The following is a 43,177-nucleotide window of genomic DNA, read 5'->3' as shown; positions in this document are numbered from 1 at the left end:
CTCTAGCCGAATTAAATCAATAACAGGCTATGAGTTTTATACAAAAGCTTTTTGCAGTATTTTTAAAGTTTAAATGGTATAACTTGTTTGTTTCATTTTACTTTTACTAATTTTTGGGTATAAAAAAAACTCCTCACAATGCGAGAAGTTTTTCTGATTTTTGATACTATACTATATATACAACCATCTTGCTCCTCAAGAATTTGAACAGCACATACAACAGTTGATATTTTTACTATTTGTTTTCATAATTGTAGGGCAAATACAAGACCTTATTTTTTAAGTTAAAACATTAAATCTTATTTCCATAATCTTTAAAGGTATTAAACTATTTTCATTATTTATTATCTATAAATAAATTAGTTTACCGAAAAAATTACATCATTCTTCGGGGTTATCGCCTGTATAATAATTCTTTTGTTTCTCTAGCCCATAGTTTGGCTTTTCTATATCTAATTCAGAATCTTGAATTTCTTTATAAATTTCCTCGTAGTCTTTTGAATGTAAACTATTTGGTACTACATGGGTATCAAAATTTAGTTCTATTTTATAGTTTGGGAGAAAATTACCGTATACATAAATCTGATGTTGTACATATCCTGTATTTTTATTGGTATCATATTCAAAATGCAAATAGCCTGTAGATTGTGGCACTATGTTTTTTATATTGGAATCATCCGCTATAATACATCCGCATGAGGTTTGGATTTCTTTTATTTCTAACAAATTCTTTCCTATATTTTTGATTGGGTATATGATATGAAGTTTTTCTCCTTGTGCAACTGGAAAATAATGTCTTTTGGGGTCTTTTACTTCTATCGTTGTTATTTGTCCTTCTTTTTCACAACTAATAAAAAACAATAGAGATAAAAAAATCAATAGGCTTTCTTGAAATAAACACGTTTTTAAGAAATTAAAATAATTGTATTTCATCGCAAGCGGTTTTTTTATTTTTAGCATTCGTTATTACTTTTATCATTACTTCCTCTTTTTTATGAATGGCTATTTTTGTTTTAAAAACACCAATTCTTTTTTCGTTTTTAGATTCTGAATCGTCTGTTAATTCGGTATATAAGTTTCCATTTTTATAAATTTGAATTTTTGTTGGGAGGAATATTTTTAGACTTGGATTATTTAAAAAATTTATTTTTAAAGTGGCGTTAGAAACTTCTATACTTGGAAGTCTTACTACTAAATCTTCTTGACTTGTCAAGAACCATCCATGATGATAATCAGAGATGAAGCCAATTGCATTATCTGTTAGCATATTAATATTGGTATAATCTTCATCTAAGGTTGATAGTATTTCAAGTTTTTTACCTAACAATTTATTTAATGGTTGTTTGTTTTTTATAATTTTTTCTTCAAATTCTTTTAAAAAATCTTGAATAGCTCCGTCTTGTTCTTTAAAGTTTTTTAAGCCTTCATAGTTTGTGTATTTTTTCAAACGATTGTATGCTTGTATTACATCTGGTTTTATACTAATTGTATTCTCTTCTATTATGTAGTAACCGTTTTGTTCGTTTTCTAATAAAAGTTTTAGATAGGTAAAACTTAAAGCGGTTATTAATTCTTTTATTTTTGATTTTTCTTTGGGTTGACTAGAATCTATTGTTTGACTTAATTGATTGTAAAAATTAAAAAATTTTGACGCGTTTATGTTTTTACTTCCTTTTTCGTAAAGAGAGCAAGGGAGGTTTTCTTTTTCTGCTGCTTTTTCAAAATCTATATAATATTCTGATAATAACTGGTGATTTTGAGGAAATTCTTGTTTAAAGTATTTTTTTACTAAATCTTCTATTTTTAGATTATAATCCATGAGTAATGAAGAGATAACGAATGTTTTTAATCCTTGAAAACTGGTATAATCATAACCGCTTCCATTTATAAAAACACCTTTTATACCCATTTTTTTGAAATACTCTAGTTGTTTTTGTAATCTGTAAAAAAGTGGATATGGTGTTAGGTAATCATCAAAATTAGAAGCATAGTCCCATAAATAGACTTTATTTACTTTTTGTTTCCATTTTAATATTTTTTCTTCAAACGGGTTTACCTGCGGTTTGTTTTCAAAATATACATTTTTTGGAAAATTAATGGTACTGATCATTACTCCTGTGTTTTTGGGAAGTTCTTTTTCTGGAGGTGTTTCTGTTGTAAGATAAGCGGTGGTAAAAAAATTATACTGTGGAAATTCTTTTGCTAATTTTTCCATTAGATATACAACAGAAGGTGTTGCATTTGAAAGGGTATTCCCTAATCGTTTGCATCTGGGATCCAAACAAACTAGCTTGTTATCATTGGGAACCAGCATAACTGAATACCTTTTATTCGTATTAATACCCAAATTATCTATTATATAATTTTTAATATAATTGTAGGTTGCTTCTGAGGAAAAGCAGATTTGTGAGGCATTTCTTTTATTTTCTACTAAGGCAAATGTTTGAATGTTTCCTTCATTGGCTAGTAATTTCCCTAAATTATGCCCCCAAATTCCCCAATCATTTTCAATGTTATTAGAATTATAGAGTACATCTGCATTGGGTTGTAAAACAGGACTAAAATGAGGTTCTCTGTATTCAAAAGGAAAACTAACGGTACTTTCTTTTATGGTTATAATAGCGGGAAATAAGTCTTGCGTTTTGATTCTATCATCTTGGATACTTAGCTTTTTTAAAAACTGATTAAATAGCCATTTTAGATTTTTTTCTGAGTTTGCAATTAATTGAATTTCATTTTTATCTTCTATTTTTATCTGATAATCAAACATTTGTTGTGAAGACAGAACTACTCTTATTAATAATCCTTCTTTGTTTTTATCTTTAGATATTATTTCTGGGTTTGAAGATCTTTTCTTTAATTCATTGTAGAAATAATCTTTTTCTAGATTTTCTAATTTAGTTTTATAATCAAAGATTATTTTGTATTTATCAGAATATAATTTTGCATCTTCTAAATCCGTATAAGGTTTTAAAGAACAACTACATAATACAAAAAAGAAAATTATTGCTAAACAGATTTTAGATAGGGCAATATAAAAGGAAAATATTTCTCTCATCATATTAATAGAGGATTATATAAATAATGATTTAAAACGAAATTTGGGTTTGAAAGTATAAGTTATACATATTGGTATACTTATTTTCCGTTATTTTTATTGTATTCCAGCTTCCGAGAAACCCAACTGTAAAATTCGAATTTATCATATATTTTGGACCAGCTCCTACCATTGTATTAAAAGCATTCCAAGTATTGTATAAATTAAAATTCAGTGTTTGCAAGTCTGAAACTGTCCCTACGGCTCCTACTACTTGTATACAACTTCTTTTTTCGTTAAAGACATAAAACCTACTGTCTGTACTGACATTATAAAACAGTGTATTATCTATAGAAAAGATTCCTGCTTTTACATTCCACTGAATAGATTGCCCATTTTTTGACAAACCTAAAATTCCTTGAATCATATTGATCTGGCTTGGTAATTGTCTAAAACCTATGCCTAGTTCTGCCTCATAATCGTCACCAAAGGCTTTGTATAGTGATATTTGCGTTTGTATTTTAGAAAAATATTTCGTTCCGTATCCTGTATTTAATCTAACATAAAATTTATCACTAAAGGGATGGTACCACTCAACTATGGGTTGGATCCCTGTTCCTTCTTCTCGACCGGAATAATTTAATCGAAAAGTATAGGTGTTTTTATTTCCTTTATGAGCGTATTCTATTGTAGAAATAGATGAATATTCTTGGCTTCCTTGAATTCTGCTTCTCAAATGATATATTCCTATTTCATTTTTAAAGGTTTTATTTTCTAGTATTTCTAAATGTTTTTTGAAATCTGACAATTCCATAAGAGAAGGTTCGTATTGTTTTTGATAATAATAAGCTGAATCAAAAACTTTTTTTGTTTCTAGCAGTACCCCTTTATCAAATTTTAAATCTTTATTATTTTTATCAAAATACAGAGCGGAATTTATTAATTGTAACGCGTCATTGTGTTGTTTTTTCTTAACTAGTTCTTTGGTTTTAATGCGTGCATTTTCTGTATATACATTTACTAGTGATTTATTATGTGGAAATTTTTCTAAAAGAGGTAAAGTAAGGGCAATAGCTTTATCATATTCTTTTTGCGCTGTATAGGATTCTGCCAATTTTACTTTAAATGGTAAGTTATCTGGATATATTGTTGTAGCTTGTTTTGCGGCATCTAACATAGCTAAATAGTCTTCCATTTGATAAGCAAGACTGATTGCGTATTGTAATCCTAATTTACTAGTAGGTTTTACGAGCAGTATTTTTTTGAGTACTTCGTATGCTTCCTCTATATTTTGTTCCTCTATTGCTTTTTTTATGAATGCTAATGCTTCTTCTTCGAAACCATTTGCATATATTGTTTTTTTAGGTTCGGAAGATTTTTCTATTAGTTGTAAGTACATATCAAACGCATTCGTATAGTCTTCAGAGGCTACTAAGGCATTTATTTTTTTTAAATTTCTAGCATCATCATTGGGTTTTTCTTTTAAAAAATCATTGATAATAAGGAGGGCTTGGTCATACAAACCTGTTTTTAGGTAACATTGAAACAAACCTAATTTTGCGGGTTCGTAATAATCATTTTGTCTTCTTTGATTTGAAACTCTGTACAATAAGTCGATAGCCTCTAGATAATTTCCTTCTAGCATGAGTTGTTTGGCTGTTTTATACTGAAATGCTGTAAAATCATCTCTAATATCGGAGTCATTAGGGAATTTTGAATGCAATTTTTGTAGTAATTGATTTGATTTTGATTCGTTTCCTAGTTGTTTGTAAACAAAATATTCCTTTGATAAAATTTCTTTTGTATCTCCTTTTATTTTTTTAGCTTTTGATATAAAATCAAGTGCATCATTATAATATCCTTTACTTATTGCGTTATTTAGAAGATAGATTAGTGCTTCTTCGTCCTTTGGGTTTTTTTCTAAAATTTTACCATATAATGTGTACGGATCATTATTACTTTGGGTTCTTGCTGATTCTACTATTAATTCGTCATAACTTTTCTGAAGCTGAGAATCATTTTTTTTTGACATCTTTCTTTTTAAAAACTCTAATGCTTCTGCATTTCTATTCATTTCAGATAAAATGGCAACTTTTTTAGTGATATAGGTCTTATTTTCTGGGAATTTTTGAATTCCTTTTTCAGCATACAAAAGAGCTTTTTCTTTATCGCCAGCCGTTAGTAAGCTGTTTATTATATCTACGTAAATATCAACTTGTTGGTTATCTATTTTTACTAATTCTTCTGCTAAAGTAACGGCTTCATTAAACTTTCCTTCTTTTTTAAGACGTGTTATTTCTTGTTGTGTATTGTATATATAATCTTTTTGAACAGTGGCATCTTCTGGGTATATCTGATTTAATCTTTTTAGCATTCGGGTTGTTTCGGTAAGATTCCCTTGTAATCTGTATATTTCTATTTTTTTTATCCATAATTGTTTCCAATAGGGATTTACTTCTAATAATTCATTTATGTAACAAATGGCACTAGAATAGTGTTTAGAGTTCATTTCTACATTTACAAGCAGTTGTTTTGCATCGAAATTTGTTTTATCGTATTGCAAGGATTTAACCAAATGATATCTTGCGTTTTGAAAGTCTTTTTTTACATAGTAGTACCTACCTAGAAGCATTCTGAGATTAGAATCTGTTTCATCTTGCTTTAATCCTTCTTCAAGAATGTCTTTGGCTTTTTGCCATTCTTGCTTTTTAAAATATTTTTTAGCCATAATGGCATAATCTTCCATTGTATCTTGGGCATTTAAGGAGTATATTGATAGGAAAAGAACTAGTAATAAGTGGTAATTTTTTGAAATCATTTTTTATTAATACAATTATTCAACTTCTTGATTTTCTACAGTAGTAGGTGTGGTTTTATTTTGTGCAAAACCTTGACGGGTCATTTGTCCCCACTCGAATTTTTTACGTGATAAAAAATCTACGTACCCTTTTAAGCTATAAAAAACGATAAGTGGATGATATATAAAAGGTTCTACTAAAGTAAAAAAACATAGTTTTAAATATTCATTAAAGGTTCTGTATTGTTCTTGTACTAATTTATCTAGATAGATCGTTATTAATGAAAGACAAATTCCGAACAAGTAAACAAAAGTTAGCATTATGCTTGCAGTATAAAAATTTATTCCCCTAGTGATTAAGAGGTATGCCGTGTATAAATACCCTACTAGTTCTATAAGTGGTGCCGAAAATTCGAAGAACAAAGTATAAGGTAAGGTAATCATTCCTAATTGTTTGTATTTGGGATTGAAAAGGTATTTTCTGTGAACTGTAAAAATTTGCAGCAATCCACGAGCCCATCTTGTCCTTTGCCTATTTAATATTTTAATATTAGGAGGTCCTTCTGTCCAACAGCAGGTATCGGGTATCTGAACAATTTTATAATCTTTATTAAAATTACACATATATCCTATGATACGGGTAGTTAAGTCCATATCTTCTGCATGTGATGAAGGATCATATCCTCCAGCAGCAATAACTACAGATTTATCAAACATCCCTAATCCTCCTGATATATTACCTATGGCATTTATTCTTGACCATCCCATTTTCCCTATTAAATAGCTTCTTAAATATTCTACTTCTTGAAAAAGGGGAATAATTCTACTAGGAACTTTAACTTGTGTAACTACCCCATTTTGAATCACACAACTGTTAGCCATACGCAAAGTGGCACCTACTCCTATTACTTGTGTTTTATTAATTAAGATGGGTTTAATCATTTTGATAAGTGCATCACGAGATAAAATACAATCTACATCGGTACATAAGAAATAAGGATAACTAGAAGCATTTATACCCGCATTAGAGGCATCTGCCTTGGTACCTCCATTTACTTTATCTACAACCGTCAACTTAGAATAAGCTGGATTCGTAGATTTTAAAATTCTTTTTAGTGGTTTGGTTTTTATTTTTTCTACGTAGGCAAAGGGGGTTTCAACCAGCTGAAAATTTTCTATTAATAATTCTAATGTACTATCCTTACTCCCGTCATTAACGATAACTACTTCAAATTTTGGATAATTTAAAGTAAGCATGGAGTGTACGTTATCAATTATTGTCATTTCTTCGTTATATGCAGGAGCTACAATAGAAATACCTGGAGCGAAAGGAGTATTCAAGAAATCTTCATCCATTTCTTTGCTCTGATTTTCTTTGTATTTTTTTATTTCTTTATAACCATAAACAATGAGCATAAAATATATTATGGTAAGCATTGAGGCATAGAGAAAAATCAGATTTTGAAAGATATCAGCCATATTAATAGTTATAGTTTCCGTAGTTTTTTGACATACAGTTATTATTAAAAAATTAAACTTTTATTAGTGGGTTTTTAATGTGTTTGAAAATTAAATTTTCAAAACCATCATCAATTTTGGATTCCATTTCGTTAATCAAATTTACCCCTTCATTATCGTAATTATAAATAGCGCGTCCTATTCTAATCTTCAAACTAGTATCAAAGGTTTTATAAAAAGCAGATCTCAAAAACTCTAATCCATTATCTGGTTTTGTTTCTGTAACTGTTTTTATAATACTGTGTTGAACTGATATAGGTTCAAAGTCATAATTTGCAATTAAAGCATCTTCTATATTATTGTTTTGAAGAACTCCTATTGCTTCTATCAAGGCCTTCCGAACTTTAGAATTTGTAGTTTGTGTTAAAAGTGTTAATAGAAAAGGTAAATTTTCTTGTTGTTTATAAAAAGATGTTTCATATATAAAAAAACATTTTAAATCTATATTTTCTGTTCTGGTAATCCACTGAGCAAAATTGGGTATAAATTCCTTTGCTCTTTTTAAAAGGATTTCATGGATTTGAATTTTATCCCATTCCGTAAATTCACTATCAAAATCTTCATTAAAAAAACGAAAGGGATCATGTTTACTTAAATAAATATAGGCTTTCCTAGCTTTTTTACGCAAAGCCTCGTTTTTATCGTAAACTAAGGAAATAATAACAGATTCTGATATCGTTAATCTTAATTTTATAATTTGTGATAATCCTTCTAACTTGGTTTTAAGATTTCCTTTTAATAATCGTTCCTCCCAAAAGGACTTTAAATCAAAAAAATACAATATTTCATTAAAATTATGCAAATCATATACCTCATCTTCAGCTATCAATTCAATAATCGTTTCTGTAATTAATAATTTATGTGTTTTTTTAAAATCCTTTTTATTTTCAAAAACAAGCTTAATATCTTCTAGTGTATATTCTTTAGGAGAATATACTATTTCTTTTATTTTTTGTAAATAAATTAAATTAAGGGTCTTTTTTTGAATAGCTACTGATTTTTTCTCCCAATTCAAATAAATTAAATTAAGAAAAGTTATAATATACACACAAATAAAAACAAAGCTTAAAACCATTGCCAATTGTAACACAGGAGGCAATTCCGAAATTGAAAAATAAAAATCCTTTAAAACAAAAATAATTCTCTCCATTTGTTGCATATTCTATTTTATTTACCATGCAGTCTACATAAAAAAACAAACACCACAAAGTGTTATATTTAACTAGCAGCACAACGTTTTTTGAAGGATAATATTTTTTAGTAACTATTTTTTAACACTTTTTTAACATTAAGATATTGTTTTTTTTCTAAATTTAACAAGTATATCCTGAATAGGGTCTGTTCCAATTAAAATGCGTAATAATTCAAACTCTAAATTGTTTGTTAACAAATAGTTCCGTCCTTCTTTTGTTTTTAACAGATCGTAATGTGCTAAATACACATAAGCATTACCAACGTAAATTCTGTTCCTAAACTTGGCCCTTTGGCAAGTTCTAGACAATCATAATAATTCGTCAAATTTTCATTAAATACCACAGATACTAATCTTGGAATCCTATTTGAGGTGGCTATTTTTTTATAATTCTCATAGGCCTTCCCTTCTCTAACGCTTAAAACCTCCTTGATTTGGGGTTTATTAGAAAAAAAATCTATCAAGGGGGGGGGTACCGATAAAGATATTTTTTCTAGCCGTTCTTTGTAATTTAATATTTCTATTCCTAATCTTTCTATCTCTCCTGAAAAGGGCTTAATTACATATTTTTTTTATTTTCTGCAATAGTCTTAAATCTTTAGAAACAATTACTCCCATCAGCACATCTCCTTTCCCACAAGCAAATTTTGATAAACTTTCAACCGCTATATCGCAATGTTCTAAAACATTGAAATTAAATGGAGTAATAAGCGTAACATCCAACAATAACTTTATTTTGTATTTTTTACAAATAGAATAGAGTTTTTTTACATCTACGCAATCTAATTTTGGGTGAGAAACGACCTCAGTTGTTATTAAAGAAATCCTTTTGTGATTTTTTTTTAGCCAAATTTCTAATGCTTCTAAGTTATATACATCTACCTGCCAATAGGTATTGGGGCTTCTTTTTTGTACTATTTCCATGGTGTCTAAATAGAGCCATCCTAATTGCACAACCTTATTTTTTCCTTCTAAAATGCCTTTTTGAATAATGGTTTCACAAACTAAAAACACAGCATTAGCACCCGAATTTGTTAATACAATAGCATCATCATTTACATTATACGCTTGCCCTAAAATAGTATGAATATTTCTATTAGCTTCTAAAAATTTTGTTTTTTCTTCTTGGTAAATTTGACGGATCAATCCTAAATTTATCAAAACATTTTCAGCTTGTCGGAAACTTATAACAAATCCTGCATTTCGGATATAGTCATTAACTGGTTTCAATAAATGATGATCTGATTTTATTCGTATAAAAACACAATTTAATAGCTCTATAAAATCCAACTTTACATGAATTAATTCACAAAGAATATGATAGGCTTTTTGAGAAGAAATAGGTAAAATCAAATAATATTCCGTTACTTCATATTTTTTTCGAACATAATCTACCAATCGTTGTACCAATTTATTCCTAAAAAACCTTGGATAACCCGATTGCATTTTTTCTAGCATCTTCTTATCTCCTTCTTCATAGCTAATTATATCATGGATTGTAGGTAAACTAACAGAAACTGCGTGCGGGTTATTAAAAGGTATTGATTCTCCACAAGGAATAGATTTCAAATAATTATACATTTTTAATAAACTTTTAGAGAGGCACAGTCAATTGCTTCTTTTATATCTTGTACTAAATCTTCTGTATTTTCTAAACCAATAGAAAAGCGCACGGTAGCTTTAGTCAATCCTATTTTTTGTAAATCTTTTTCAGAATATGTTGCGTGGCTCATTTTAGCCGGAATTTCTATTTTTGAATCTGCGGTTCCAAATGAAACTTTTTCTCCAAATAGCTGTGTGTTTTTAATAACGGATTCAGCTATAAATTCATCTTCAAAATCAACCGTTAGCACAGCTGGTAGTATCTTCATTTGTCTTTTAACTAAATCATATTGTGGATGTGATTTCAGTCCTAGAAATTTAATTGATTTTACATCTGGAAACTTTAATAATTCTTGAGCTATTTGAAAAGCACTTTGCTCTTGCGCTTTCATTCTATAAGTTAGTGTAGGCAAGCCTAATGATACTAAAAAAACATCAAAAGGACTTTGCGCACGACCTTGTGCATTAGAATAATAATGATTTTTTTTTGTACCATGATTCCTCTCTTACAACGATAACACCAGCCACGCAGGCCCCATGTCCCGAAACACATTTCGTTGCTGAAAAAACTGAAAAATAAGCACCTAATTCTAATGGCTTTTGCGAAGCAAATGTTGCCATACTATTATCTACAGCAAAAATTGCATGATAGGCTTTAGCCAAAATAGCTATTGCTGTTATATCTATAATTTTCAAACTAGGATTAGTAGGTGATTCGCATAAAATTAGAGTTACTTTATTTTTAGCCAAAATATCTTCTACTTCCTCTGTATTGGTAAAATCAGCATAAGATACTTCAATATTATTTTTCTCTAACAAGATATTCAAAAGACGATAGGTTCCTCCATAACAGTCCCTTTCTACTAGTACTCTATCCCCTGATTGTAAAACAGTTTCAAATAATAGCGTAATAGCGGCAATACCTGTATTAGTACAAACAGCTCCGTATCCGTTTTCAACTTTTGCAAAAACCGTTTCCAAGGCATTGCGCGTAGGGTTATCCGTTCGTGAATAATCATACTAAAAATCTGTATTCTGCTGTCGTTTATAATCAAAGGTAGCTGTGTTATAAATAGGTAAATGGGTAGCACCATAAGCATCTTTGATACCACTGTGCTGAGTTAAATTAGCTAAAAGAGTTTCTATTTTCATATTCTATGTATTATACAATTGTGTTGTAAAATTTATTCAAAAAAAAACCTCTGCATTTGCAGAGGTGCTGTTGTAAACTTTTAAATTTTATACAATAGTAAACTCTGGAAAGACGAATTCCCATCATACTCATTATATATTTGTTAAAATCCTTTTTCATCTAACATAAAAAAACAGGACAAAACTAGATTATTATTCTTTAAAAATAAAATTAATAGTTTATTTTTCTAAATTTTATTTAAACAAAACTTATTTAGTTTAATTAATTCTAAAACAAACCGAATTCACCCATTAAAAAACTAAAAACACCTCATTTTTCAATACTTATGTTTATTCAAAAAAAAGTTAATAATCCTTCAGAATTCAATTTCCTTTTATACATTTGTACCAAGTTTACAAGAGGAAAAATTTGAACTGATTGCAACCTCATAAAAAAATGCTAAAGCAGTAACTACTACTCTTTAGGCAATCGCTACAAAATTTTCCTCACGAATTATTACAAAAAAAAACTAGTATATGGCCTATTTATTTACCTCAGAATCAGTGAGTGAAGGACACCCTGATAAGGTAGCTGATCAAATCAGTGACGCATTAATTGATAACTTTTTAGCATTTGACCCTGCGTCTAAAGTAGCTTGTGAAACCCTAGTAACTACTGGTCAAGTAATTTTAGCAGGAGAGGTAAAATCAAAAACCTATTTAGATGTTCAAAGCATCGCTCGTGAGGTAATTAAAAAAATTGGTTACACGAAAAGCGAATATATGTTTGAAGCGAATTCTTGCGGCGTGTTATCTGCTATTCACGAACAATCAGACGATATCAATCGTGGTGTGGATAGAATTACAGCTGAAGCGGATTTTGAAACCAAAGCAAACGCACAAGGAGCAGGCGACCAAGGAATCATGTTTGGTTATGCCACGAATGAAACGGAAGATTTCATGCCGTTAGCACTTGACTTATCTCATAAACTATTACAAGAATTAGCCGAATTACGTAGAGAAAACAACGAAATTACCTATTTACGTCCCGACGCTAAATCCCAAGTAACTTTAGAATACGACGACAATAACAAACCGGTTCGCATTGACGCTATTGTAATTTCTACACAACATGATGATTTTGCTGAAGAAGTGGAAATGTTAGCTAAAATCAAGAAAGATATTATTGAGATTTTAATTCCTAGAATTATTGCTAAATATCCGCAATATGCTCATTTATTCAATGATAAAATTGAGTATCATATCAATCCTACCGGAAAATTCGTAATTGGAGGCCCACATGGCGATACTGGCTTAACAGGCAGAAAAATCATTGTTGACACTTATGGAGGCAAAGGAGCTCATGGTGGTGGTGCTTTTTCTGGTAAAGACCCTTCAAAAGTAGACCGGTCAGCTGCTTATGCAACACGTCACATTGCTAAAAACTTAGTAGCAGCTGGTGTTGCTGATGAAGTTTTAGTACAAGTTTCTTACGCTATTGGTGTTGCAAAACCATGTAATGTATACATCAATACTTATGGAACTGCTAAAAACGGTTTAACTGATGTTCAGATTTCTGAAAAGGTTAATGAATTATTTGATTTAAGACCTTATGCAATTGAACAACGTTTAAAATTAAGAACTCCTATCTATAGTGAAACTGCTGCTTACGGACATATGGGACGTAAAAACGAAGTGGTTACTAAGAGCTTTGTTTCTCCTTCAGGAGAGAAAAAAGAAGTTGAAGTTGAATTATTCACTTGGGAAAAATTAGACTTCGTAGATAAAATAAAAACTGCTTTTAACTTATAATAACTAAATACAAACCTCAAACAGCCTTGTAAATTATAGTTACAAGGCTGTTTTATTTTCATACCTTTCTATTATGAAAAAAATGTTATGTATACTCGTATTATTATTGAATCTTTTCACGTTTAGTCAAGTACCTAAAATTAATGCTTCACTCATAAACGCTACACCAATTGAAGCAGATGAATACATCGGCGAAGACAACATAGGTTTTCTCTACTTTATCAAAAAAAATATCTTGTTCAAAATAAAAAACGGTGAAAAATATGAATATAAAAACATTCAATTAGGAGAGATCTCTAAGGTTGATTTACAAAACCCGTTACGAATCCTTGTTTTTTTCAGCAATTTCAATACCATCATAGCTTTAGACAATCAACTAAACGAGGTTCAAAAATTAAACTTTAACTCTATTAACAACTCAATTGCTTTAAGTGCTATTGGAATAGCTGGTTTAAACAATTATTGGATTTTTAATGAAACCAATCAGCAATTACTCCTTTACAACTACATTAAAAACACAACACAAGCTATTGGCGTAATTTTTGAAAAACCAATTAAAAATTATTCCTCTACTTACAACAATTTCTTTTGGATAGACACAGAAAACAATTTTTACCAATGTAGTATTTTTGGTAAAAAAACATGGATAACTAAACTTCCTGAATACGATCAAATATCAATAACTGACGAAAAAATCATTGTATATCAAAGAAATGAAAAACTTTTTCTTTTTGACATCAAAAAACAAAAAACGATTCCGATCGAAAATATTGAAAATTCATTCATAAGTTTTTACTATAAAAAGCAAAATTTAGCTATTTTTACAGCTCAAGGAATTACCAATCATAAAATTATTTTACCCTAATGCATATAGCAGTTGCTGGAAATATAGGAGCCGGAAAAACTACATTAACCAGACTTCTATCCAAACATTTTAAATGGGAACCCCATTTTGAAGATGTAGATGAAAACCCTTACTTAGACGACTTTTATCACTCTATGGACAGATGGAGTTTTAATCTTCAAATTTATTTTTTGAATAGCCGTTTTCGTCAGATTTTGAAAATTAGGGAAAGTGGTAAAAAAATCATTCAAGACAGAACTATTTATGAAGATGCTCATATCTTTGCTCCAAACTTACATGCTATGGGGCTAATGAGTAATCGCGATTTTGAAAATTACACCTCTTTGTTTGAATTAATGGAAAACTTAGTTGGACCGCCTGATTTATTAATTTATTTAAGAAGTTCTATACCTAATTTAGTTGGACAAATTCACAAACGTGGACGTGACTATGAAAACTCAATTTCTATCGATTATCTAAGCCGACTAAACGAACGTTATGAAGCATGGATTCAGACTTACAACAAGGGAAATTTATTAATAATTGACGTTGATAATATTAACTTTGTTGACAATCCTGAAGATTTAGGAATGATTATTAATAAAATTGACGCTGAAATTAATGGGTTGTTTTAATTCTAACCAAGTCCTTTACAGATAAGTCTAAATCAGAATAGAATTAAATAGTTTTATTCTGATTTACCCCCTCTATTTCAGCACGAACTCTGTTGTTGTCTTATTTTGCATTATTTCCCCTTAACTAAAAGTGGATTATTGTTTATTGAATAAGACCATCCATTAACTAAAACACAATAAAATCATCTTAAAAAATCTTCCTCTATCCACTACACTAATTCAAATAGATGATCTACCTAAAAAGCTTCTGTTTAAAAAAATATTTTTTTATACTTCAACCCAAATGATGTCTTAGCCTTTTTGATAAAAATAAAAGGGCAAAAAAGATAAAACTAATGATGTTTAGATTTTAACATATTTTTCAATAGAAAAGGAATACAAATGTTTTTCGTCTTTAGAATAAAAAATAGACTCTTTAAGTTCCCATTTATCTTGATCGATATCAGGAAAAAATGTATCTGCCTCAAAACAACCATGCACTCTTGTTAGTTCTATTTGATCTGCCAGATCAATAAACTGTCTATAAATTTCTCCTCCCCCTATTACATATACCTCTTGATCTACAGGACAGGCTTGTAATGCTTCTTCCAGATAATGAACAACAATACATTCTTCTGGAACAGCATATTCTTTTTTCCGAGTAATAATAATATGCGTTCTATTAGGTAGTGGTTTTGAAAAACTTTCAAACGTCTTACGTCCCATAATAATACAATGCCCACTTGTCAAGGTTTTAAAATGCTTAAAATCGTTTGGCAAATGCCAAAGCAGATTATTGTTTTTACCTAATTCATTATTTTGACCCGCAGCAGCAATTAATATTATTTTCTTAGGCATTTTTTTGAATTTCTTTTTGAAGTTGTTCTAATTTACGCTGTTGTTTAAAAACCAATCTTTCTATTTGTTCTCGTTCCCATTTCTTGTTCATAAAACGTTCCGTTATAAAAACGCGAATAAAATGTAAAACAAAGAAAAAAAACCAAATGGTTATAACCCAAAGTGACCAATTCGAGTCAGAAAAAGTGTTTAGCCCGTAATTAGTAAATATTAAAAACAAACTTGCTGTAAACCATATCACAAAATGAGCATATAAACGCTTTTTTTGCTTAATTCGTAGACGAGCATACTCATAAAGTTCCTGTTGATTAATATCCATTTAAATCTCTTTTTATACGGCTACTTCTCCTTTAATATGTGGATAAGGATCGTAATCTATTAATGTAAAATCTTGAAAATTAAAATCAAAAATATTTTTAATTTCTGGATTCAAGATCATTTTTGGTAACGGGCGTGGCTCTCTGGACAGCTGTAACTCTAACTGTTCTACATGATTATTGTAGATATGAGCATCTCCAAAGGTATGAATAAAATCGCCGACTTGTAAGTCACATACTTGTGCAATCATCATGGTTAACAAAGCATACGACGCAATATTAAAGGGCACTCCTAAAAAGACATCTGCACTACGCTGGTACAATTGACAAGATAATTTACCATCAGCTACATAAAACTGAAAAAAGGCGTGACAAGGAGGCAAAGCGGCTTTCTCATTAGCAACATTTTCAGCAAACGTTTTTTTATCATCGGGCAAAACCGAAGGATTCCAAGCTGAAACCAACATTCTTCTGCTATTTGGATTTTTCTTTAAAGTTTCTATTAACTCTGTTATTTGATCTATCTCTTCATTATTCCAATTGCGCCATTGACGACCATATACCGGTCCTAAATCTCCTTTTTGATCAGCCCATTCATCCCAAATACGCACCCCGTTTTCTTTTAAGTATTGAATATTGGTATCTCCCCTTAAAAACCAAAGGAGTTCATAAATTATAGATTTTAGATGTAGTTTTTTTGTTGTTACCATCGGAAATCCTTGGCTTAAATCAAAACGCATTTGATAACCAAAAACACTTTTGGTTCCAGTTCCTGTCCTATCTCCTTTTTGATTTCCACTATCTAAAACGTGTTTAACTAAATCTAGATATTGCTTCATTTTTAACTTATTTGAATAAATGAATACCCTGAAAAAATTATAATTCTCTTTTATTTATCTCATCACGAATTTTGGCTGCTTTTTCATAATCTTCATCTTGAACGGCTTCTTCCATGAGTTCGTTTAACTCAGCTAAACTTAATTTTGAATAAGCTGATGTTTTATCATCTTCTTGCAAAGCGCCAAAAGTTTCAGGCGTTGAAAGTATGTCTTCATCAGATATTCTATTTTCATCTGAAGAAGTACTTAAATAAATACCCGCCTTATCCAATATATTTTTATACGTAAAAATTGGAGCTTCAAAACGCAACGCTAGTGCTATTGCATCAGAAGTTCTAGCATCAATTATTTCCTCGATTTTATCGCGCTCACAAATCATACTTGAATAAAAAACGCCATCTACTAATTTATGTATAATTACCTGTTTAACAATTATATCAAATCGATCGGCAAAATTTTTAAACAAATCATGTGTGAGAGGTCTTGGAGGTCGTATTTCTTTTTCTAAAGCAATAGCAATTGACTGCGCTTCGAAAGCTCCAATAACAATAGGTAATTTTCGTTCTCCCTCTACTTCATTTAAAATCAAAGCATAAGCTCCATTTTGCGTTTGGCTGTATGAAATTCCTTTTATAGATAGTCTGACTAAACTCATTTTTTTGACTGTGAATATATCTTTGCAAAGTAACAAAAAACTTTGTACTGTTAATAAAAAAGAGCCATAATATGGCTCTTTTTAGGATTATTTTAAATAACTCAACTTATGAATTCTGAGCTTTAAATACCTTTAATTTCTCTATTAAAGCGGGAACCACTTGAAAAGCATCACCTACAATACCATAATCTGCAACTTTAAAGAAAGGGGCTTCTGGATCAGAATTAATTGCAACTTTTACTTTAGAAGAGTTAACACCTGCAATGTGCTGAATTGCACCAGAAATACCAACTGCAATATATAAGTTAGTAGCTACAGGCTTACCTGTTTGCCCAACGTGTTCACTATGAGGTCTCCATCCTAAATCAGAAACTGGTTTAGAACATGCTGTTGCTGCCCCTAACACAGAAGCTAATTCTTCAATCATTCCCCAGTTTTCTGGTCCTTTTAATCCACGACCTCCAGAAACTACTACATCCGCATCCGCAATAGTAACTTTTCCTGATCCTTTTTCTACTGACTGAGTTTTTACACCAAAATCTGCATCAGAAATAGCTGGAGCAAAATCTTCAGCTGTAGCTGAACCCATTGACTCTACTAACCCAAAGCTATTTTTTGCTATAGCTAACACTTTTACATCGGTATCAATTTGTGTTATATTGAAAGCTTTGTTTGAAAAAGCGTTTCTTTTTACCTGGAATGGAGTTGTACTTACAGGCAAAGCAACTACATTAGAAGCATAACCTGCATTTAAGTTTACTGCAACAAGAGGCGACAAGTATAAAGAATCTGTAGTAGAAGACAATACCACTACTTTAGAGTTTTCTTTTTCTGCCGCTTGTTTAATTACATCAGCATATACTTTAGCATTGAAATTGTTTAATTTATCACTAGAAACTGTTAACACTTTATCTACACCGTATTTTCCTAATTCTGAAACATCTCCAGCGTTAATAGTTAAAGCTGTTACTGTAGTTCCAGTAGATTCTGCTATTTTTTTTGCGTATGAAGCTAATTCAAATGCTACTTTTTTGAATTTTCCTTCCGCTGATTCTGCATATATTAAAATTGACATAATTTTTACTATTTTGTTTAAACGTTGAATTATATTTTTTAAATGATTCGTAATTTATCATTTAAAATTCAAAATTAGATAACTTTAGCTTCGTTGTGTAATAAGTTAATAAGCTCATCTAAATTATCTGGACTTATTAATTTAACTTCTTGTTTTGGAGCTGGTTTTTCAAATTTCACTGCTTTTGTTGCAACATCTACTCCTACTGGTTCTACTACATTAAGAGGTTTCGTTCTAGCAGTCATGATTCCGCGCATATTAGGGATACGTAAATCTTTTTCTTCCACTAATCCTTTCTGACCTCCCACGATAAGAGGTAATGATGTAGTTACCACTTCTTTCCCTCCATCAATTTCACGAGCAGCCGTTACCGTATTCCCTTCAACTTTTAAATCTATACATGAATTGACAAAATTGTATCCTAACAAACCAGCAGTCATACCAGGAACCATTCCTCCGTTGTAATCTAATGATTCTTTTCCTGCAATTATTAAGTCAAAACCGCCATTTTTAATTACTTCAGCTAATTCTTTTGCCACAAACAAGCCATCTGTTGGGTTTGAATTTACTCGAATTGCATCGTTTGCTCCAATAGCTAATGCTTTTCTTAACGTTGGTTCTGTATCAGCTCCACCCACATTTACTACAGTTACTGTAGCACCTTGCTGTTCTTGAAACATTACGGCTCTTGTTAATCCAAATTCATCATTCGGATTGATTACATATTGTACCCCATTCGTGTCAAATTCTGAATCACCATTGGTAAAATTAATTTTTGAAGTAGTATCAGGTACGTGACTGATGCAAACTAATATTTTCATTGCTAATCAAATTGGTTTAAAATTTATAGAATTACAAATATAACTAAAATATACATACAATTATTATGCGTGCATAATAATTTTTTATCATTTTTTAGTTAGTTTCTCTTTTAATTTCATTGATCCTGGTTTAAAATTTCATATTTTTGCGATTCATTTTGTAGAATCTAAGAAAATTTTATGAGAACGATACAGTTTAGAGAAGCCATTTGTGAAGCTATGAGTGAGGAAATGCGCCGCGATGAGTCGGTGTATTTAATGGGAGAAGAAGTGGCTGAATACAATGGAGCATATAAAGCTTCAAAAGGAATGTTAGACGAGTTTGGCCCTAGACGTGTTATAGACACTCCTATTGCTGAAATGGGATTTTCAGGCATAGCAGTAGGTAGTGCAATGAACGGTTGTCGCCCAATTGTAGAATATATGACATTTAACTTTTGTCTCGTTGGGGGTATTGATCAAGTTATTAACAATGCCGCAAAAATGAGACAAATGAGTGCAGGACAATTCCCAATGCCTATGGTTTTTAGAGGCCCCTCTGCTTCAGCGGGTCAGTTAGCAGCTACGCACTCGCAAGCTTTTGAAAATTGGTTTGCAAATTGCCCTGGATTAAAAGTTATTGTACCTTCTACTCCTTATGATGCTAAAGGTCTTTTAAAATCCGCTATACGCGACAATGATCCTGTTATTTTTATGGAATCAGAACAAATGTATGGTGATAAAGGAGAAGTACCTGAAGGAGAGTACACAATTCCTATTGGAGTAGCCGATATTAAACGCGAAGGAACAGATGTTACAATCGTATCATTTGGAAAAATAATCAAAGAAGCTTACACAGCTGCCGATGAACTAGCAAAAGAAGGAATTTCTGTTGAAATTATTGATTTACGCACAGTTCGCCCTATGGACTACGATACCATTTTAAACTCTATTAAAAAAACAAATAGATTAGTAGTTCTAGAAGAAGCTTGGCCTTTTGCATCAGTAGCTTCTGAAATTACCTATATAGTTCAAGAAAGAGCTTTTGACTATTTAGACGCGCCTATTCAAAGAATTACCACAGCTGACACACCGGCTCCTTACTCGCCAACTTTATTAAAAGAATGGTTACCAAACGCACAAGATGTGATTAAAGCAGTTAAGAAAGTATTGTATAAATAATTAACTATATATCTGTTATTTATATAAAGCTCCATCTTTTAGAAAATGATGGAGCTTTATTCTTAGGTATATACCAATTTTTAAGAATATGCAAAAAAAGATTAGTTTTTTTACAATATTGTTTTTTACATTATTTGTAAATGCACAAACAAAAGTTAGTGGAGTAATATATGATGACCAAAACCTCCCTTTGCCTTTTGCTAACATTTATTTCAAAGGCAATAAAACAGGAATTTCTTCTGACATAAATGGAGTCTTTAGCATTGAATCTGCAAATGACTACAAAACAATCATCATTAAATATGCTGGTTTTGAAGATAAAGAAGTTGAACTAAACACATCCATCATAAACAATTTAAAAGTGGTTATGTCTACAACAAAACAATTAAAAGAAGTTATTGTAGTTGCTAAACCTAAAAAACATTTAAAAAAAGAGGAAAATCCTGCTTATAGAATCTTACAACAAATTTGGAAAAACAAGAAGAAAAATGGATTAGTATCTTCTAAATCTTACCAATACACTAAATATACCTCAGTAGCAAACGGTTTAAGCAATTTAGACAGCATTTTCTTAAAAAGAGTCTTGGGGGAGTCATTATGATAGTGTAATAAAAATTGCCGAACAAAAAAGAAACCAAACCAACTACATAATTCCCACTTACTTAAAAGAAACAAACGAAAAAATTTATGGCAACAATATAAACAACAAATACAAAGAAGTTGTTGAAGGGGAACGTACTACGGGATTGGCAGACAAAGGATTTATGATGGAAAAAATAGGCAATTTTATAAAACCTTTTGACGTATATGATGATGATGTAGTAATACTTAACAAAGTTTTCATGAGTCCATTATCCACACGCGGATATAGCCAATATGAGTATGTCTTAAAAGACAGTATTCAAGAGGGTAATAAGAAGATTTACGAAATCTTTTATTTTCCTAGAAATAATCAAGACTTACTTTTTCAAGGTTCTTTTAAAGTAAGCGACAAAAATTTTGCCATTACGGAAATCTATCTTCGCAACAACCCTAAAGTAAATTTAAATTTCGTAAGAAACCTTTCTATTGAAAAAATTTATACCATACAGGATAATGATGTATACCTACCTGAACGTGAAACTTACGAGGGAGACTTTACTTTCTTTTCTAAAGAAGATGGCGAAAAAGGTATGTATCTAAAAAAAAACATACTATATTCTGATTATATTTTTAACCAAGAATTAGCCCCAAATTTTTATGACCAAGTTGAAGTACAAACACTAGCCAATCAATTTGAGAAAGAAGATAACTACTGGAAACAGCTTACTACTCGAGAAGCAGGGATAAACAACACAAGAAAAATCATTACAGACCTAGGAAACAACAAAAGAATAAGAAGAGTTACCAATCTAATTACAATACTTACTTCTGGGTATTTTACTGTTTTTAAAAACATACAATACGGCTCATTATATCAAACTTTTTCAAACAATAATATCGAAGGCCTTAGACTAAAAGCAGGTTTCAGAACATTTACGAACCCTAATGATATGTTTAGAGTAAATGGATATATGGCGTATGGATCAATGGATCATGCTACAAAATTCGGACTTAGCACTCGTTATTTAATCAATAGCAGTCCCCGTATTACATTAGGATTAGGTTTTCTAAAAGACAACCTACAACTAAGCGGTATAGGTTTAGAGGAATCAGAACTTATAGCTACAGGTCCTAGCACAAATGTAATTATTGCAAGAGGTGAAAATTACAGTCTAACAAATGTAGAAAAAAGTGTATTTAGCACTGATTACCAACCCCACAATAACTTAAAATTCAACCTAAGCTTTGTGCACAGATATATGAAATCAGCAAGTGAAAACAGATTTTCATTAGCGTACAATTACAACGGAGAAATAAAAAACACATTAACTGATTTTGCTATTAGTTGCGGTGTTTTCTATACTCCTAAGCGAGATGTTTATGGATTTGGAGTAGACCAAACTTATACAGGAAGACTCTATAGTACATTTGCTCTTAAGTACACACATGGCTTAAAAGGGGTATTTAATGGACAATATAATTATGATAAAGTCCAACTATTATACGAAAAACCCTTACAGTTAAGTAACTTTGGTGTATTAAGAACTACATTAGAAGGGGCGAAAGTTTTCCAAAAACTACCTCTCAATCTCTTAACTCCAATTGTTGTAAATCAGGCATATTCTATTTCTCCTAATTCTTTTTCCTTACTAGACTATTATGATTTAGTCACAGATCAATATCTTTCGATACGCTTTGAGCATCATTTCAATGGCTATATATTTAACAGGATCCCTCTATTAAAAAAACTAAAATTAAGAGAAGTACTATTTTACAAAACCGTTTGGGGCAGTATATCTCAAAGTAATAAAACAATCAATCATTCATCTATAAACTATAACGCACCAACTAATGCTTATTCAGAATATGGTTTTGGTATTGAAAACATTGGTCTTGGAAATTTCAAACCCATTCGTATAGATTGTATTTGGCGTTCAGCATTTACAGATATTAACGGTAGTATTCCTCCTACTTTTGGTGTACGTTTTGGTTTCTTCCCTGAATTCTAATACTATTAATTCATTATTTTAAAAAAATTAGACAAGTCATAACGTTTTATGACTTGTCTAAAATAATCCCTCCTCCTCAATAATTTCAAACAGTTGCCTCTTATAGAATAAAACAACTTTGAAAATAAAAAAGGACTCGATTTTTTACCCTCAAGTAAAACTACAGCCGTAGTAAAATATTTCCGTGCGTTTTTATCTTCATTACAAAGTCTAACGCATAATTTGAATTAAAGGAATTACTACTAAAATCTTAATTAAATATTTCAGAAAACAATTTAAAAATTACGAAGCGAGTAACATCTAAACCAACTGAAAATACTAAAAACGATTTAATTAGAATAAAATGACCTATTTATTAGATGCTCTTACCAGATACTTGCTTTCAAGAATCCAGATGTTTTGATTTCACATCATATAAATACTACAAGCCCTCTTAAAAAATTATTACATTTCAAAGCAAAAAAAGAAACAGTCATAATATACTCAAAAATACGCCATCTCATAAAACGTATCCCTTTTTTATTCGTCGTTGTTACCTTAAAAAATAAGGTATAAAATTCCACATCAGTACTAATCAACTCGTTTTCAACATCAACAAAAGAATATTTACTGAAAAACTAGCATTTCAAATTTCCATATTCCAAATTTTAACGTACCTTTGCACCCTCAAAATTAAATATATAAAATAATGACTACTGATAAAATCACTACATTTGACGTGTTAGTCGAAATCCCTAGAGGAAGCCGTAATAAATATGAATATGATTTTGATTTAAAAAGAATGCGTTTTGATCGTATGTTATATTCTTCTATGATGTATCCAGCGGATTATGGTTTTATTCCTGAAACTCTAGCTTTAGATGGTGATCCTCTAGACGTTTTAGTTTTGGTTACGAAACCTACATTCCCAGGTTGTGTTGTAGAAGTAAAACCTATTGGTGTTTTTAATATGGCAGACGACAAAGGATCTGATGAAAAAATTATTTGTGTCCCTATTTCTGATCCTATCTGGAACAAATTAAATGATTTATCCGACATCAATCCACATCTATTAAAAGAAATCGAACATTTCTTTGAAGTTTATAAAGACCTTGAAAATAAAAAAGTAGACGTTCAAGGATGGGGTGATATTACTGAAGCTAAAAAACTTATACAAGAATGTATCGATCGTTTTAATGCTTTGGAAAACAAACCTGAAGGATTATTCAGCATAAAATAATTCTTTTCTATTTTTTTTGATTGCTGAAAACAGTTTTTAATTATATAGATATAAATATTTTATAAGCGGTATTTTAAAAAAATACCGCTTATTTTATTACAATTAAAGTGAATTATGATTAAAAATTTAGCTCTTTTTAACTCAAAGCCAATATTTCAATTGACTGAAATATAAAGTAAAACTTCTTTTAAAAACAATTCTACACATTTTTTTTTAAGTTTTTTTATCCTGAAACAAAACACTAAAACCAAGAAAAAAAGATCTACAAATTAAGACTTTATTCAACAACAATTCTAGCTGAGAGCCTAAAAATAACCTTAATAACACACTAAAAAGCATACACCCCTATTTTATGAACAAAACATCTGTTTTTTATCAACAAACAACCTTATTCTCCATTCAAAATTAAATTTTATATTTGCTTCAAATATTTTTTTTATGTCAATTAGCACAAAACCTTATAAAAACTCTGACTCAAGCAAAAAAGAACAAGTATCTAAAATGTTTGACACTATTTCCCATGAGTATGATAGTTTAAATCGTGTAATCTCATTTGGAATAGATGTGCAATGGCGAAAAAAAATAGTACAATTAGTTGGTTCTATTCAACCAAAAAAAGTTTTAGATATTGCTACTGGAACAGGAGACTTAGCAATATTAATGAAAGACACACAAGCCGAAAAGATAATCGGCCTAGATATTTCGGCAGGAATGTTAGCAGTGGGACAAGAAAAAATACGTAAAAAGAATTTATCCAACCAAATTGAACTCGTATTAGGTGATTCTGAAAACATTCCCTTTGAAGACAATAGTTTTGACGCTATAACAGTAAGTTTTGGGATTCGAAATTTTGAAAATTTAGAAAAAGGTCTTTCCGAAATCCTTAGAGTATTAAAACCAGGAGGTATCTTTGTAATCCTAGAAACTTCAGTGCCTGAAAAATTTCCATTCAAACAAGGGTATCAATTTTACACTCAAATGATTATGCCTTTAATTGGAAAATTTTTTTCCAAAGACAAAGTTGCTTATCGTTATCTAGCAGATTCCGCATCTATCTTTCCTTACGGAGAAGCGTTAAACAATATTTTACGAAAAATTGGGTTTATAGATGTAAAACATACACCACAAACTATGGGAGTTGCAACAATTTATTCTGCTTCAAAAAGATAAAAAATGAAAAACTATTTAATACTGCTACTATTTGCTTTTCCTGTTTTAGGGCAAACCCCTTTCAGCAAACATATCTTTGCAAAAAAACCATTAACTAACCTAGCTAATTTTGACAAACAACGAGTGCATTTTGGTTTCTTTTTAGGTTTCAACAATTATGACTTCAAAATCAACAAAAAACACAACGGACAAGATGTAATTGTGGATAGTCAAACAGGTTTTAATGTAGGCTTAATAAGCAATTTAAGACTACACGAACACATTGATTTGCGTTTTGAACCAGGACTGCATTACGGACAAAGAAACCTTCATTTCCCTAACATGAAGGAAACCCGAGATGAACTCAGAGAGGTAAAATCTACATATATACATTTCCCTCTTCTTCTGAAATTTTCATCAAAACGCACAGGTAACATCAAGCCCTATGTACTAGGTGGTGTCTCTAGATCTATTAATTTATCCAGCAATGCAGAATCTACAGATGACAACTCTGTTAATCGTTTTAGAATGATTAAACAGAGTAATAACTATGAACTAGGAGCTGGTATTGATATTTATCTTGAGTATTTCAAATTTTCACCGTCTATACGAGGTATCTTTGGATTTAACAATGAAATGATCCCAGATAACAACCCCAATAGCCCTTGGACTGGAAACATTGAAAGTATGAATACACGAGGGATTTTTATAAACTTTTCTTTTCACTAAAAACCTCTCCTAAATTCACTTAAAACTATTGCTGTAGCTGTGGCTACGTTTAAACTTTCCGTTTTTTGCAAATCGCCAAATTGAGGTATTGCTATTTTGTGCGCAACTTTATTTTCTATTTTTTCAGAAATACCATTTGCTTCATTCCCTAAAATAAGTATTCCTTGATTAGGAAGTTCCTCTTTGTATATATTGTTCCCATCCATAAAAGTACCATAAATAGGAAGTTTTGTACTATTCAAAAACACTTCTAGATCAACATAATGAACATCAACTCTACTAACAGACCCCATAGTAGCTTGTATTACTTTAGGGTTATACAAATCAACTGTTTCTTTAGTACATACAATTTGTGAAACACCAAACCAATCACAAAGTCTGATTATTGTCCCTAAATTACCTGGATCTCTAACATCATCAAGAGCAACTATAAGTCCTTCCTCTTTCAATACTCGCTCTTTTGGAATTCTAAATAAAGCCAAACAATTATTAGCCGTAGTCAAAGCACTCATTCTGTTTAATTCAACGGTGGACACTAACGTTTTAAATTTAGCTGGCAAATCATCAAACAGTTCTTCTACCATATACAAATGCTCCAACTCAAATTTAGACGCTAAAAGTTCCCGAATAACCTTTACTCCTTCCGCTAAAAACAAACCATATTCTTTCCTGTATTTTTTTTGATGTAAACTAGAAACAAGTTTTATTTGGTTTTTGCTAAGCATAAATGTATTTTTGAATTAATTTTTTTGGTTTGAACAAAATCCCTACAAAAATATCAATAATTATTCTATTAGCAGTACTTTATACCGCATGTAGCACGGTAAAAAAAGTTCCTGCCAATAAACATTTGCTAGTAAACAACACATTAGATGTTGATGGTCTGAAATTTAAAACAAATGAAGACGGAATTATTGAACAAATAAATCAGCAACCCAATACTTCTATCCTAGGGTTTAATTTCAGATTACACTTATATAATCTCGCAAAAGAACACACTGATTCCCTTTTTAAAAAAAACATATTAGATAATCCTAAAAAATACAACAAGCTATCTAAATGGTTATCTGAAAAGCAAGTACATAGACTTGGCAAATCTTTTTTGTATTCAGGAATTCATTCTTTTTTAAAAAAAACGGGGGAACCTCCAGTGCTTGTTGATTCAATTAAAACAATAAGAAATGCAAAAAACATAGAAGCTTGGTACCAAAACCAAGGCTATCTACACGCTAAATCTTCCTATAAAATTAATTACTTAAAAAACAAAAAAGCAAGTATTGAATATTTTGTAAAAAAAGGAAAACCGTACATTTTAGACTCAATTCAAACAGATATAGCGAATAAATCTATTGATTCTTTATACCAAAAAGTTGCTTTAAAATCACACATAAAACAAGGCAAACAATACAAAGAAAGTAACTTTAGTAATGAAATAAACAGACTTACACAGCACTTTAAAAACAACGGAATATATGACTTCCAACAACAAAATATTGAATTTGAAATTGACACAGCAAGTTATAAAACCCCTGTAACAATAAAAATTACAGATCGCAAAATAAAAAAAGGAGACTCTCTAATTACCAAACCTTATGAAATCAAAAAAATAGGAAAAATAAACATTAATATCATAAACAAACCTAAAAAAGGTTTTTTTGTAAAGGAAATAAAAGACAGTGTAACTTATAAAAACTACACCTTTTATAGCAACGAAAAAATAAAACACCGCGCCAAATCAATAACAAACGGTATTTTTATACAAAAAGATAGTGTCTTTAGTGATTTCAACAGAACACAAACACTACGTTCTTTAAGCAACTTACGCGTGTTTAATTTCCCTAATATTACTTTTGCCGAAAACCCTAAAGATAAGACTCTTACAACTGAAATCACACTTATCCCAAAAGACCGATTTAGTTTTAGAGCTAGTGCGGATTTTACTCATTCCAACATACAAGACTTTGGTATTACAGGAAACACATCTGTCCTTATCAATAATATCTTTAGAGGAGCGGAAATTTTAGAAATTGGTGTAAAAGGAAATCTAGGTTCTTCCAAAGACTTTGCTAACCCCAAAAAATTATTTTTTAACATTCAAGAATATGGAGCAGACTTAAAATTATCATTTCCTAGAATATTTTTCCCTTTAAATACTAAAAGTATTATTCCTAAATCTATGTTTCCTAGTACACTCATAAGAGCAAGTTTTTCTAAACAACTCAATATTGGTTTGGACAAAGAAAGTATTACAGGAGTAATAAACTATAACTGGTCTCCTTCTTCTAAAACCAACTTCAAATTAGATTTAGCAAATTTACAGTATATAAAAAACATCAATATCAATAATTATTTCAATGTATATACATCAAGTTATGACCAGCTTAATCAATTAGCAAAATTATACAACCATTATCCAGAATTATTAGATGATCAAAACAATTTATCAATAGAAAATGGTGGAGCCGATCTATTTATGAAATACGCCTTTGAGGGGCTTTACCCCAAATTAAATGAAAACGAACAAGACTTACGAACCATTCAAAGTATTTTAGAAAGAAAAAAAAGATTAACTGAAAACAATTTAATCCTATCTAGCAGTATTAGTTACAACAAAACCTCTCAAACAGACATTTCTGATAAAGAGTTTTATAGCGTTAAAACTAAATTTGAATCCACAGGAAATATTATGTCTCTCATTGCGGACTTAACCAATAGACCTAAAAATCTTAATGGGCATCGTAACATATTAGGACTTGAATATTCACAATATCTAAAAGCTGAATTAGAATATATAAAACATTGGGATTTAAGAAACGAAATATACATAGCTTTCAGAGCTTTTGGTGGGCTTGCCATTCCTTATGGTAATTCAAACTCTATTCCTTTTACTCGAAGTTATTTTGCAGGAGGTGCTAATGACAACAGAGCGTGGCAGTCCTATAGTTTGGGACCTGGAAACTCAAATTCCGTAAATGATTTCAACGAAGCTAATATGAAATTAGCATTCAATACTGAAATTCGATTTACTGTTTTAGGCCAACATCATGCCGCTTTATTTGCAGATTGTGGAAATATTTGGAATGCTAATATTGGAAAAGCATACGAAATAGATGAAAAAAAGGTTTTTAAAAATTTCAATTCATTAGAAGGTTTAGCTTTAGGAACAGGAATAGGCTATCGTTATGATTTTAACTTTTTTGTATTACGATTAGATTGGGGATTCAAAACATATTCACCCAGTCTAAATCAAGCAAGCCGTTGGTTTACAGAATTCAATATAAATAAATCTCAATTTAATATAGGCATTAATTATCCATTCTAAATAAATTTGTAATTTTGTCCATCTTTTAAAAAACAAACATAATGACACACAACATAAAATCAGGTGTAGCAACCGGTGATCAAGTTCAAGAAATTTTTAATTATGCAAAAGAAAAAGGATTTGCGTTACCAGCAGTAAACGTGGTAGGTTCTAGTACTATTAATGGAACTATTGAAACTGCTGCTAAATTAAAAGCTCCTGTAATTATTCAATTTTCTAATGGTGGTGCTGCGTATAATGCAGGAAAAGGACTTTCTAATGAGGGGCAACGAGCTGCTATTTTAGGAGCCGTAGCTGGAGCAAAACACATCCACACTCTGGCGGAAGCTTACGGAGCAACTGTCATATTACACACGGACCATTGCGCTAAAAATTTATTACCTTGGATTGACGGCTTATTAGATGCATCTGAAAAACATTTTGCAGAAACAGGCAAACCTTTGTTTTCTTCACACATGATTGACTTATCAGAAGAACCATTAGAAGAAAATATCGAAATATGCAAAGAGTATTTAGCTAGAATGAGTAAAATGGGCATGACTCTTGAAATAGAATTAGGGATTACAGGTGGTGAAGAAGATGGCGTAGACAATTCACATGTAGATAGTTCAAAACTTTACACTCAACCAGAAGAAGTAGCTTATGCGTATGAAGAATTAATGAAAATCTCACCTCGATTTACAATTGCTGCTGCTTTTGGAAATGTGCATGGTGTATATAAACCTGGAAATGTAAAATTAACTCCAAAAATCCTTAAAAACTCACAAGAATACGTTCAAAACAAATTCAATACAGGACATAACCCTGTAGACTTTGTTTTTCATGGAGGATCAGGTTCTACACTTGAAGAAATAAGAGAAGCTATTTCTTATGGGGTAATTAAAATGAATATCGATACCGATTTACAATTTGCATTCACTGAAGGAATACGTGACTATGTAATTTCTAAAATAGACTATTTAAGAACCCAAATTGGCAATCCAGAAGGTACTGAGGCACCAAACAAAAAGCACTACGATCCTCGCAAATGGGTTCGTGAAGGCGAAATAACTTTCAATAAAAGATTAGAACAGGCTTTTGCCGACTTAAATAACATAAATACTCTTTAATTATCAGTTATAAGTTATGAATTAAACCAACAATTCAAACTTATAACTTTAAACTCATAACTAACTATGGCTTGGTTTAAAAGAAAAGAAAAAGGAATTACGACTCCTACTGAGGCAAAAATGGACGTACCTAAAGGTTTATGGTACAAATCACCTACAGGAAAAATTGTAGACGCTGATGAATTAGCCAGAAACTTATGGGTAAGCCCCGAAGATGATTTTCACGTACGCATAGGAAGTGCTGAATACTTTCAGATACTATTTGATGACAATCAATTTACTGAGTTAGATGCTAATATGACAGCTAAAGACCCTTTAAATTTTGTTGATTCTAAAAAATATTCTGATCGTTTGGTTGATACCATCAAAAAAACACAACTAAAAGATGCTGTACGCACAGGGGTAGGAAAATCAAAAGGAAAAGACCTTGTAGTTTGTTGTATGGACTTTGCCTTTATTGGTGGATCTATGGGAGCTGTTGTAGGCGAAAAAATTGCACGTGGTATTGATCATGCTATCAAAAACAAAATTCCTTTTGTCATGATTTCAAAATCAGGAGGAGCTCGCATGATGGAAGCCGCTTATTCACTTATGCAATTAGCTAAAACATCTGCTAAATTAGCTCAATTGGCAGACGCAAAAATCCCTTACATTTCATTATGTACAGACCCTACAACGGGAGGAACCACCGCATCATACGCCATGTTAGGAGATATTAACATAGCTGAACCTGGAGCTTTAATAGGTTTTGCTGGTCCTCGTGTAGTACGAGACACTACAGGCAAGGATTTACCTGAAGGATTCCAAACATCTGAATTTGTACTAGACCATGGTTTCCTAGATTTTATTTCACATAGAAAAGATCTTAAAAACAAAATAAATCTTTACATTGATCTAATTTTAAATCAAGAAGTAAGATAATTAAAAGAGGCTCTCTGAAAAGCACTTACCATTTAACGTGCCTCTTTTTCAATAATCAAAAGAAGGTTCATTATCAACATTATGATCTTCGCCTGTATTTACTTCGTTCGAATCGCTCTAACAGTAGAATCGGACGAAGTATTTTTTAAACTACCACTCTTTTAGAAAAACACTTATCCTCTTTCAAACATATTAAAATTACGGTTATTTAACCCTCGACAACATATTTTAAAATCATTAAATTCAATATAAAAACAGGATTTAGAGATAAAAACAAACCTAATAAAAGAATTTAAAAAACTACATCCCGCTTCTTATTGCCTCTACAGGATCTAATTTTGAAGCCGAAATAGCAGGTAATATACCCGCTACTAAACCAATAATAATAGCTAAAAATGTCCCAAATAGAATATTTGAAAAACTCAGAACAAAATCAAAGTCTAACACTTGTGTCAGCCCTAAAGCAACTAACCAAACGAATACGATACCTATCACACCGCCAATTAAACATAAAACAATTGCTTCAAACAAAAATTGCAACAAAATAAAATGATTTTTAGCCCCCAATGATTTCTGTATCCCTATTAAATTGGTACGCTCTTTTACCGATACAAACATAATATTGGCAATACCAAAACCACCCACTAGTAACGAAAAACCAGCTATAATCCAACCAATTAAATTCATCTGCGAAATTAATCCATCCAACATATCGGTTGCTCCTTTTATAAAATTCAAAAAGAAATTATTAATTTGCCCATAACTTAACCCTCTATAAGTTCTCATTTTTTGAACAATTTCACTTTTCACTTCTGCTTGACTTATCCCTTCAAGAGGTTTAATAATCACAACAGGCATAAATTTTTCATTATTATCACCATAAAGGGTACGAACTTTATTCAAATTAAGATATACACTCCCATCTGGGTTTTCTCCAAAATTAATCATGCGATTCCCAACTTTTTTTAAGACCCCAAACACTTTAAAACGTTGTCCGTATATTCTAATTTCTTTCCCTACCGCTGACATACCATTAAAAAGTGTTTGTGCTATTTCAGCGCCAATAACCACACCACCGGTACTCGAATTAGATTCTTGTTCATTAAAAAAACGTCCTTCCAAAAAATCTAATTTATTAATATCTATATACTCATAAGTACAAGGTACAATTCCTACATTACTCATTAATTTATCCTCAAACTTCACCGTTTCTCTATTTGTAAAATACTGATAACAAAGCACTTCTATTTTAGAGGTATTATCTTTTAAATAACGATATTCATCATAGGTTACTTTAGGGAATTGCTCTATTTTCCAATCAGGAACATCCGTAGGTGAAAAAGAATATTTAAACAAGTACACCGCACTATTATCTAAACTCCCTACATCCTTTTTAATTTTCCGATCCAATGAATCTACAGCTGACAAAATAGCTATAATAGAGAAAATCCCAATAGTAACGCCTAACAAAGAAAGCAATGTTCTTAATTTATTATTATGCAACGCATTCATAGCAAAACTAAAGCTCTCTTGAAGCAATCGTAGGTATATGATCATAACGTTTTTATTTATTGGTACTAAGTTATTCTCTTTTGTTACAATTCTAAAATCTTATTTTGAATAGCTCTTAAAAAAAACTACTTTTGCCCTTTAATAACAACAACACAATGAATACTACTAAAACAATTCAATCGGCATTGATTTCAGTGTTCGACAAGACGGGTCTTGAACCTATTGTAAAAAAATTACACGAACAAAATGTTACAATTTACTCTACAGGAGGAACTGAAGAATTTATCTTAAAGTTAGGAGTACCTGTCGTGCCTGTAGAAGGAGTTACCGACTACCCTTCAATCTTAGGAGGCCGTGTTAAAACTTTACATCCTAAAATTTTTGGAGGGATCTTAAACCGTCAAGACAACGAAAATGATCTAGCACAAATGCAAGAGTATGCAATTCCTCAAATTGACTTAGTCATAGTAGATCTTTATCCTTTTGAAAAAACCGTTGCGTCAGGAGCTAATGAAAACGAAATAATTGAAAAAATAGATATTGGCGGAATTTCTTTAATAAGAGCAGGGGCTAAAAATTTTAAAGACACGGTTATCATCCCTTCTGTTAACGAATACAATTTATTATTAGAACTTATTAGTAATCAAAACGGAGCAACCACTTTAGAACAACGCAAAAAATTTGCCATTAAAGCTTTTAATGTTTCTTCTCATTATGATTCCGCTATTTTTAATTACTTCAACAAAAATCTCGAAGAACCTATTTTAAAAATCAGCGAAATTAAAGGAGAAGTTCTTCGTTATGGAGAAAACCCTCACCAAAAAGGATTTTTCTTTGGCGACTTAAACAAGATGTTTCACAAATTAAATGGCAAAGAATTGTCATATAACAATTTATTAGATATTGATGCTGCAGTAAATCTAATGGGTGAATTTAAAAATGATGCCCCTACATTTGCCATCTTAAAACACAATAATGCTTGTGGTATAGCTACTCGTACAACTATGAAAGAAGCTTATTTAGATGCTTTGGCTGGCGACCCTACCTCTGCTTTTGGAGGCGTTCTAATAGCCAACAACACAATTGACGTAGCAACTGCAAACGAAATCAATAAACTATTCTGCGAAGTAATCATAGCTCCTGCTTACGACAATGAGGCAATAGAAATACTAAAAGAAAAGAAAAACAGAATCATATTAATCCAAAATCCTATTGATTTACCCAAAACTAATGTAAGAACTTGCTTGAATGGTACTTTGGTTCAAGAAAAAGATTTAATAACCGATTCTAAAGAAATTTTAAAAACTGTAACAACATCTATTCCTACAGAAAAAGAAATAGAAGACTTATTATTTGCTTCAAAAATTTGCAAACACACCAAATCAAATACGATTGTTTTAGCTAAAAATAAACAATTATACGCTTCAGGCACAGGACAAACTTCTCGTGTAGATGCTTTACGTCAAGCAATAGAAAAAGCAAAATCATTTAATTTTAATTTACAAGGTGCCGTGATGGCAAGTGATGCGTTCTTTCCTTTTCCTGACTGTGTTGAAATTGCCCATAAATCAGGTATTACATCGGTAATCCAACCAGGCGGATCAATAAAAGATGAATTAAGCATAACATACTGCAATGAAAACAAAATGTCCATGGTCTTTACAGGCACGAGACATTTTAAACATTAAAAGTAATTTTTAAACCAAACTCCTACCCTTGTTAATTTAAATTAACAAGGGTTTTTCTAAAATAACATTTTTAACTTTTCACTAACAATATATCTTGTTATAAATACCAATTATTTTATCTACATAACTTATTTTTGCAACGCCCTTAAATACCTCAAATGATTTTTATAACAGAAATTGCCTAACGAATTTCTAAACATACAGATATATTAGTATCAAAATTCTAATATCCGTTTGTATAACTTAAAAATCGCAAAAAAATCCTTAAAAAAGAGGAAAAATTCCAAACAATAACAAACTATTGTAACTAAAAACACTCAAATCGTATAATTGTATAGAATCTAGGTCAAATAAAGAAAAACAAAGTACTCATTCAGTAAAATAAACCATCAAAACAAAAACACCATAATGAAAAAGTTGACAGTCCTTTTTTTTATAATATTCATCTTCAACAATACAAACGCTCAAAACATCTTTCCTACTTCAGGAAATACCGGAATTGGAACGCTAACTCCTTCTCAAAAACTTGAGGTTAATGGAAATACTATTTTTGACAATCAGTCATCCAATCATACACATATAAAAATTGGTCATGATGCAAATGACAATATCATTTCTGACAATTCAAATGAAAAACACTATGGCGGAGGGTATTTCTTTAGAGTACACAACGAAACAATACCACACAAATATATAGATGCTTTACTAATAGGTGAAAATGGTAATGTAGGAATTGGTGGCAAATCATCAGATAATAAATTTGAAGTTTATGGAAACACATCTATAGGAGGAGCTGATTTAAAATTAGGAATGAGTGATGGTCAGGACCAAGGTAAAATATTAGATCAAAGAGCTTTGGTACATGGAAATAATGATGAATTATGGGTTAATTACATGAGCGATTTTGAAGGAGGAACAAGAATAGGTAAAAGCGCAATAATACGAAACAACGGAGACACTGCCTTACAAGGCAGACTTGAAGCAAAAGAAATAAAGGTAACCACTACCCCTACAGCAGACTTTGTATTTGAGGAAAATTACAATCTCCCCAAATTAGAAGACGTAGAAAAACATATTAAAACAAAAAAACACCTTCCCGAAATAGCCTCTGCAAAACAAATGCAACAAGAAGGAGTAAATATAGGCGAGTTTCAAATAAAACTTCTTCAAAAAATTGAAGAGTTAACACTTTATTCTATTGAACAAAACAGGAAGATTGAAGAACAAAACAAAAGAATAACAGACTTAGAAAAGCGATAAGTAGTAAAAACAAATAATTTTCACTCCCCTTTATTAAGTTCCAAAACATAATAAACGCTACCATCTAGTGGTAAATATATTTACACATAACAGGATAAATTAAAAATAAAAACACTTATAATAAAAAACAACATGTACTTTTTTAAATATTAAAACCAGATAAATATGATATTAATTGACAAAGAATTCCCTAGTATTTCTGTAAAAACAATTCAAAAAAACAAAGGTGTTTCAGAAGTAAATCTATTCGAATTAGCAAAAAAAGAAAACAAAAAAATATTACTTTTTTTCTACCCGAAGGATTTCACATACGTATGCCCTACTGAGTTATTTGCTTTTCAAGAAATATCCAAAGAACTTGAAGAAAGAAACGTACTATTGTTCGGAGCATCATGCGACACAGTAGAAACACATGATGCGTGGCTACAAACAGATGCTACTGAAGGTGGAATTAAAGGAATTACCTATCCGTTAATCTCTGATTCAAACAGAAATCTTTCTAATATATTAGGCATATTAGATGGAAAGAAAACCACAGAAAACAACCACGAAATAACCATTAATGACAATATAAGTTATAGAGCTACGTATTTAATTAATGAAAACGGCATTGTATTCCACCAAAGCTTAAATAATATGTCTCTAGGTAGAAATGTATTAGAATTCATGCGACTTATAGAGGGGTACACAAGTATACAAGAAACAGGAGAAGTATGTCCTGCTAACTGGGAAAAAGGAAAAGAAACCTTTAAAAATGACAGAATTAGCACCGCAAAATACTTATCCCGATTATTAAGCAAGCAGTTCTCCAACTAAAAATAAAAATTGCGTTAAAAAAATTTTTAACGCAATTTTTATTTTCGTATAAACCAAAATATTTTCATACTTTTGCAACTTAGTATATTCTATAAAACTAAGTAACCCTCAAAAGGAAATATGGGATTTTTTGATTTTATGACTGAGGACATTGCAATTGACCTTGGTACCGCAAACACGTTAATTATACACAACGACAAAGTTGTTATCGATAGCCCTTCCATAGTAGCACGTGACCGCATATCTGGCAAAATTATTGCCGTGGGAAAAGAAGCTAATATGATGCAAGGGAAAACTCACGAAAATATAAAAACAATCCGTCCGTTAAAAGACGGTGTTATTGCAGATTTTGACGCTTCTGAGCAAATGATAAAAATGCTCATAAGAAGCATTCCTGCTCTACAAAAAAAATTGTTTACTCCTGCTCTACGCATGGTAATTTGTATCCCGTCAGGAATAACCGAAGTAGAGATGCGTGCAGTAAAAGAATCCGCAGAACGTGTAAATGGTAAAGAAGTATATTTAATTCATGAACCAATGGCGGCCGCTATAGGTATTGGCTTAGACATCATGCAACCCAAAGGCAACATGATTGTAGATATAGGTGGTGGTACAACTGAAATTGCTGTAATTGCATTGGGAGGTATTGTTTGTGATAAATCAGTTAAAATTGCTGGTGATGTATTTACAAACGACATCATTTATTACATGCGTACACAACATAATTTATTTGTAGGAGAAACCACAGCCGAAAAAATAAAAATTGAAATAGGAGCAGCTATAGAAAATTTAGACTCACCACCTGATGATATGTCTGTTCAAGGCCGTGATCTATTAACAGGTAAACCTAAACAAGTAGAAGTATCATATCGCGAAATAGCTAAAGCTTTAGACAAATCTATTCAGCGTATTGAGGATGCCATCATGGAAACTTTATCACAAACACCTCCTGAATTGGCTGCAGATATATACAATACAGGTATTTATTTAGCTGGGGGAGGCTCTATGCTAAGAGGGCTAGACAAACGAATTTCTCAAAAAACGGATTTACCTGTTTTTATCGCAGAAGATCCGTTAAGAGCTGTCGTTAGAGGAACTGGTATGACGCTTAAAAATTTAAACCGATTCCGTAGCATTTTAATCAAATAAATGCTTTTCAAACACAACATAGTATAACAACCTTTACTATTATTTTACGATGCAGCAAATTCTAAATTTCATTATAAAAAACAGCACTCGGTTGCTGTTTTTGCTGCTTTTGGTATTTTCGTTAACACTTACCATTCAATCACATTCTTACCATAGAAGTCAAATGGTAAATTCCGCCAATGCAGTTACAGGAAGTGTGTACGAAAAAGTAAATGAAGTAGAAACCTATTTTAGCTTACAAGATCAGAATAACAAATTAGCAAAGGAAAATGCTTTTTTAAGAAAACTACTTTTTAATAAAAAAGATAGTGTTACAATCCTACCAAAAGATTCTATCAAAGGTTACGACAAACTCGAAGTTATACAATCTAGAGTTGTTAATAATTCATACAACAAAACAGAAAATTATCTAACAATTAGTTCTGGCTCAATCAAAGGTATAAAACCAGACATGGGAGTAATTAGTAGTGAAGGGATTGTAGGTGTTATCGAAAAAACATCTCCCAACTATTCAACGGTAATAAGCATATTAAATTTAAAATCTAAAATAAATGCCAAAGTCAAAAGGACAAATCATTTTGGTTCTTTGATCTGGAAAGCAAAAAATGCTGGCTACGCTCAACTCATTGAAATCCCTCGATTGGCAAGCGTTAAAAAGGGAGATACAATTGTAACTGGTGGGCGTTCAACTATTTTTCCTGAAAACATACCTGTAGGAATTATTGATCGTATCTACATGGATACTGAAACTAATTATTACACACTAGATGTTCGTTTATTCACTGATATGACAAATTTAAATCATGTGTATATAATCAAAAACAAAAACGCCGCCGAAATCAACAAACTCGAAGCCGAAACAGTAAAAAAAGATGAATAGTACTCTTATATCAAATATCGTTCGCTTTATCCTGCTAATTGCGGTTCAAGTAATTATTTTAAACAAAATAAACCTATTTGGCTTTATAAATCCCTTTCCATACATTCTATTCATACTTTTATACCCTGTCAACACGAATCAAGCGGGATTATTGGTAAGTAGTTTTTTATTAGGTCTTTCTATAGATTATTTTGATAATTCCGGAGGTATTCATGCCACTGCCTGTTTAATATTAGCATATTTAAGACCCAGCTTTTTTAAATTTGCATTCGGTTTAAGTTACGAATATCAAACAATACGAATAAACGACCGATTATCTCCGGAACGGTTTACTTTTATTCTAATTTCTATCATAACGCATCATCTTGTACTTTTTACACTTGAATTTTTTAAATTCGTGTTTATGTTAGATGCTCTAATCCGTACCCTTTTTGCTTCCCTATTTACATTAATAGTAAGCATTATATTTATTTATTTATTTAAGCCTAGCAAACGTTAAAAAATGAGAAAGCTTCTTTTACCTGGTATGATTATAGTTTCTGCTATCCTAATCATAGCAAGGCTTTTTTATTTACAAGTAATAGATGATGAACTAAAACTAAAGTCAGAAAACATCTCTATTAAAATAAAATACGATTATCCTGAACGAGGATATATATATGACCGTAATGGCAACTTACTGGTAGCCAACCAACCCTCTTATGACATTATGGTTGTTCCCAGAGAAGTAAAAAAACTAGATACAGTCGAGTTTTGCAAACTATTAAACATTACTAAAAAAGACTTTCTAAAACGTTTAGAAAAAGCGGTAGTTTATTCTCCTCTTCTCCCCTCTGTATTTATGGGACAATTAAATAAAATGGAGTATGCTGCTTTTCAAGAAAAAGAACGCAAATTTGATGGGTTTTATATTCAAAAACGCTCCTTAAGAGATTATCAATTTCATCATGGAGCTAATATTTTTGGCTTTATCACACAAGCTAATGAAGCCACAATCACTAAAAATCCTTATTATAAAAGCGGTGACTTACTCGGCAAACAAGGAGTAGAAGAAATGTATGAGGAAATACTTCGAGGTCAAAAAGGAGTAAAACATATTCAACGCGATCGTTTTAACCGCGAAATTGGTCTTTATAAAGAAGGCAAATACGACACAATTGCCATTCAAGGTAAAGACATCACCTTAACCATTGATTCCAAACTACAGGAATATGGTGAGTTATTAATGAAAAACAAAAGAGGAGGAATTATTGCTATTGAACCTAAAACAGGCGAAATACTATGCTTAGTTACAGCTCCTACTTACGACCCCGCTATTTTAGTAGGTCGTCAGCGTTCAAAAAACTACACTAAATTGTACAATGATTCTTTAGCAAAACCTTTGTACGACAGAAGTTTATTAGCTGAGTATCCACCAGGATCTCCTTTTAAAATCCTAACAGCCCTAGTTGGACTTCAATCTGGCGCGATAAACACAGAAACAGCTGTAGGATGCCATCACGGATTCAGTTACGGTCGACGATTTATGCGTTGTCACTGCGGAGGAGGTATGCGAAAGTTACACATGGGGATAGCTAAATCATGCAATTCCTACTTTGGAACGACCTATCTAAGAACACTTGGTATGTTTCCTAATGCTTCCAAAGGCGTAGATTATTGGAGCGATCATTTAAGAAGTTTTGGATTAGGCCAATTTATGGGATATGATTTACCTACGGGAAGAAAAGGCAATATTCCTACCGCTAAAACATACGAACGTTACTACCCCAACGGTCGTTTAAAATCGACCATGATTGTATCTAACTCTATCGGACAAGGTGAAATACTCATGACTCCTATTCAACTAGCCAACATGATGGCAACGATTGCTAATAAAGGCTATTACTACACACCTCATATCATTAAGAGAATAAAAGGTCAACCAATTGACGCTAAATTTAGAACCAAACACACCACTACCATAAATAAAAAACACTTTCCTCCAGTAATTGAAGGCTTGGCAGAAGTATTTAAAACAGGTACCGCTTATTTTTTAGGCGTGGAAGGTATTGAAATATGTGGAAAAACAGGTACCGCAGAAAATTTTGCACGAATAAACGGAAAAAAAGTCCAATTAGAAGACCATTCTATATTTGTAGCTTTTGCTCCTAAAAACAACCCTAAAATAGCCATGGCCGTTTTTGTTGAAAATGGCGGTTATGGAGCTACCATTGCAGGCCCCATTACTTCTCTTATGATTGAAAAATATCTAAAAGGAAAGATTACTAACAAATTTAGAGAAGAAAACATCATCAACAGAAGCCTTCAGCATCAATATAACAAATTTACTAGAAAATATATTGATTCCATGTATAGAATTAGGTTACGTAAAGATTCCTTAAACAGAATCAAAGCAAAACAAAAACTAGATTCATTAGAAAAAACTACTAACTCTGTTACAAAAACAAATTAATGAGACATCAAAGTGTTGGAAAAAACATCGACTGGATTACAGTATTAATTTATATCCTATTGGTATTAATAGGATGGGCTAACATCTATTCGGCTGATGTAACTCCTGATTCAAATTACATTTTTGATATTACGCAAAATTATGGTAAACAATTAATTTTTATATCTTTTACTATTTTAGTAATTATAGTTGTATTATCTATTGAAGCTAAATTTTACGAACGTTTTTCGAGTGTTCTTTACGGAATTTCGCTACTAACCTTAATAGGATTGTTTGTTGCTGGTAAAACCATAGCAGGACAAAGATGCTGGTATGCTATTGGATCTTTTACTTTACAACCTTCCGAATTTGCTAAATCAACAACTGCTTTAGCTCTGGCAAAATTTTTAAGCGATAGTCAAATTAATCTAAAAAATTTCAACCATCAGTTATTAGGTCTTTCTATCCTTTTTATACCTGTAGGCCTCATTATGCTTCAACCAGATGCAGGTAGTGCGCTCATATTCATTACCATGATTTTCGTACTCAATCGAGAAGGATTACCTTCTTGGTATCTATGGACTGGCGTAGGAGCTATTGTTCTTTTTATCATGTCTTTATTATTAAAACCACAATATGTAGTACTTATTGCTTTAACAGGTGTAATCCTGCATTTTTACAAATCAAAACCAGTAAAAAGAAATATTGTTGCTAGTTCGATTGTTTTTCTACTAATGTCAGGCTTTAGTATTTCTGTAAATTATGTTTTTGAAAATGTGTTCCAACAACATCACAGAGATCGTTTTAACATCCTTTTAGGAAAAGAAGTTGATTTAGCAGGAATAGGTTACAACACCAATCAGTCTGAAATAGCTATTGGATCAGGTGGACTGTTAGGAAAAGGCTGGTTAGAAGGCACTCAAACCAAGGGAAACTTTGTTCCCGAACAACATACGGACTATATTTTTACTACTGTTGGAGAAGAATGGGGCTTTATAGGTTCAACCATAGTCGTTTTATTATTTGCTGGATTATTGCTTCGTATTTTATATTTAGCAGAAAATCAACGCACTAAATTTAGTCGAATTTATGGATATGGAGTAGCTTCTATTTTATTTACACATTATTTTGTAAATATAGCTATGGTTATTGGTATTTTTCCAACCATTGGAGTTCCACTACCCTTTCTTTCGTATGGAGGATCTAGCTTATGGGCTTTTACCATTTTACTCTTTGTCTTTTTAAAAATGGATGCTAATAAAGTAAATGAGTGGTAGTTTTTTAAAAACGCCACTCTCTATAACTTTGATTTCTTTCTAATCTATTTTCTATCTCATCAGGCAGTTTTGGAAAGAAATCAATTTCTGTTAATTGTTCTATTTTATCTATTGACACAACAAATTCATAAAGCGGACGATCTGAATCCTCGTGTGGTAGTAAAAAAGCAATTCCATGATAGGTATCTCCTCGCTTATTTAATACTATTTTATAAAAATAATTTGGTACTGTAACATTTTCTTTTCCGATATGATTTAATTTTTGAGATAAAACACCTCCTGTAACCACATACAATTCATTATATTTCTTTGCCCAATATCGTACCTTTTGTTCTAAGCGATTCCATATTCCTGCATTAAAATCCTTTTTTTGAGGAGTAACATTAGAGGTATAGAATGTTTCTTCAAAAGCTTGCTTCGAAAATCGCCTATCTCCCGCAGGACACAAATGACCTCGATCATATCCAGAACGAATATAATTTTTCCAACTAGCTGATCTACTTACAATCATCGGATCATTTATAAAATAAGGCCTTTTACGATGTATAGACACAACATCTTTCCGATTTAACCAATACGCTACCCATTCTGCCTGTTCATGCTCTTCTCTATAAGATAAAGAATAGTAGTTATGATCTATTACCTGTCCTTTTTTAGATTCTGGCAATAAAAAATCGGATTTTTTTTCCTGATGTATAAAATTAGCCTCCTCAAGTTCTTCTTCTTTTTTACAACTCAACACAAGCAGTTGCAATACTATAAATACAATAAAAACCCCTTTCATTTTATTCATAATTTTTAAAATAATATTTGTAAATTTAGTAACCTCAAACAGAAAAGTACGAGCTAAT

At 31.2% G+C, this 43,177-nt stretch carries 36 protein-coding genes and 2 pseudogenes; 20 read left to right on the top strand and 18 right to left on the bottom strand.

What is annotated here, in order from left to right:
- Positions 1-381: 381 nt before the first annotated feature.
- The 9 genes and pseudogenes from B0A78_RS07655 to B0A78_RS14960 all read right to left on the bottom strand — a co-directional run bounded on the left by B0A78_RS07655 (position 382) and on the right by B0A78_RS14960 (position 11,298).
- Positions 382-933, bottom strand: a complete 552-nt coding sequence (locus B0A78_RS07655) for a DUF1573 domain-containing protein (protein ID WP_169859107.1) — start codon at positions 931-933, stop codon at positions 382-384.
- Positions 914-3,061, bottom strand: coding sequence for a DUF4838 domain-containing protein (locus B0A78_RS07650; protein ID WP_097609539.1), 2,148 nt, complete (start codon positions 3,059-3,061; stop codon positions 914-916). Before B0A78_RS07650 ends, B0A78_RS07655 begins: the two co-directional genes overlap by 20 nt.
- 28 nt (positions 3,062-3,089) lie before the next feature.
- Entirely contained in the window at positions 3,090-5,855 is a 2,766-nt protein-coding gene (locus tag B0A78_RS07645) for a tetratricopeptide repeat protein (RefSeq protein ID WP_077225630.1), read from the bottom strand.
- A gap of 15 nt (positions 5,856-5,870) precedes the next feature.
- Positions 5,871-7,313 (bottom strand): glycosyltransferase family 2 protein, encoded by a 1,443-nt coding sequence (locus B0A78_RS07640; RefSeq protein WP_014164923.1) that lies wholly within the window; start codon positions 7,311-7,313, stop codon positions 5,871-5,873.
- A gap of 52 nt (positions 7,314-7,365) precedes the next feature.
- Entirely contained in the window at positions 7,366-8,502 is a 1,137-nt protein-coding gene (locus B0A78_RS07635; RefSeq protein WP_014164924.1) for a hypothetical protein, read from the bottom strand.
- A gap of 597 nt (positions 8,503-9,099) precedes the next feature.
- Positions 9,100-10,125: a PLP-dependent transferase gene (locus tag B0A78_RS07625; RefSeq protein ID WP_065212997.1), complete on the bottom strand. Its 1,026-nt coding sequence runs from the start codon at positions 10,123-10,125 to the stop codon at positions 9,100-9,102.
- A gap of 2 nt (positions 10,126-10,127) precedes the next feature.
- A pseudogene (locus B0A78_RS14970) lies at positions 10,128-10,574 on the bottom strand (PLP-dependent transferase); the annotation flags it as partial.
- 37 nt (positions 10,575-10,611) lie between these two features.
- Positions 10,612-11,154, bottom strand: a pseudogene (locus tag B0A78_RS14965) (aminotransferase class I/II-fold pyridoxal phosphate-dependent enzyme); the annotation flags it as partial.
- Positions 11,155-11,166: 12 nt separating this feature from the next.
- Entirely contained in the window at positions 11,167-11,298 is a 132-nt protein-coding gene (locus B0A78_RS14960) for a hypothetical protein (protein WP_014164925.1), read from the bottom strand.
- 516 nt (positions 11,299-11,814) lie between these two features.
- Here B0A78_RS14960 and metK point away from each other — a divergent pair.
- The 3 genes from metK to B0A78_RS07605 all read left to right on the top strand — a co-directional run bounded on the left by metK (position 11,815) and on the right by B0A78_RS07605 (position 14,568).
- Positions 11,815-13,089, top strand: coding sequence for a methionine adenosyltransferase (metK, locus tag B0A78_RS07615; protein WP_014164926.1), 1,275 nt, complete (start codon positions 11,815-11,817; stop codon positions 13,087-13,089).
- 82 nt (positions 13,090-13,171) lie between these two features.
- The gene (locus B0A78_RS07610) at positions 13,172-13,954 is read left to right on the top strand and encodes a hypothetical protein (protein WP_123907274.1); all 783 of its coding nucleotides are present in this window, start codon (positions 13,172-13,174) and stop codon (positions 13,952-13,954) included.
- The gene (locus B0A78_RS07605; protein ID WP_014164928.1) at positions 13,954-14,568 is read left to right on the top strand and encodes a deoxynucleoside kinase; all 615 of its coding nucleotides are present in this window, start codon (positions 13,954-13,956) and stop codon (positions 14,566-14,568) included. The genes B0A78_RS07610 and B0A78_RS07605 overlap by 1 nt, the downstream gene beginning before the upstream one ends.
- Before the next feature lie 342 nt (positions 14,569-14,910).
- Here B0A78_RS07605 and B0A78_RS07600 read toward each other — a convergent pair whose 3' ends face one another.
- From B0A78_RS07600 to B0A78_RS07575, 6 genes are all read right to left on the bottom strand, one after another.
- Positions 14,911-15,405 (bottom strand): dihydrofolate reductase, encoded by a 495-nt coding sequence (locus B0A78_RS07600; protein WP_014164929.1) that lies wholly within the window; start codon positions 15,403-15,405, stop codon positions 14,911-14,913.
- Positions 15,398-15,724, bottom strand: coding sequence for a 2TM domain-containing protein (locus tag B0A78_RS07595; protein ID WP_014164930.1), 327 nt, complete (start codon positions 15,722-15,724; stop codon positions 15,398-15,400). The genes B0A78_RS07600 and B0A78_RS07595 overlap by 8 nt, the downstream gene beginning before the upstream one ends.
- Positions 15,725-15,736: 12 nt before the next feature.
- Positions 15,737-16,561, bottom strand: coding sequence for a thymidylate synthase (locus B0A78_RS07590; RefSeq protein ID WP_014164931.1), 825 nt, complete (start codon positions 16,559-16,561; stop codon positions 15,737-15,739).
- A 37-nt stretch (positions 16,562-16,598) separates the two neighbouring features.
- Positions 16,599-17,216: a bifunctional nuclease family protein gene (locus B0A78_RS07585; protein WP_014164932.1), complete on the bottom strand. Its 618-nt coding sequence runs from the start codon at positions 17,214-17,216 to the stop codon at positions 16,599-16,601.
- A 106-nt stretch (positions 17,217-17,322) separates the two neighbouring features.
- Positions 17,323-18,291: an electron transfer flavoprotein subunit alpha/FixB family protein gene (locus tag B0A78_RS07580; protein WP_014164933.1), complete on the bottom strand. Its 969-nt coding sequence runs from the start codon at positions 18,289-18,291 to the stop codon at positions 17,323-17,325.
- A gap of 74 nt (positions 18,292-18,365) precedes the next feature.
- Entirely contained in the window at positions 18,366-19,112 is a 747-nt protein-coding gene (locus tag B0A78_RS07575) for an electron transfer flavoprotein subunit beta/FixA family protein (RefSeq protein ID WP_014164934.1), read from the bottom strand.
- 180 nt (positions 19,113-19,292) lie between these two features.
- Between B0A78_RS07575 and B0A78_RS07570 the strand changes: the two genes are divergently transcribed.
- The 6 genes from B0A78_RS07570 (at position 19,293) to porT (ending at position 25,961) form a co-directional block, all read left to right on the top strand.
- Positions 19,293-20,273 carry a pyruvate dehydrogenase complex E1 component subunit beta gene (locus B0A78_RS07570; protein WP_065212996.1) on the top strand — a complete coding sequence of 327 codons (981 nt, stop codon included), beginning with the start codon at positions 19,293-19,295 and terminating at the stop codon, positions 20,271-20,273.
- Between the two features lie 88 nt (positions 20,274-20,361).
- Positions 20,362-20,874, top strand: a complete 513-nt coding sequence (locus tag B0A78_RS07565; protein WP_097609537.1) for a carboxypeptidase-like regulatory domain-containing protein — start codon at positions 20,362-20,364, stop codon at positions 20,872-20,874.
- Between the two features lie 7 nt (positions 20,875-20,881).
- Positions 20,882-22,864, top strand: coding sequence for a DUF5686 family protein (locus tag B0A78_RS07560; protein WP_317044837.1), 1,983 nt, complete (start codon positions 20,882-20,884; stop codon positions 22,862-22,864).
- Positions 22,865-23,552: 688 nt separating this feature from the next.
- The gene (locus tag B0A78_RS07555) at positions 23,553-24,083 is read left to right on the top strand and encodes an inorganic diphosphatase (RefSeq protein WP_014164937.1); all 531 of its coding nucleotides are present in this window, start codon (positions 23,553-23,555) and stop codon (positions 24,081-24,083) included.
- Positions 24,084-24,521: 438 nt separating this feature from the next.
- Positions 24,522-25,253, top strand: a complete 732-nt coding sequence (gene ubiE / locus B0A78_RS07550; RefSeq protein ID WP_014164938.1) for a bifunctional demethylmenaquinone methyltransferase/2-methoxy-6-polyprenyl-1,4-benzoquinol methylase UbiE — start codon at positions 24,522-24,524, stop codon at positions 25,251-25,253.
- A 3-nt stretch (positions 25,254-25,256) separates the two neighbouring features.
- A complete protein-coding gene (gene porT / locus B0A78_RS07545) occupies positions 25,257-25,961 on the top strand; it encodes a type IX secretion/gliding motility protein PorT/SprT (RefSeq protein ID WP_097609535.1) in 705 nt (234 codons plus the stop codon).
- Here porT and B0A78_RS07540 read toward each other — a convergent pair.
- Positions 25,958-26,686, bottom strand: coding sequence for a TrmH family RNA methyltransferase (locus B0A78_RS07540; protein ID WP_065212994.1), 729 nt, complete (start codon positions 26,684-26,686; stop codon positions 25,958-25,960). The two genes, porT and B0A78_RS07540, sit on opposite strands and share 4 nt — an antisense overlap.
- A gap of 29 nt (positions 26,687-26,715) precedes the next feature.
- On the opposite strand from B0A78_RS07540, the gene tamL reads away from it, so the two are divergent.
- The 3 genes from tamL to accD all read left to right on the top strand — a co-directional run bounded on the left by tamL (position 26,716) and on the right by accD (position 31,313).
- A complete protein-coding gene (gene tamL / locus B0A78_RS07535) occupies positions 26,716-29,283 on the top strand; it encodes a translocation and assembly module lipoprotein TamL (RefSeq protein ID WP_014164941.1) in 2,568 nt (855 codons plus the stop codon).
- 41 nt (positions 29,284-29,324) lie between these two features.
- Positions 29,325-30,392, top strand: a complete 1,068-nt coding sequence (gene fbaA, locus B0A78_RS07530; protein ID WP_014164942.1) for a class II fructose-bisphosphate aldolase — start codon at positions 29,325-29,327, stop codon at positions 30,390-30,392.
- Positions 30,393-30,458: 66 nt separating this feature from the next.
- A complete protein-coding gene (gene accD, locus B0A78_RS07525; RefSeq protein WP_014164943.1) occupies positions 30,459-31,313 on the top strand; it encodes an acetyl-CoA carboxylase, carboxyltransferase subunit beta in 855 nt (284 codons plus the stop codon).
- 300 nt (positions 31,314-31,613) lie between these two features.
- Here the strand turns inward: accD and B0A78_RS07520 are convergent, their stop codons facing one another.
- The gene (locus tag B0A78_RS07520; RefSeq protein ID WP_041253185.1) at positions 31,614-32,870 is read right to left on the bottom strand and encodes an ABC transporter permease; all 1,257 of its coding nucleotides are present in this window, start codon (positions 32,868-32,870) and stop codon (positions 31,614-31,616) included.
- Between the two features lie 110 nt (positions 32,871-32,980).
- On the opposite strand from B0A78_RS07520, the gene purH reads away from it, so the two are divergent.
- The 8 genes from purH (at position 32,981) to rodA (ending at position 42,326) form a co-directional block, all read left to right on the top strand.
- On the top strand, positions 32,981-34,513 hold the full coding sequence (gene purH / locus B0A78_RS07515; RefSeq protein WP_065212993.1) for a bifunctional phosphoribosylaminoimidazolecarboxamide formyltransferase/IMP cyclohydrolase: 1,533 nt from the start codon (positions 32,981-32,983) through the stop codon (positions 34,511-34,513).
- A 408-nt stretch (positions 34,514-34,921) separates the two neighbouring features.
- Positions 34,922-35,773, top strand: coding sequence for a hypothetical protein (locus B0A78_RS14845; RefSeq protein WP_065212992.1), 852 nt, complete (start codon positions 34,922-34,924; stop codon positions 35,771-35,773).
- A gap of 165 nt (positions 35,774-35,938) precedes the next feature.
- Positions 35,939-36,589: a peroxiredoxin gene (locus B0A78_RS07505; protein WP_014164947.1), complete on the top strand. Its 651-nt coding sequence runs from the start codon at positions 35,939-35,941 to the stop codon at positions 36,587-36,589.
- Positions 36,590-36,709: 120 nt separating this feature from the next.
- Positions 36,710-37,738: a rod shape-determining protein gene (locus B0A78_RS07500; RefSeq protein ID WP_014164948.1), complete on the top strand. Its 1,029-nt coding sequence runs from the start codon at positions 36,710-36,712 to the stop codon at positions 37,736-37,738.
- 49 nt (positions 37,739-37,787) lie between these two features.
- Positions 37,788-38,618: a rod shape-determining protein MreC gene (mreC, locus tag B0A78_RS07495; RefSeq protein WP_041253186.1), complete on the top strand. Its 831-nt coding sequence runs from the start codon at positions 37,788-37,790 to the stop codon at positions 38,616-38,618.
- Complete coding sequence (locus B0A78_RS07490; protein ID WP_077225636.1) at positions 38,611-39,117, top strand: rod shape-determining protein MreD; 507 nt, start codon at positions 38,611-38,613, stop codon at positions 39,115-39,117. Before mreC ends, B0A78_RS07490 begins: the two co-directional genes overlap by 8 nt.
- Before the next feature lie 3 nt (positions 39,118-39,120).
- On the top strand, positions 39,121-41,070 hold the full coding sequence (gene mrdA / locus B0A78_RS07485) for a penicillin-binding protein 2 (RefSeq protein ID WP_014164950.1): 1,950 nt from the start codon (positions 39,121-39,123) through the stop codon (positions 41,068-41,070).
- On the top strand, positions 41,070-42,326 hold the full coding sequence (rodA, locus tag B0A78_RS07480; protein WP_014164951.1) for a rod shape-determining protein RodA: 1,257 nt from the start codon (positions 41,070-41,072) through the stop codon (positions 42,324-42,326). Before mrdA ends, rodA begins: the two co-directional genes overlap by 1 nt.
- A 4-nt stretch (positions 42,327-42,330) precedes the next feature.
- Here the strand turns inward: rodA and B0A78_RS07475 are convergent.
- Positions 42,331-43,177 (bottom strand): DNA/RNA non-specific endonuclease (locus B0A78_RS07475; protein ID WP_317044836.1); only part of this gene is annotated, 847 nt, incomplete at its 5' end.

Origin of the sequence: Flavobacterium columnare NBRC 100251 = ATCC 23463 (genome assembly GCF_002530675.1) — a bacterium.
GTDB lineage: Bacteria > Bacteroidota > Bacteroidia > Flavobacteriales > Flavobacteriaceae > Flavobacterium > Flavobacterium columnare.
Note: the sequence above shows the minus strand (reverse complement) of the source record. Positions and strands in the feature narration are given on the sequence as shown.

Bases quoted from the DNA above. Each gene is read 5' to 3' on its own strand.
- accD (WP_014164943.1), top strand. From the start codon at position 30,459: ATGGCTTGGTTTAAAAGAAAAGAAAAAGGAATTACGACTCCTACTGAG.
- B0A78_RS07650 (WP_097609539.1), bottom strand. From the start codon at position 3,061: ATGATGAGAGAAATATTTTCCTTTTATATTGCCCTATCTAAAATCTGT.
- purH (WP_065212993.1), top strand. From the start codon at position 32,981: ATGAATACTACTAAAACAATTCAATCGGCATTGATTTCAGTGTTCGAC.
- B0A78_RS07655 (WP_169859107.1), bottom strand. From the start codon at position 933: ATGAAATACAATTATTTTAATTTCTTAAAAACGTGTTTATTTCAAGAA.
- B0A78_RS07580 (WP_014164933.1), bottom strand. From the start codon at position 18,291: ATGTCAATTTTAATATATGCAGAATCAGCGGAAGGAAAATTCAAAAAA.
- B0A78_RS07540 (WP_065212994.1), bottom strand. From the start codon at position 26,686: ATGCTTAGCAAAAACCAAATAAAACTTGTTTCTAGTTTACATCAAAAA.
- B0A78_RS07600 (WP_014164929.1), bottom strand. From the start codon at position 15,405: ATGCCTAAGAAAATAATATTAATTGCTGCTGCGGGTCAAAATAATGAA.
- B0A78_RS14845 (WP_065212992.1), top strand. From the start codon at position 34,922: ATGAAAAAGTTGACAGTCCTTTTTTTTATAATATTCATCTTCAACAAT.
- B0A78_RS07575 (WP_014164934.1), bottom strand. From the start codon at position 19,112: ATGAAAATATTAGTTTGCATCAGTCACGTACCTGATACTACTTCAAAA.
- metK (WP_014164926.1), top strand. From the start codon at position 11,815: ATGGCCTATTTATTTACCTCAGAATCAGTGAGTGAAGGACACCCTGAT.
- B0A78_RS07585 (WP_014164932.1), bottom strand. From the start codon at position 17,216: ATGAGTTTAGTCAGACTATCTATAAAAGGAATTTCATACAGCCAAACG.
- B0A78_RS07555 (WP_014164937.1), top strand. From the start codon at position 23,553: ATGACTACTGATAAAATCACTACATTTGACGTGTTAGTCGAAATCCCT.
- B0A78_RS07640 (WP_014164923.1), bottom strand. From the start codon at position 7,313: ATGGCTGATATCTTTCAAAATCTGATTTTTCTCTATGCCTCAATGCTT.
- ubiE (WP_014164938.1), top strand. From the start codon at position 24,522: ATGTCAATTAGCACAAAACCTTATAAAAACTCTGACTCAAGCAAAAAA.
- B0A78_RS07625 (WP_065212997.1), bottom strand. From the start codon at position 10,125: ATGTATAATTATTTGAAATCTATTCCTTGTGGAGAATCAATACCTTTT.
- B0A78_RS07500 (WP_014164948.1), top strand. From the start codon at position 36,710: ATGGGATTTTTTGATTTTATGACTGAGGACATTGCAATTGACCTTGGT.
- B0A78_RS07610 (WP_123907274.1), top strand. From the start codon at position 13,172: ATGTTATGTATACTCGTATTATTATTGAATCTTTTCACGTTTAGTCAA.
- B0A78_RS07565 (WP_097609537.1), top strand. From the start codon at position 20,362: ATGCAAAAAAAGATTAGTTTTTTTACAATATTGTTTTTTACATTATTT.
- B0A78_RS07505 (WP_014164947.1), top strand. From the start codon at position 35,939: ATGATATTAATTGACAAAGAATTCCCTAGTATTTCTGTAAAAACAATT.
- mrdA (WP_014164950.1), top strand. From the start codon at position 39,121: ATGAGAAAGCTTCTTTTACCTGGTATGATTATAGTTTCTGCTATCCTA.
- B0A78_RS07590 (WP_014164931.1), bottom strand. From the start codon at position 16,561: ATGAAGCAATATCTAGATTTAGTTAAACACGTTTTAGATAGTGGAAAT.
- rodA (WP_014164951.1), top strand. From the start codon at position 41,070: ATGAGACATCAAAGTGTTGGAAAAAACATCGACTGGATTACAGTATTA.
- B0A78_RS07645 (WP_077225630.1), bottom strand. From the start codon at position 5,855: ATGATTTCAAAAAATTACCACTTATTACTAGTTCTTTTCCTATCAATA.
- B0A78_RS07490 (WP_077225636.1), top strand. From the start codon at position 38,611: ATGAATAGTACTCTTATATCAAATATCGTTCGCTTTATCCTGCTAATT.
- B0A78_RS07605 (WP_014164928.1), top strand. From the start codon at position 13,954: ATGCATATAGCAGTTGCTGGAAATATAGGAGCCGGAAAAACTACATTA.
- B0A78_RS07635 (WP_014164924.1), bottom strand. From the start codon at position 8,502: ATGGAGAGAATTATTTTTGTTTTAAAGGATTTTTATTTTTCAATTTCG.
- porT (WP_097609535.1), top strand. From the start codon at position 25,257: ATGAAAAACTATTTAATACTGCTACTATTTGCTTTTCCTGTTTTAGGG.
- mreC (WP_041253186.1), top strand. From the start codon at position 37,788: ATGCAGCAAATTCTAAATTTCATTATAAAAAACAGCACTCGGTTGCTG.
- B0A78_RS07520 (WP_041253185.1), bottom strand. From the start codon at position 32,870: ATGATCATATACCTACGATTGCTTCAAGAGAGCTTTAGTTTTGCTATG.
- B0A78_RS07595 (WP_014164930.1), bottom strand. From the start codon at position 15,724: ATGGATATTAATCAACAGGAACTTTATGAGTATGCTCGTCTACGAATT.
- B0A78_RS07570 (WP_065212996.1), top strand. From the start codon at position 19,293: ATGAGAACGATACAGTTTAGAGAAGCCATTTGTGAAGCTATGAGTGAG.
- fbaA (WP_014164942.1), top strand. From the start codon at position 29,325: ATGACACACAACATAAAATCAGGTGTAGCAACCGGTGATCAAGTTCAA.
- B0A78_RS14960 (WP_014164925.1), bottom strand. From the start codon at position 11,298: ATGAAAATAGAAACTCTTTTAGCTAATTTAACTCAGCACAGTGGTATC.